Annotated in this window: 30 protein-coding genes; 15 read left to right on the forward strand and 15 right to left on the reverse strand. The window is 33.5% G+C overall.

All coding sequences use genetic code 11. The annotated features are described in order from the left end of the window. Nucleotides 1-168: 168 nt before the first annotated feature. The 5 genes from LS81_RS07945 to LS81_RS12055 all read right to left on the reverse strand — a co-directional run bounded on the left by LS81_RS07945 (nucleotide 169) and on the right by LS81_RS12055 (nucleotide 10,652). Nucleotides 169-1,848 carry an OmpP1/FadL family transporter gene (locus tag LS81_RS07945; protein ID WP_081955962.1) on the reverse strand — a complete coding sequence of 560 codons (1,680 nt, stop codon included), beginning with the start codon at nucleotides 1,846-1,848 and terminating at the stop codon, nucleotides 169-171. 902 nt (nucleotides 1,849-2,750) lie between these two features. Continuing rightward, complete coding sequence (locus LS81_RS07950) at nucleotides 2,751-4,025, reverse strand: hypothetical protein (RefSeq protein ID WP_034345829.1); 1,275 nt, start codon at nucleotides 4,023-4,025, stop codon at nucleotides 2,751-2,753. 625 nt (nucleotides 4,026-4,650) lie between these two features. After that, nucleotides 4,651-5,142 (reverse strand): 3-isopropylmalate dehydratase small subunit, encoded by a 492-nt coding sequence (gene leuD / locus LS81_RS07955; protein WP_034345825.1) that lies wholly within the window; start codon nucleotides 5,140-5,142, stop codon nucleotides 4,651-4,653. Nucleotides 5,143-6,154: 1,012 nt separating this feature from the next. Further along, nucleotides 6,155-7,255, reverse strand: coding sequence for a redox-regulated ATPase YchF (ychF, locus tag LS81_RS07960; RefSeq protein ID WP_034345822.1), 1,101 nt, complete (start codon nucleotides 7,253-7,255; stop codon nucleotides 6,155-6,157). A 274-nt stretch (nucleotides 7,256-7,529) separates the two neighbouring features. Next, on the reverse strand, nucleotides 7,530-10,652 hold the full coding sequence (locus LS81_RS12055; RefSeq protein ID WP_237022216.1) for a Kae1-like domain-containing protein: 3,123 nt from the start codon (nucleotides 10,650-10,652) through the stop codon (nucleotides 7,530-7,532). 193 nt (nucleotides 10,653-10,845) lie between these two features. Between LS81_RS12055 and LS81_RS07975 the strand changes: the two genes are divergently transcribed. Together LS81_RS07975 and hemA are read left to right on the forward strand one after the other, a co-directional pair. Further along, nucleotides 10,846-11,826 carry a polyprenyl synthetase family protein gene (locus tag LS81_RS07975; protein WP_034345819.1) on the forward strand — a complete coding sequence of 327 codons (981 nt, stop codon included), beginning with the start codon at nucleotides 10,846-10,848 and terminating at the stop codon, nucleotides 11,824-11,826. Nucleotides 11,827-11,839: 13 nt separating this feature from the next. Further along, nucleotides 11,840-13,201: a glutamyl-tRNA reductase gene (hemA, locus tag LS81_RS07980; protein WP_034345816.1), complete on the forward strand. Its 1,362-nt coding sequence runs from the start codon at nucleotides 11,840-11,842 to the stop codon at nucleotides 13,199-13,201. Between the two features lie 785 nt (nucleotides 13,202-13,986). Here hemA and LS81_RS07985 read toward each other — a convergent pair. From LS81_RS07985 to greA, 5 genes are all read right to left on the reverse strand, one after another. After that, nucleotides 13,987-14,208, reverse strand: coding sequence for a hypothetical protein (locus LS81_RS07985; protein ID WP_034345814.1), 222 nt, complete (start codon nucleotides 14,206-14,208; stop codon nucleotides 13,987-13,989). Between the two features lie 28 nt (nucleotides 14,209-14,236). Then, nucleotides 14,237-16,732, reverse strand: a complete 2,496-nt coding sequence (gene gyrA, locus LS81_RS07990; protein ID WP_034345811.1) for a DNA gyrase subunit A — start codon at nucleotides 16,730-16,732, stop codon at nucleotides 14,237-14,239. Between the two features lie 164 nt (nucleotides 16,733-16,896). After that, the gene (gene hslU, locus LS81_RS07995) at nucleotides 16,897-18,234 is read right to left on the reverse strand and encodes an HslU--HslV peptidase ATPase subunit (protein WP_034345808.1); all 1,338 of its coding nucleotides are present in this window, start codon (nucleotides 18,232-18,234) and stop codon (nucleotides 16,897-16,899) included. Next, nucleotides 18,231-18,779: an ATP-dependent protease subunit HslV gene (gene hslV / locus LS81_RS08000; RefSeq protein ID WP_034321720.1), complete on the reverse strand. Its 549-nt coding sequence runs from the start codon at nucleotides 18,777-18,779 to the stop codon at nucleotides 18,231-18,233. The genes hslU and hslV overlap by 4 nt, the downstream gene beginning before the upstream one ends. 381 nt (nucleotides 18,780-19,160) lie before the next feature. After that, the gene (gene greA / locus LS81_RS08005; protein WP_034345805.1) at nucleotides 19,161-19,649 is read right to left on the reverse strand and encodes a transcription elongation factor GreA; all 489 of its coding nucleotides are present in this window, start codon (nucleotides 19,647-19,649) and stop codon (nucleotides 19,161-19,163) included. 104 nt (nucleotides 19,650-19,753) lie between these two features. Between greA and LS81_RS08010 the strand changes: the two genes are divergently transcribed. Further along, the gene (locus LS81_RS08010) at nucleotides 19,754-20,476 is read left to right on the forward strand and encodes an alpha/beta fold hydrolase (protein WP_034345802.1); all 723 of its coding nucleotides are present in this window, start codon (nucleotides 19,754-19,756) and stop codon (nucleotides 20,474-20,476) included. Nucleotides 20,477-20,601: 125 nt separating this feature from the next. Here LS81_RS08010 and LS81_RS08015 read toward each other — a convergent pair whose 3' ends face one another. Together LS81_RS08015 and LS81_RS08020 are read right to left on the reverse strand one after the other, a co-directional pair. Continuing rightward, complete coding sequence (locus LS81_RS08015; protein WP_081955909.1) at nucleotides 20,602-22,392, reverse strand: alkaline phosphatase; 1,791 nt, start codon at nucleotides 22,390-22,392, stop codon at nucleotides 20,602-20,604. Nucleotides 22,393-22,488: 96 nt separating this feature from the next. Further along, nucleotides 22,489-23,379, reverse strand: a complete 891-nt coding sequence (locus tag LS81_RS08020; protein WP_034345800.1) for a hypothetical protein — start codon at nucleotides 23,377-23,379, stop codon at nucleotides 22,489-22,491. Nucleotides 23,380-23,674: 295 nt separating this feature from the next. On the opposite strand from LS81_RS08020, the gene hemW reads away from it, so the two are divergent. From hemW to LS81_RS08045, 5 genes are all read left to right on the forward strand, one after another. Then, nucleotides 23,675-24,715, forward strand: a complete 1,041-nt coding sequence (gene hemW / locus LS81_RS08025) for a radical SAM family heme chaperone HemW (protein WP_034345797.1) — start codon at nucleotides 23,675-23,677, stop codon at nucleotides 24,713-24,715. A gap of 137 nt (nucleotides 24,716-24,852) precedes the next feature. After that, nucleotides 24,853-25,431, forward strand: a complete 579-nt coding sequence (gene dcd / locus LS81_RS08030; RefSeq protein WP_034345794.1) for a dCTP deaminase — start codon at nucleotides 24,853-24,855, stop codon at nucleotides 25,429-25,431. 301 nt (nucleotides 25,432-25,732) lie between these two features. After that, the gene (locus LS81_RS08035) at nucleotides 25,733-26,902 is read left to right on the forward strand and encodes a NifS family cysteine desulfurase (RefSeq protein WP_034345791.1); all 1,170 of its coding nucleotides are present in this window, start codon (nucleotides 25,733-25,735) and stop codon (nucleotides 26,900-26,902) included. 105 nt (nucleotides 26,903-27,007) lie between these two features. After that, nucleotides 27,008-27,652, forward strand: coding sequence for a hypothetical protein (locus tag LS81_RS08040; RefSeq protein WP_138069891.1), 645 nt, complete (start codon nucleotides 27,008-27,010; stop codon nucleotides 27,650-27,652). Between the two features lie 116 nt (nucleotides 27,653-27,768). Then, complete coding sequence (locus LS81_RS08045; protein WP_034345786.1) at nucleotides 27,769-28,743, forward strand: iron-sulfur cluster assembly scaffold protein NifU; 975 nt, start codon at nucleotides 27,769-27,771, stop codon at nucleotides 28,741-28,743. 1,034 nt (nucleotides 28,744-29,777) lie between these two features. On the opposite strand, the gene LS81_RS08050 is transcribed toward LS81_RS08045, so the two are convergent. Then, complete coding sequence (locus tag LS81_RS08050; protein WP_034345783.1) at nucleotides 29,778-30,482, reverse strand: hypothetical protein; 705 nt, start codon at nucleotides 30,480-30,482, stop codon at nucleotides 29,778-29,780. A gap of 106 nt (nucleotides 30,483-30,588) precedes the next feature. On the opposite strand from LS81_RS08050, the gene LS81_RS08055 reads away from it, so the two are divergent. Both LS81_RS08055 and LS81_RS08060 read left to right on the forward strand, forming a co-directional pair. Beyond that, nucleotides 30,589-31,107 (forward strand): hypothetical protein, encoded by a 519-nt coding sequence (locus LS81_RS08055; RefSeq protein ID WP_034345781.1) that lies wholly within the window; start codon nucleotides 30,589-30,591, stop codon nucleotides 31,105-31,107. A gap of 16 nt (nucleotides 31,108-31,123) precedes the next feature. Next, a complete protein-coding gene (locus LS81_RS08060) occupies nucleotides 31,124-32,710 on the forward strand; it encodes a 4-hydroxythreonine-4-phosphate dehydrogenase PdxA (protein ID WP_052096513.1) in 1,587 nt (528 codons plus the stop codon). Nucleotides 32,711-32,901: 191 nt separating this feature from the next. On the opposite strand, the gene LS81_RS08065 is transcribed toward LS81_RS08060, so the two are convergent. Then, nucleotides 32,902-33,681, reverse strand: coding sequence for a glycosyltransferase (locus LS81_RS08065; RefSeq protein ID WP_267892478.1), 780 nt, complete (start codon nucleotides 33,679-33,681; stop codon nucleotides 32,902-32,904). 59 nt (nucleotides 33,682-33,740) lie between these two features. After that, a complete protein-coding gene (locus LS81_RS12370; RefSeq protein WP_138069892.1) occupies nucleotides 33,741-33,962 on the reverse strand; it encodes a glycosyltransferase in 222 nt (73 codons plus the stop codon). A gap of 684 nt (nucleotides 33,963-34,646) precedes the next feature. Here LS81_RS12370 and LS81_RS08075 point away from each other — a divergent pair. The 5 genes from LS81_RS08075 to LS81_RS08095 all read left to right on the forward strand — a co-directional run bounded on the left by LS81_RS08075 (nucleotide 34,647) and on the right by LS81_RS08095 (nucleotide 40,549). After that, nucleotides 34,647-35,165, forward strand: coding sequence for an NAD(P)H-dependent oxidoreductase (locus LS81_RS08075; RefSeq protein ID WP_034346689.1), 519 nt, complete (start codon nucleotides 34,647-34,649; stop codon nucleotides 35,163-35,165). Then, nucleotides 35,156-36,418 (forward strand): 3-isopropylmalate dehydratase large subunit, encoded by a 1,263-nt coding sequence (gene leuC, locus LS81_RS08080; RefSeq protein ID WP_034346688.1) that lies wholly within the window; start codon nucleotides 35,156-35,158, stop codon nucleotides 36,416-36,418. The genes LS81_RS08075 and leuC overlap by 10 nt, the downstream gene beginning before the upstream one ends. A gap of 342 nt (nucleotides 36,419-36,760) precedes the next feature. Next, the gene (locus LS81_RS08085; RefSeq protein ID WP_034321942.1) at nucleotides 36,761-37,051 is read left to right on the forward strand and encodes a DUF3240 family protein; all 291 of its coding nucleotides are present in this window, start codon (nucleotides 36,761-36,763) and stop codon (nucleotides 37,049-37,051) included. Nucleotides 37,052-37,141: 90 nt separating this feature from the next. Next, nucleotides 37,142-38,254, forward strand: a complete 1,113-nt coding sequence (gene gmd, locus LS81_RS08090; RefSeq protein WP_034346687.1) for a GDP-mannose 4,6-dehydratase — start codon at nucleotides 37,142-37,144, stop codon at nucleotides 38,252-38,254. A gap of 315 nt (nucleotides 38,255-38,569) precedes the next feature. Next, complete coding sequence (locus tag LS81_RS08095; RefSeq protein ID WP_052096612.1) at nucleotides 38,570-40,549, forward strand: motility associated factor glycosyltransferase family protein; 1,980 nt, start codon at nucleotides 38,570-38,572, stop codon at nucleotides 40,547-40,549. Nucleotides 40,550-40,751: the final 202 nt, after the last annotated feature.

A 40,751-nucleotide genomic window follows, 5' to 3' on the forward strand; every position in this document is an offset into this window, starting at 1 on the left:
CACCTGCTCAAAAAAAGCAAGTGCTTCTTCGTGCTTACCAATCATTTCATAAATATAACCTAAGCTTAATAACTTCCTGCTCATATTATCCCTTTATACTACTTTAGAAAAGCATAGAAGGTAATTATAGCTTATCTATCATATTTAACGTGTAAAGATCACTTGATATTACCATCTATATCCTAGTGAAAAAGTAGCTATTCTTAGTTGCCCTACTCCGCCACTTGCATATACACTGCTTGAGCTATTTTTAAATGTATTACTTAAAGATACACCCACATCAAAATCACGGAAGTTATATTTTGCACCAAGTCCCACCATATAACCATCGCTATCTGGAATACCTATGGCAGTTTGTGGTACAGGTGCTTTATCATATGCGGCTGATAACATAAGACGCAAGTGCTTTGTGATATAGGTGGCCCCAACCCTAAAGGTATTTGTATCTACCCAGCCATTTCCCATAGCTACCGCACTAAAGTCAGCTAAACCCACCATGCCTTTAAGTTGTTCTTGAGTAAAACTCTCAGGCACACTTCCAGGACTCGCAGTAAAAACTGCACTATCCCAACCAAATTCTGTATCAAACTTTCTACCTCTGCTCCAAAAAGTGCGTTCATATGTCGCCTCTAATCGTAGCTTATGTTTATTTTTTAACGTCCAGTCATGACTATATGCAATAGTTAAAATTTCAGGCATAGTTATATAAAGATACAAAGGTGCATCCATTCTTACACTGCCTACTGGACCACCAATAACAGTATCTGCACTTACTTTGCCTTCAAACTTCATGGGAACGGCACTATTATACACAACAGAAAACATACCTCCTTCTCCCACTCTAGCTGATACACTTGCACGATAACCAAAGCCTATATCACTACCATCACTTTTTTGCACTACTTGAGCTGTACCTACAAGGCAGGTTTGAATTTTGCCTACTAATGCTTTAATAGCATCAAGCTGACTTGAATTTGGCGGTAATCCTAGTATAGGATAAAGAATGGGGTTATCAATAATTGCATCAAACATGCCGGCCATATCAGGCGGGATAAGTCCATCAGGTAAAGATTCTAAAATACCAGGATCAAATGATGGAGTGCAATTCTGATTTGCTCCTGGATTTGTCGAGTTTTCTGGTAACGTGTCGTTAGATGGATTTTGATTTTGATCTTGTGCTGTGCCAAGTGGAACATAAACGATATTATTAAATTTTCCCATACCATAAAGAATGCGTGGCGCAAACCCTATGGAAATCCTATCTCTATAAGTGTAACTAATAGAGGGTGCAAACTCGATTAAAAATATAAATACATCTTGTAGAAATTCACCACCCAAACCATTCCATTTCATAGCCAAACCACTAGGAGCAATAAAACTTGCTCCAAAGGTAAAGCCATTATAGGTTTTTGATTTATAAAAAAACTTTGGAAGCATAAAATTTGTATCGCCAGTTGATCCATTTACCATAGCAGTATCGGGTTTTGTATGCTGTAACTCAACTCTTCCTGGAATTATGTCGCCTAGAACGGGCTTTATTTGTTCCACAATCCCTTTATATTCCATATAAGTAACTGAACTTAAACCTTGATTTGTGGTAGGCACTTGAAAATCAAAACCTGGGATATTGATGAGTGAAAACGCAAATTCAAACTCATGTTTATTCTCACCCCAATCGTTTTTGAAACCCATATTTGCTGGGTTATAATAGCTTGCATCTGCACCCCTCGCCCCTGCTACATATGCAGAGCTAAGTGCTGTGGCATTTAAACTTTGTTCTTGAATCTTAAAACCATTTGCCTGCATATTTGCATAAAACATACATGAAAACAAATAAAGCATTATCATAGGATTACTTTGCTTATTTGATAGCTTCTTGCTATATCGTCTCATTGCTATTTTACATTTTTTTATCATTGTCGCAAATGTATGCGTGTAATGATTAGACCATAGATCTATCTTTATAGGATTTCTTATCAATTGCGTGAATTTTAGCTGCGAAAAATTCTTAATACCTAGTTTTTTAGATATTATGTTGGGCTCAATAGGAAGGCAAGGCATTGTATTGGAATCTAAGCTAGATTCTAAATTATCATATGTTGCAATAACCTTGTTTTGTGTACAATAATAGAGCACAGAACCTAGAGACATATTCGCACACCACATCCTATATTCACCCAAGTTATGGTTAGAATATTGAGTTTGCTCTGCATCTCTTATTCCTGCACCCATCACAACAGACCTAAATTCTCCAGTCTGTTCTCTCGATGTTATAGTTTTGTCTTTCTTATTGTAATGTATAAAATACATTCTTACTCCAAATCCCTACACCAAAAAAATATTGCTAAATAAATATTAGCATAATATTGTGTCGTATTATAAACGACTTTTACCCCAAAAAAGTTTTACTCCAAAGCTTTTAGCATATATATTTAAACATATACTAAATGAAAATGATTATTATCACCCCTATTTACTTTATGAAACATACCGCAATGAGAACTTGCAAATATGTTTCATATATCGACATTATACATTAAAATTTCAATTTTTCTACAAATATTTGTATATGCAACTATTAAAATATGCTTACATACTTCTCATATTTCTACTTATGTTGTATGTTGTTAATACGTAGATGTGTGGGTTTAATTGATAGTAGGCTTACTTTGCCCTTTAGATAAGCAAAATAGGTGCAAAGTGAAGCTAAAAAATTATTAATGTTATAAAAGTTAATTTATGTTAAATCTTTAGTATGAAAGCTTAGCAAATGCCATAAGACCATGATTAGCAGCACCAACACCTTGTGCAAACACATAACCAGCACCAATATCAAATCCTAAGAATGAACCCTCATCGCTGTTCCTATTTTGTCTGTATACCTTCCACATACCAACCGCACTAATTTCTGTATATGTTCCTCCACCAGCTAGAACATGTACTTCAAAAAGTCTGTGATTCATCTTACCAAACAGATATGCGGTCCAAGTGCCACCCAAACCTATACTAGCACCATTGAGAAATCTACCATAAAATCTTGTCCTATCGTTAAGTGAAAATACCCTACCGCTTTGATTTGCTAAAACTGCCCTAACGCCACCACCAAAACTAATCGAATAAATTTCATACTGCTTGCCTGCTTTGTTTGTACCATAACGGACATATTTTACCTCTTCGTCTGCGTATACATAGCCTAAAAAGTTATCCGCTGCGATGTTGTTGTTCGCCATATCACCATATTGAAACATTACATTTGCACTTGTAATAGATTGCCAATTTTTGTTAAACTTGTGTGTATATCTTGCAGACATACCAACTTGAGCAACAGGATTGAAACCTATTCTTGTTGAGCCATCTGGTGCCTTTGTATTTACCAATAAATAGGGTGATAAAAAGATTCCTTTTTTATTATAATCTGCACCAAACAGAAACACTTCGCCACCAATCTTTACTTTACCGCTACTAAAATATGGATTAAGCATGGCAAGATCAGATCCTATCCTTCCAGGTAAATATCCATTGTCAAGAAATGAGTTAATATAATGTGCCCATATTTTATATGCTGAAGTGTTTCCACTAGGATTCCATTGCACACTCACACCTTGCAAAGGTCCATTCACAAACGAACTACTACGCACAATTGTTGAGCCCATATCAATGTTATACCTACCTGCTACAACCTTTAAACCATTGCGTTTATGTACCATATAAAGATCTGCAACATCACCATTTGAAGTATATGGCAAAAGATTGCTACCTGCAGGGAAAATGCTTAACACATTCCAAATACCAGCAGCACCCATACCCACATGCCAATTTTCACTCAAGCCAAAGTCTGCTTTAACATAAGCATTCAAACCAAGATTATTAAAGCTACTTGAGCCATTCTGCGGTGTACTATTGCCAAAAAAGCCAGCACTCAATCGACCATGAGTAGTTAAATCAATATTTTTTGCTATTAGCCCTTGTGCTGCACAAAATGATATTGCACACGTAAATAGCCCTCTTTTTATCATACCATTCATACCTTGCTCCTTATTCTTAAATATTAATTATTGCGCTTTAAGCGGTAGATGTAACGCATAATATTTAAAATTATGCAGTGTGTGATTTTACACTATTTTTTGTGATTTGCGTAGAATTTTACATTTTAAGATATAGTGAGAGGTTTTGCATGTATTCTAAGTTATTTTGCTGCATCAGATATACTGATACAAGTTATTAAGACTGCATACTAAATATAAAATATATTACATATAACATAAGTTTTTAATTTTATAAGTGGTTTGTTTTACCTATCTTTAATAATGCCCTAAGAAACGTTCATATTGTATTGATTGGGTTATAAATATTGCTATTTTATGCAAGATAAGTAGATTTAGATTCTAAATGATTGCACCCTCAATTTCATATATCCATCAAAACTAAAATAAAATCTAAATCCTAGCCGCTAATAAGTAGATGTAGTTTAGAGATATTTTCTAGACAAATATTTTTGCTTGTAAAAAATATTGTTACAAGTATCTAAGAATTATGAAATTTTTCATTTAGAAGTATCCCTGATATCTATAACAGGGAAGTAAAGAAAATAATAAGCAATAGATTGCAAATAAAAAGTCATATAAGACTATTAAAGATGTAGCAGCTATCTTATTTCTTGTTTTTTGCAATCCAGTTTAGATATCCATTTGCATTAATAATCTCTTGAATAAAGGGTGGAAAAGGCATTGTATTAAAGCTCTTTTTACTTTTAGATTCCACAATCTCTCCCTTATCAAAGTCGATACTTATCTCATCTCCATCTTGCAAAAAATCTGCTATCTCTTCAGATTCAATAATTGCAAGACCAATATTGATGGCATTGCGATAAAAGATTCGAGCAAAGCTTTTAGCAATAATGCAACTTATTCCGCTTGCTTTGATAGCAATAGGTGCATGTTCTCGACTACTTCCACAACCAAAATTCCATCCACCTACCATAATATCGCCATTCTTGACCTTCTTTACAAAATCCTTATCAATATCTTCCATGCAATGACTAGCAAGTTCTCTATGATCTGAGGTGTTTAAATACCTAGCAGGAATGATGACATCCGTATCTACATTATCACCATACTTATGAATAAATCCTTGTGCTTTCATTTCGTTCCTTTATATACTTTATATGTATTATATAGTTTTTTGTAACTTATACTTTCGTATTCTACCTTAATTTTTTAAAAAAAGATACAAGATGTATAACACAAAATCACAATATTGCTATGCGTTAATAACTTTTAATAATATCTTGCTATTACATACCACAAAATAAAACAAAGCAAACTGAAACTTAAATGGAAGCATTTTGCAAAAAATTACAATTTATGCAGTTAAGCACCCACTTAATAGATATACCCAAGGCTTCTTTTATTGTTACCTAACCACATAATTATTACAGCATTTAGAGTGAAAGATTAAATTTTCTTGAGCAATGCTATTATAGTATTTTAAAAATTAGCCTACTTTTTGTGCAATTTTAGAGTTATATCATATTGTAGCCACAATATATTTTGATAGATTCTGCATTGCAATCAATTATCTTATATTGAAATAGATAATGCCTATACACTAAATCTGATGTTGGGCGTATCGCATTTTCAGCAGTTCATATCACATAGATTAAACTCGGAATATTCAAAAAATTATGAGATTTACATTTCTTTAAGTTGTAGCTAAGTTATGGTTATTATGATGTAAAGCATGTAAAAGCAAAATGAATTTTTTAATGGATACTACAAGTATGCAAGATAAGATAATGCTTATAAGAATACTTTTAAAAGAGGCTAAATATTATTTCAAATTGAATGAGAATGCACAATTGATATTTTGAGTTATTTGATTTAATGCAAACGCGGATACTAAAGGAATATCAAAGTTAGCAAAACAAATTAAATGAATACATCACGAAATTCGCTATAAAATGAAAATTGCAAATTCTAACCCCACTCCCCTATCAGGACACTAGGAGACATAGTATTGCAAAATGTTATTATACAGCTAAAAATTTAAAGTTTGAAATCCTAAATATCAAACTCATAAAAACATAGCACTGCAAAAAGGTTACTATAAAAAGAAATTTCACTTTAGAGGCAAGTCTATAAGGATAAAATCAAACTCACACGTTAAATCTAAAATGCATCACATCGCCATCTTGCACGATATATTCTTTCCCTTCAATCCGCATAGCTCCAGCCTCTTTTGCTTTTGCCTCACCACCATATTTAATAAAATCATCATAGCTTATACATTCTGCACGGATAAAACCTTTTTCAAAATCCTTATGTATCACACTGGCTGCTTTTGGAGCAGAATCTCCTCTTCTTATCGTCCAAGCACGCACTTCTTTGACCCCAGCGGTAAAATAGCTTATAAGTCCAAGTCGAGAAAAACCTTCCCGAATAATCTGTTCCAATCCACTCTCATTTGCGCCAAGACTTGCTAGGAATTCTGCTCTTTCCTCATCATCCATACCCACCATTTCTTCTTCAATCTTCGCACAAAGCTTGATAGCAATACCCCCATTTTTCTCGGCATATTCACGCACTTTTTTGACATATTCATTATCAGATTCTAGCTCATCTTCACTCACATTTGCTCCATACATCACTTCCTTATTTGTGAGAAATCGCAGCTCACGATTAAGCGTTATAAACTCTTCACTCTCTTTTTTAGCAAAGGTTTTGACCGGCTTATTAGATTCTAAATGGGCTAAAAGCTCTTGTGCGATGGAGAGTTGTGCGTTTGCACCCTTTTGTGCCTTGCTCTCTTTTTGTAGCTTTTCAATGCGTTTGTTAAGACTTGCCATATCGGCAAAAAGCAGCTCTAGCTCAATAATCTCAATATCATCAATAGGATCAATCCGCCCTTCCACGTGCGTAATATTAGAATCTTCAAAGCATCGCACAATATGCAAAATCATATCCGCTTCTTTAATGTTTGCTAAAAACTGATTGCCTAGCCCCTCGCCCTTACTTGCTCCCTTAACAAGCCCAGCAATATCCACAAACTCCACGACTGAATGCTGAATCTTTTGGGGATTTACTATTTTTGCAAGCTCATTTAGCCTAGAATCTGGCACAGGCACAATTGCCTTATTTGGCTCAATTGTGCAAAATGGATAATTAGCTGCCTCTGCATTCTGTGCCTTTGTGAGTGCATTAAAAGTCGTTGATTTTCCAACATTTGGAAGTCCAACAATACCTATTGATAATCCCATATTTTTATACCTTTGTAGTTTTTTGCTAAAAATAAAAGTTTAGATTCTACCATAAAACGCACATTTTATACTTTTTGGAATATAAAATCCCATCATTTTAAGCATAGACATATACAAACAAGGCTTAATCCAGAATATGCAATCTCAATTTATAGGAATTCTTATCTAGCTAGACAAGTCTTAAAAGTCTACATAATCTCTTTAACTCTCCTTCACTATGCTAGTATAATAAATTGATTTTGATATTTGGAATCTGCTTGTATTGCATATGATGTTACAACAAATGCTGCAAATACATAAGTTGTCCCACACTAATACTATAATCACTACATGGAAATTTTGGGAAAAATGTATGTATGTTGTGTGCTTGTAAAAGTGTTTTTACCCTCATGCAAAGTGCATAATTTGCAAATACACCACCACCAAAAAAAGCATAATCTGTATCAATATGACGTAAAGATTCTAAGATGCAATACGCAAGTGTATCAATAAATCTAAGAGCAATTACATTGCTATCTTTACCTGCTTGTTTGTCTCTAAACATCAACTCTATACATTCACTTATATCAAGCATATTTTGCGTAATATGAAATGGATAAGGGTTATAGGGTATATAAACAAGAGTTTGCATTAAGGTATTGTGGTCTATTTTCTGTTTTGTAGATGACAATAGACTATAGGCGTAATTTAGTGTATTTGAAGCTATTAGCTCTCCGCTTTGTGCCTCATAAGATAGTTGTTCTAATCCTAGAATAAATCCAGCTATATCAAATAATCGTCCAACAGAGCTACACAGAGGGCTATTAAAATTCATATTATGTAATGCTTGCAATGCTTTGCATTCATTTTCATCATAACTAGATTCTATAAAAGACTTAAGTGCGACTATATCGTTGCAAAGAGCATAACTATATGCAAGCCTTTTACAATCTTTAATATGCTTTTCACCACCAAGTATTTTAAAGGGTTTAAAATGTAAGATTCTAGCTACTCCTTTAGAATCTCCACATAGAAATTCACCACCCCAAAGTGTGCCATCATCGCCCAAACCGCTTCCATCAAAGATAACACCAACACCTTCTTTCATATTAGATTCAAACAAAAGAGCATTAAAATGTGCATGATGGTGTGCAACTTGAAACAAAGGGATGTTAGAGGCACTTGCGACTTCCTTTGCTATTTGTGTGCTTATATACTGGTTATGCCTATCAGCGATTAAAGCCTGTGGTGTCCCATAAAGTGCACTAAAATAATCAAATGTTTTTCTAAAATTTGCTATATTATAAGGAGTAAACAAGTCTCCCATATAAGGACTAACAACCACATGATTATGAAGCCCAAAGGCAATTGAGCTCTTTTGCATTGCCCCAAATGCAGCACCAAGTATTTTTAAATCACATGTGTTGCTTGTGATATGTAATGGTGCAAATCCACGAGATATACGTATAGCCCTAGCATTTAATGAATGTGCTATGTAGTCTAGATTCTGCATAGATTCTTGTGTGTTTTGTTCTCTTAGGTCTTGCACTCCTCTATGTGCAAGCTCGCTATTTTGTGTCTTTGCTCCCATCTCTAAGTATTTAGAATCAGTATTAAGTAGCTTTTTATCTTGATTAGCACAAAATTTCTTTTGGAAATGGTGAGTAGTAGTTCCTTTATGTTCTATATTAGATTCTAAATCTTGTTTTTCAAACTCTGCATTCAATTGGGCAATATGAGATTCTAGTGTCTCATTATTTTTGTGAGTATAGTCATATGATGGAGTTACAAGTCTAGACTTACAACAATCTATATCTGTTACATTAGCTTTTAAAATAGATGGGAACACTCTCTTAGAATCTAAGTTTAATATCTTGTGTTGTTTCGTATAGCAATTATTAGAATCTACTTCCTTATTTTGTATATTAAGGGGAGTAGCCTGTTTAAAAAGATTGGTTTTTGTGTCTTCTAGTGCATTGATACCAAGCAAAATACTATCATCAACGCAATTTAGAATCTCACGATCATAATCAAGTATATAAAATGATTGTGCAACCTCCATGATTCTATCAAGAGCTAGATTGTGCAATGTTGTAGCAATCATTTCTCCCTTGTTATTTGCTGAAGTATAAATAAGAGCAAAATCAGATGGAAGATAAGAAAATAATAATGTAAGCATGGCAGTATATGGAATCATAATACCAATAGTCTGCAAACTGCTTACCTCATCACTAAGATTATATTGTGGATGCTTTGGAGTAATAACTATTGGCGCTTCCTTTGCTGTGAGCAAAGATTCAAGCTGTGGAGTAAGTAGTGAGATTGTGCGTAAAGTGGGTATGGTCGCCATCACTACAAATGGCTTATGCTTTCTATTTTTGATTTGCCTTATCTTTTGTAGTGCATCATTGCTTCTTGCATTGGCAATATAAGCAAAACCACCAAGCCCCTTAAATAATATAATCTCATCATTTATTAGTGCATGAGCAAGGGCTTTTAATGCATCTATATCATAGTATTTTTCATGCTGTCCATAACGATAAAATTCTACTTTAATAGCACACTGACTGCAACTTATTGGCTCTGTGTGAAAACGCCTGTTTGCTAGATTTGCATAATCTTTTTTGCAATCAATACAAAGCTCCATATCACGCATACTTGTATTTCTTCTATCATAAGGTAAATTATGTAAAATGCTATATCTTGCTCCACAATTTACACATGCAACAAATGGATAATTATAAAATCTTGAATCTTTATCTTGCATATCTTTTAGACAAGATTCACATATCTTTGTATCAAGAGGAATATAAGCCTGTATTGCATGATGTGTTGTTATTTTTGATTCTAAGATATGGAAGCCTTGTGCATATGCTATATCAGTGCGTATTGCAATGCCTAATGAGGTGATAAGAGCTTGTTTTGGTATATGCAACTGCGTTAAAATATCACTAGCTTTTTTTATTAAAGAAAGACTTGATGGGGCATAATCTATAGTATATTGACAAGCTAATAGTAGTGCAGTATAAAATAGTAATATAGATTCTGTGCATTCTTTTTGCCTAGAAATATGCAGTATTATAGCTACACTACTACTTTGATTATATATAGAACCATGTAGGTGCAAAGTCTGTGCTAGTGTTGCAACAAATGGGCGAAACCCAACACCTTGTATCATGCCAAAAACTTCTGTATAAAGAGCATATTGTTTCATATCCACTTTTTGCATGTAGCTTTGTAGGTTGTGCAAAAGCGTTGCAATAGAATCTTGATTATTTGTTATATGTATCGTATAGATATCTTGCTGCATATTTCCTTCTATGTTATGTAATGGGTAATATGAGATAGGGCAAAAGAGTTCTGTGTTGCTAAATAGTGTTATATCCAAAATTGCATCAACATTAACACTAAAAATCAAATATTTCTACTCTTTTAGTAGTGCAATGCAACAAAACCCACATTGCTAACTCAATAAAACTAAAATAATAGACAAAAAAAGAAAATCCAATGCTTTCAGAATCTAAAATTATCAAAAATAGCCTTTTTCATGATAAAATAGTGGTTTGCATTGAAACTAAGTCTTCTAAAAGATAGCATAACAAAGGAATACAATGAGGCTTGATAGGATTGTGGAGCTTGCCACAGAGATGATAGCTGATATTAATAGCAGCGATGCACTCACTTTATATAAATATTTAGAAAGTGGTAAAATGCTTCGCTCTAAACTTGTGTTAAGCATTGTTGATACAAGTGAGGCTTATAGACTTTGTGCAATCATTGAACTTATACAAAGTGCATCATTGCTGCATGATGATGTAATTGATTCTAGCGATTTAAGACGAGGAAAACCTAGCCTTAATGCACAATTTGGCAATAAAAATGCAATTATGCTGGGGGATATACTCTATTCCCGTGCATTTTTTGAGCTCTCTCATTTTCCAAAAGACATCGCACAATCACTATCAAAGAGCGTTATGGAGTTAAGTGTTGGCGAGTTAGAGGATGTCAACTTAGAAAAAGACTTTAATACAAATGAAAAAAGATATCTTGACATGATAGGGCATAAAAGTGCTAGCCTCATTGCTGCAAGTGCAGAATGTGCATCATTATTGAAAAATGAGTTCAATAAGCAGAGCTCTCATGATTTAGATTCAATTGAATTTGATGGACAAATAAGAGAGAATCTAGATTCTATAAACAAGAAAGATATACATAAGCTATATTATGATTATGGTTTTAATTTAGGTATGGCATTTCAAATAATCGATGATATTTTAGATATTACCCAAGATAGTGCAAAGCTTGGTAAGCCTGCTCTAAGCGATTTTAAATCAGGCAAGACAACACTGCCCTATATTTATCTATATCACACGTTACCAAAAGAAAAACAAGCATGGCTACAATCACTCTTTAAAAAGGACTTAGATACAAAAGAATTACAAGAGTTAAAAGCCTTGCTACTAGATTCCCCACTGCAGCAGGCACGAGAGAAAGCACTAGAGTATGGTAATAAGGCATTAGCCATTGCTTCCTCACTTAATAATCAAAAACTCTATTCCATTATACAAACTATGATTGAACGAGATTTTTAATGAAAGGGATATAATGTATGCGGTTATAAGCTTTTCGCATAAGAATGTAGGTGTAGCTCTAAGGGAGAAGCTACACTTTAATGATACTGATAGTATTGCATTACTTAAACAACTTAATAATATTGATAATGTTTTAGAATCCATGCTACTTGCAACTTGCAATAGATGTGAAATCTATGCGTATCTGCAAGATAGTGATGTATCAAAAGATTTAGATTCTAATAGTCTCAATCATTACGCTTTAGCAATCTGTGCTGAGATGATTACAAAACTTGCAAATTTTAAAGGTATTGATAAGGAAATTTTACAAAATAATGCACACATAGCGTTACAAAGCCACGCAGTGCATCACGTATTTTCTGTGGCAAGTTCGCTTATGTCAGTAGTCATTGGTGAAACGCAAATTAGTGGGCAAATGAAAGCTGCGTATAAGCTAAGCTATGACAATAACCTGTGTGCTAAGGCATTAACACGATTATTGCATTTTGCTTTTCGATGTGCTGCTCAAGTGCGAACACTCACAGATATCTCTAAAAATCCTGTGTCTGTTGCCTCTATCGCTGTGAATCTTGGGCTTGAATATCTAGAAAAAAATCTTCAAAAAGCCAATATTCTAGTTGTAGGTGTAGGTGAAATGGGACTTTTATGCCTCAAGAATTTAGTCAAACATGATGTGAATTTGACACTATGTAATCGCACCAAATCAAATGCTCAAGAGCTATTAAAAACACACAATTTAGAAAACCTTGTCTCTATACTTGACTTTACTTTATTGCAAACCCATATAAATGAGTATGATATTGTCTTTTTTGCTGTGGCAGGTGGTATCATCCTCACACACGAAATGTTGCAAAAATTAGAGAAAAAACGCATATTTTTTGATTTATCAATACCTAGGAATCTTGCATTTGATACTACACAATTACGAACTCTAGGTCATCATAATATTGAAGTTATAGATGTTGATGATTTGAAAAGCAAGGCAGCCACACACATTAATGCAAGAAAAGAAAGTGCGCAAATAGCTATGGGTATCGTTGGGCAATTTGTGCTTGATTTTGAGCATTGGCTATCTGGGCTTGGTGTAAATCCCGTGATTAAGGCAATGCGAGAGCAAGCAAAACTTGCAAGCTACAAAGAGATTAATCGTGCGATTAAAAAAGGATATATACCTGAAGCTTTGAGAAATAATATCGAGAAGCTGCTACATAGTGCATTTAATGAGTTTTTACATGCTCCAACTATGAAAATCAAAGCAATGGCAGATGATGAAAGATCAGATTCTATGCTAGAAGCGATAGCAAACGTATTTGGTGCACAAGACAAAATCTTGCTAAACCGCTATAAATGTGAATACGATACAACAAAACAATAAAAACTTTTTATATTGACACGTATATAGAAACTCTTAGATAAATTACTGATTCGCCATGTATGCCTAAATAATGATTGCATAACTTCATAAAATGTAATAAGAAAATTTTAGAAGTTACAAAGCTATTCTATACCATACATCCACACTCTCATGTCTTTTTCATACTCTATATATTTATGTATGTATTACCTTGCGCTATACCCGCTAGGGTTAACTTGCAGGTGTGCTTTAAGATTCTTTGATATTTAAAAAACCACATACAAAACCATTTAATAAAACATGTCTTAAAAATATTTATTTTTAAATGATTTTTTAAAATGTCGTTATGTAAGGATTGTATGCGATGTCATCGTATTAAAACTTCTATGTGATAAAGAAATAAATACAGCATCTCAAGCAAACTATAGTTATTTGATAATCAAAATCATCTATACTCAATAAGACATATTGTGAGCCATAAAAAGTCTATTTGATTAAACACTTCAGATTTTTAATACCACTATTAATGCCTTTTTATAAAGTATAACATCAAAAGTTAGTTAAAAACATCATGTTAATGCTAGAAGAAAATTATGAAGTGTGCATTTCATTCATATGTATTACACTACATCTAAAATATAGCTCCTAAAACTTACCTACAAAACTTAAATATGAAAGTTAATCAAAAAACCTTCTTTATAATTCCTTGCAATATATGCAAGAAACTAGTCAATATGGCATACTGAAAAACCTAATATTTAAATATAAAATTGTTGCCTAGTATAAAAGTAAATAATACTATAGGCTTAATTAAAATCAAAAGCTCCTTCCTCACCTTTACTCATACTCTCATATGTGGCACTCACATATTGTTCTCGTATAGTGCAGTCAAAAAGCATATTGCATGAAAAGCAAGATGACAACCCTTTGCTATTTTGGCATTGTGTCAATGCTGTAAGTGCGTTATTATAATTTTCTAAAAATATATCTTCATCGATTGTTTTTTGCGTTTCACTGAAAAAATCCATTCTCAAACCCTATATAGAGAATCTCAAACTACTGCGGAAAATTCAGCGTTGCTTCGCCACTAGATTCCACATTGTCTTCACCTTCTTCTTTATTGCATATACTTGCAAATGCCACCTTATCTTTACTTCCAAGGCTAACAATCTTCACACCGCTCGTATTACGTCCAGCCTCTCTTATAGAATCAAGAGGCACACGTATCATCTTGCCTGAAGTTGTTAGAACCATTAAATCCATATTAGAATCATTTACACTTAACACACTCACAAGCTTACCTGTTTTATTCGTAAGTTTCATGGCAATAACACCCTTTCCACCACGATTAATAGTGCTATAACTTCCTGCAAGTGTTTGTTTGCCAATACCAAGCTCACTAATGCTCAATAATTTGTCTTCATCACCTTTAATTGTTGTCGCAGCTATGACGCTGTCATTTTCCACCTTAAATTTAATACCAATAACGCCACGAGCAACCCTACCAATATCACGGATAGAATCCGCAGCAAAGCGGATACATTGCCCTTCTCTTGTAGCAATAAAAAGTTCTTTAACACTAGAATCTATAATACTTGCGCCAATGAGTTCATCATTATCATCAAGATTTATTGCTTTCACACCATTATTGCGAATATTTTTATATTCACTTAAATTTGTACGTTTGACAATACCATTTTTTGTGAAAAATACAAGCGATTTATCTTCATTAAAATCACTTGTTGTAATTGTCGTCATAATCTTTTCACCATCTTGCAAACCTATAAGATTCACAACTGCCTTGCCTATTGCTGTTCTACCTGCTTCTGGGATTCTATATACTTTTAACCAATATAGCTGCCCACGATTTGTAATAAACATAATCGTATCATGTGTATTTGCTACAAAGAAAGATTGTATAAAGTCATCATCATGTGTATTACCACTGATCTTACCTTTACCGCCTCGATGCTGTTTTTCATAGGTTTTAAGCAATACTCTCTTCACATAACCTCTATGACTCATGGTTACCACTACAGCTTCATTTGGTATCAAATCTTCTATATCAATAGCATCATAGTTCTCTTCTATTAAGGTTCGTCTTGGACTTGAAAATTGCTTTTGTATTTCTAATAATTCATCTTTAATGACATTATTAATCTTTTCTTCACTTCTTAAAATGGATTCTAATTCTGCAATAAGTGCAACAAGCTCTTTATATTCATTCTCTATTTTATCCCGCTCTAATCCTGTCAAGCGTTGTAGTCGCATTTCTAAGATTGCTTTACTCTGAATCTCTGTGAGGTGAAATCTTGTCATAAGCTCATTTTGTGCTGATTCTGGATTATCACTGGCACGGATAAGAGCTACAATCTCATCAATATTTTCAAGTGCAATTCTATAGCCCTCTAAGATATGTACTCTCGATCTTGCCTTCTCAAGTTCAAATATAATGCGACGGATAACAATTGTTTTTCTATGAGAAATAAAAATATCAAGTAGTTCTAAGAGTGTAAATATTTTTGGCTCCCTACCCTCAATAGCAAGCAATATAATTCCAAAAGTAATTTCCATAGCACTAGATTTATAAAGATGGTTCAACACAATCTCACTCATTGCTTCTCGTTTTAATTCAATCACAAGTCTCATACCATCTTTATCTGACTCATCCCTTACTTCTGCGATACCCTCTACTACTTTGTCCTTTGCTAATGTATCAATCTGCTCAAAAAGCCTTGCTTTATTAACTTGATATGGGATCTCATCAACTACGACAATATCTTTTGTTTTTGTTTTCTCCACATGCACTTTTGCTCGAATCTTGATCCTACCGCGTCCTGTTTTATACGCCTCAACAATACCCTGCCTACCATGTATGATACCACCTGTTGGAAAATCTGGTCCCTCAATCAAAGGCAATATATCATCGATTTCACTTTGTGGATTATCGATCCTATAAACTAGAGCATCAATAACTTCATCAAGCCTATGTGGTGGGATAGAAGTAGCCATGCCGACTGCAATTCCATTAGAACCATTTACAAGTAAATTTGGAAATCGAGTAGGTAAAATAGCAGGTTCTTTTTCAGAGCCATCATAATTTGGGATAAAATCAACCGTATCTTTTTCTATATCAAGCAACATGCTTTCGCCAACTTTAGTCATCTTGGCCTCAGTATAACGCATAGCGGCAGCTTTATCGCCATCAATAGACCCAAAGTTCCCTTGTCCATCAACTAGCTCTAAACGCATAGAAAAATCTTGTGCCATTCTCACAAGTGCATCATAAATTGCAGTATCTCCATGCGGATGGTAGTTACCCATCACTTCCCCTACAATCTTAGCACACTTTTTATATTTTGCATTACTTGAAAGTCCTAAATTATGCTTCATCGCATAAAGTATACGTCTATGCACTGGCTTTAGCCCATCTCTTGCATTAGGTAATGCCCTGCCGACAATAACACTCATAGAGTAGTCAAGATAACTCTCTTTTATAGAATCATCAATACGAATGGGCTTAATGATTGTATTGTCCAATAAATTATCCATGTATTTACTCCTTAAAAAGTCATAATTGTAACAATTTCTTGCTTAATATCCTTTGAAATCGCACAAAATAACTTCCCTGTGGTGGTTTTTATAACCCCCCAAATCACTAAAAAGTGTAAAAATATGCACCAAGAAAAATATACATCTCTATAATCAGTTAGAATCTATAAAATATACCTTGCCAAATCCACATTTTCTACCAAGTCTTTTAATCTTTCTTCAACGAGAGTTTCTGTAATAACTACTTCTTGCCCTTTAAAATCCTCCGCACAAAAACTAATATCTTCTAGCACCCTCTCAATTGTTGTATGTAATCGTCTTGCCCCAATGTCTTCAGTTTTCTCATTCGCATGAAATGATAATCTACTCAAAGCACGTAATGCAGAATCTTCAAAACGCAATGTAATACCCTCAACTGACAATAGTGCTTCATATTGTCTTATAATAGAGTTTTTTGTCCGTGTTAAAATTTGATAAAGAGCCTCTTCATCAAGTGCTTGTAATTCTACACGCAAAGGAAATCTTCCTTGTAGTTCTGGGATAAGATCGCTTGGCTTACTGAAATGAAATGCTCCTGCAGCAATAAATAAAATGTGATCTGTTTTAATCTGACCATAGCGAGTTTGCACCACACTACCTTCTACAATCGGCAATAAATCTCTTTGCACACCCTCTTTGCTTGGATCTTGTTTGCTAGAATCTTTTGAAGCCACAGCAATCTTATCAATCTCATCAATAAAAATAATACCACTTTGTTCAGCAAGCTTTAATGCATCAGTCCTAATCATATCAGAATCTAAGATTGCATTCTGTGCTTCTGGGCGTAAAAGCTCTTTTGCTTCTTTAATTGTGATTTCTTTTTTAACTTTATCGCCTTTCATGTTTAAAGCCTTGATTAATGACTCCTGCACTTTTATGATCTCTGTTGGCAGGTTTTCATCCATTCTCTCTTCTTGCTTTGCGATTTCAATTACAATCTTTGTATCATCCATTACCCCACTTTTTACACGCTCTTTCATTTTTTCAAAACTTACATCATATTCTTGTTTTTTTTGCTCACTCACACCAGTAGGCAATGGTGGCAATAATTTTTGCGTAATTTTATTGAGGATATAATCATCTATTTTATCTGCTGACTCTTCTTTTTGTTTAGTTTGCAAAAGATTTATACTCGCATTCACCAAATCCCTTACCATAGATTCTACATCACGTCCGACAAAACCCACTTCAGTATATTTACTTGCCTCAACTTTTACAAATGGCAACCCCATAAGCTTTGCCATACGCCTTGCAATTTCTGTCTTACCAACACCTGTAGAACCAATCATAAGGATATTTTTTGGCGTTACTTCATCTTGCATATCTTTTGCCAACTGCAATCGTCTATATCTGTTTCTAAGTGCTATAGCAACCGCCTTTTTTGCATCCTTTTGTCCAATGATATAACCATCAAGATAAGACACAATCTCTCGTGGTGTTTGTGTTATAATGACCTCATTCATTCTGCAATCTCCAATAGTTTAATATTTGTGTTTGTATAAATACAAATCTCTCCAGCAATTCTTAATGATTCTAATACTAAATCTTTTGGTGCTAAATTACCAAATTTATCCAAAGCTCGAGCTGCACTTAAAGCATAGTTGCCACCACTACCAATGGCTGCTATTTTACCATCTTCTGGCTCTACAACATCGCCTGTACCGCTTAATACATAAATGTTTGTTGCATTTAAGACTATCATCATGGCCTCAAGTCTTCGTAGATATTTATCCTTACGCCACTCTTTACTAAACTCCATAACCGATTTTAATAAATCCCCCTTTTTACCTTCTAAAATACGCTCAAACATATCAAAAAGACTAAATGCATCAGCAGTACTACCAGCAAAACCACTTAAAATCTTACCACCATAAAGGGAGCGAATTTTTGTTGCATTGCCCTTCATTACGCAGTTACCAAAGCTCACTTGCCCATCTCCGCCAATCACACCATAGGGCTTACCATCTTTTTGTCCAACATACCCTAAAATCGTTGTAGCATGAAACATACTCTTCCTTTGTATTTATAAAAAATAAAAACGCAATCATATTATATTATGTTAAACTCTTAATTACTTTTATATCCATTACAAATGTTGGTTTATATAGAATCTTGCATATATTTTATTAAGGCATACTCTCATGTCCTCTTGCAAACCCTACAGAGATTACAAGTAAGATTCTTAATTTAATATATTTAAATCCTAATCATTAAACCTGCACTTCCTCAATCAAAGTATTATGGCACATCCCGCTTAAGATTGTGCCATAGGTTTTTTGGAGTTAGAAATAACCCACCATCACTACAAAAAGTTTGAATTATTATGTTTAGAATCTAAAATATTTTTATCTAAGTGTTATTGCAGCTTTTACATTCATAGAGTATTGCATTACTCATCAAAGTTTATAGGCTTGTATTCAATCTTTAAAATCTCAAATTCAGTTTCTCCAGCTGGCAAATTCACTATCACTTCATCACCTTCTTCTTTTCCTATAAGTCCTTTTGCAAGAGGGGAATTAAAAGATATAAGTCCTTTTGCAGGATTGCTTTCTGTTGTACCCACTATGGTATAAACAACCTCTTTTTCAGTATCAAGATTGAGGATAGTAATAGTGCTGCCAAAGCTTACTCTATCGTGCAAAAGCGTAGAGGGATCAATAACTTGTGCGTTTGATAGCATTTTACTTAATTCATTAATTTTAAATTCAATAAAGGCTTGTTTTTCCTTCGCAGCATGATATTCTGCATTTTCTTTCAAATCGCCATGAGAGCGTGCTATATCTATTTCTTGAGCTACCTTTGGTCTTTGCACCTCTTTTAGATCTTTTAGTTCTTGTGTTAGTTTATTAAATCCATATTTACTCATTGGCTCTGTCATTTTAATTACCTTGTTAATAAAATAAAAAGCACTATTATACAAAAAAATAGATAGAAAAAACGTTTTTGTATTAAAATTAGATTTTTGGAGTTAATGGAGCATTTATGGCAGCAAAAGAGATTCTATATCGTGACAATAAGTTTCACATCGCCTATCACATGATAGACAATAACACAGATCGTTATATTGTATTTTTACATGGTTGGGGGAGCAACAAAGAGCTTATGACCTTAGCCTTTGGTAAATATTTTTGCACATATAACCACATCTATATTGACTTACCTGGATTTGGTGGAAGCACAAATGAAACCTTCCTAACAACACAAGATTATGCAAATATTATTGATCTTTTTTTGCAAGCATGCAATATAGATAAACAAAATCGCATCATTGTTGGACACAGCTTTGGAGGTAAAATAGCATTATTACTTGATTCTGAAATCATACTATTAAGTAGTGCTGGAATCTTACTGCCAAAACCACTAAAAGTAAAAATGAAAATAGCAGCCGCAAAAGTGCTTAAAAAGTTACCTTTACAGATTAATGGACTAAGAGCTGATGATGCAAAGGACTTAAGCCCTATAATGTATGAAGTCTTTAAACAAGTTGTGCAAGAGGACTTTGCACCACACTACAAATCATTTAAGCATAAAACAACGATTTTTTGGGGTAAAGAAGACGATGCTACACCATTACATGCATTCAATATAATTTGCACACTCATGCCACATGCAAAAACACATGTTTTAGAGGGTGATCATTACTTTTTTTTAAAACAAGGTGAATTAGTTGATAAGCTTTATCATAATAAAATAATAGGTAAGTAAGTGAAATCAAACCTCAACTCCCTCATACATTTAAATACAGAATCTCTATAACCTTAATACACAAAATTCAAGGCAAACAACTCAATACAAACATAAGATCAAGCCAACTCCACTTAATATAAATACTATCGCCCATCAATTCCAAATGCTCTCATTATTGCAAAAAAAACTTCAGTATTATCCATAACACCTTTAAAATATTCGCTGCCCACACCCTCACTCATCAATACAACATCATCAGCGGCATGCACTTCTTGATCCTCTTCTGTTGGAATATTACCGCGATATTCTTCACCCTTCATATTTGGGTTTGCAATATTTTTTCCATGATGTTTAATGGTTGGTGACATCGGTTCTTGTTTAAAATGATAATCAGCTTTATAGTCTGGGTGATTTGCATACTGCACTGCGAGTGTAATATCTGGATTTGGATCATCTGGGAATCCATCATTATCATTATCTACAAAGGTAGGAAATACTGAATGTGCGTAAGTTCTCACTGCCTCACGACCACTTTTTCCATCAAGCTCATGATATGTCCCAGTAATACTTGCACCATGTGCGTGATCAGCCACAACAATGACAAGCGTATCGCCATGTTTTGTAGCAAAATCTCTTGCTATTTTGACAGCCCGATCAAACTCTATGGTATCATAGGTTGCTCTTTGCCAATCCATTTTATGCAGTTGTTTATCAATACTAGCACCCTCTATCATAAGAAAAAATCCACTTTTATTTTTGCTTAAAACTTCTAAAGCTGCATTTGTCATATCAAGTAGGCTGGGTTGATTTTGAAACTCACCTAAAACCTTTGGATTCTTTAAGACTGCTCTATCTAAATATACATTAAGGTTATCATTATGATATAAACCTAATAGCTTTTTAGCACTCTTTGCTTGTGTGAGTAGCTCTTGCTTTGTTTTAGAGATTTCATATCCTGCATCCCTATAAAATTTTATAAGTTCAAGAGAATCTTTACGTTTAGAACCCTTCGTCTCTTTTGGAATAAAATGTTGCAATCCTCCACCAAGTAACACATCAATATTCAAATCCAAATAACTCTGTGCTATCATATTTTGCTCACTCCGCCTTCTTGTATGTACCACAAAAGCAGCAGGAGTAGCATCTGTAATATTTGCTGTAGTTACAAGCCCTATACTTTTATCTGTCTTCCTTTTTAGTATTTCTGTTATATTTTCTATTTTTGGATCATCAAAAGGACTTATTGTGCTGTCTGCATAAACACCCATTGCATTCACTACGCTTTTATGTCCTGTGGCATATGCAGAGGCTGAATTTGCAGAATCTGTTGTCAAAGAATCATATCCTGAAGTCGTAATGAGTGCCATTCTATCAAGCTTTTCCATTTCTAATACATCATTATATTTACCCTCACTAATCCCTTTTGATAATATACGAGCCATTTGTTTTGCTTGCAAACTCATTCCATCGCCAATGAGTAAAATTACATTTTTAGCCTTTCTATTAGCCTTATTATCAACTACTTCATATGTTGCGATGCGAAGCGAATTAGGGGTTTTCACTTTAACTTTTATAAATCCTGTATCATTAAAAGATATAGAATCTATGCGATAAGATAGTATGTCGCCATCACGCCATATTTTTGGCTTTTTATTAAAATAACTTATAATATCCCTATCATTAATTGTTGCCTGTATTGTAGATCTTGCATTTGCTGGATTTAAAGTGGGATCCTTTATTTCAATAAGGAAGTCAAACCGCTGTCCAGCAAGAAATTTTGCATTATTAATGGGCAATATTGTAATATCTTTGTGTTGGGTTATATGGGTGGTTTGACTTGGGGTAGCATACACATATTTTATATGTGCAAATATTACTAAAATATACACTAGACAGATGTGTAGCATATTTGGTATTTTATAATAAAAACGCATGATGTATCCTTTGAGTAAAATAGTCTGTAAATGATTGCTTATTGGTTGTTATAGAAGCATTATTATCTATGTAACATGTTGTTCTAACAATCACAATTACTTTTGTAGTTCTTTGGCTATATCCATAACTTTTCCACTTGATAAATCGATGCGATAAATCTCACGCATAACATTACCTGCAATGCCAAGCTCAACGATAGATATTGTCTTAAATTCAGCCTTAATACCTTTATCCAAAATATTGTTAAACTCACTGGCTAATGCTAAAAGTTCATGTTCAAGTTTGATTGGAAGCTCTTGCATACTATAACTAAGGGTTACATGAGGACGATGCATTCTCTCTTCTTTACCATTTACAATTCGATTTAAACCACTAACGCCTAGTTCTCTAATTTGATCCTGTGCCTCTTTGCTAGAATCTGCATAAATAGGACCACTTACACGTGGTAGTGGCGAATTTCTCAAAGGTGTCAAAGCTTTGGTAGCCTGAAAATTATATTGCATAATGCTCTCAAGGGCAGAATCTTTTACTACATTAATATCAAACCACCATGGCATTTTGGCATTTTTGCTTGCTTTTATTAGGCTAAATCCTGAAAGAGTGAGTGTAAAAGGTTTTGGTGGTTTTGGCATGAATCTTAGCATTTTTTCAGGCAATGTTGTATCATTTGTGTGTAAATGCAAGACGGTTATATGAGGGATATTTTTCCTCAATAATGCATCAGTGATGCCATATGTAATCAGCTTCTCATTTAGCATACCTCCTATGATTGCATTTAGCTTTGCTATTGGAGAATCTGATGTTTCATGTGGGACAATAAAAACTAGTCCATATGTTTTATAATGTGTTCCTAATGTTTTTGAGTTTAAAGATGAATTATCAATTTCATTTGCAAAGATATTGCCTTTAAATAATATACACATTGCCAAACAGCATACAATAAGATTCTGAAATAATCTATGATTTATACATGTATTTTTCCGCATATAATATCCTTATAAAAATTTTGATTTTGTATTGTGAGGTATCAATGTAAGATTTATCTGCTTTATTTTGTTAAGAATCTGTAAAACTCAAATATTGTATATTACATGCTAATATTTCTAATTATTCAACATGCAAACATTAATTAAGAAAAATTCTAAAATTTATATAATCTTTTAGCTAAAAGATTATATAGAGTCTTATATTGTGCTCTTAAGTATGTTGCACATCTGATATTGTTAGGATTAGGGGCTGCAGCATGTCTTTAAAAAATACATTAACATAAAAGGATTTTTATTGCTTCTATATATACATATTCCATTTTGTGATTCTAAATGTGGGTATTGTGCTTTTTTCTCACAAGTGAATAAGGAAGACATGATTACGCCATACTTTCAAGCATTATTAAAAGATATAAAATACACTTTACAACATTTCAGTGTGAAACAAATTACAAGCATTTTTGTTGGAGGTGGCACACCAAATTTTGTAGATTCCAAGCATTATATAGAGATATTTCGTCATCTGCTCCCATTATGCACAAGCGATTGTGAGATTACTTTTGAGATGAATCCAAACCTACTTTCTCATACTTGGCTTGAGGAGATAAAAACTCTTGGTGCAAATCGATTAAGTATTGGAGTGCAAAGCTTCCATAATGATAAATTACAAATGCTTGAAAGAGTTCATACATATGATGATATTGCAAGGGCATTTGACATCGCTTATAATCATATTGATAATATAAGCCTTGATTTAATTTATGATTGCAAACTTGATACACAAGAGCGTATGCAGTATGAATTAGAATCTGCGTTGAAATTACCTATCAATCATCTTTCAGCATATAGTTTAAGTATAGATTCTCATTCTCGTTTTGGTGATAGACAAGACCATACATTGCAATCTAAAGAAAGCTTTGGTATATTTGTGCGTGATTTTCTACAAAATAATAACTTTAAACAATATGAAGTTTCAAACTTTGCACGTGTTAATAAATGCAAACACAATCTTGGCTATTGGCGTGGAGATATATATCTTGGCGTGGGGGCTAGTTCTGTTGGTAGGGTAGATTTAATACGTTACTTTGCACCAGCCAATTTAGAGCAATATATTGCCAATCCAACTCAAAGAAAGAAAGAATATTTAAGTCTAAATGATTTACATTTTGAATCTATTTTTATGGGCTTTCGAAGTGAAATAGGTGTAGAAAAAAAACTGCTTAATCAGACTAAATTGCAATATGTTATCGATGATAATTTATGCTATGAATATAATGATCGAGTTTATGCAAATGATTTTTTTCTTGCAGATTCTATTGCATTATATCTTGCTTAGTGTTATTTCTCAAAAATGATAAAAATCTATAAAAGTGTGCATCATATTAGGTTATAAGCATATATATCCTCATTTTATTTTTGCTATAATTCCTGCTATTTTTTTGTTTATTTTATAGAAATGTAAAGTGGGTGATTATGGGTTTAAAATCTGATTTATGGATTAAAGAGATGAGTAAAAAGGGTATGATTGAGCCATTTTGTGAAAAGCAAGTGGGGCAAAATATCGTAAGCTATGGGCTATCAAGCTATGGATATGACATTCGCGTGGGTAGTGAATTTATGATTTTTACAAATATCGGTGCGACTTTGGTTGATCCTAAAAGCTTTGATGAACGCAATGTCGTAGAAGTCGATGCGAGTGAAAAGGGCTACTGCCTTGTGCCGCCAAACTCTTTTGCCCTTGCACGCACGATAGAATACTTTAGAATGCCACGCAATGTGCTTGCTATCTGTCTTGGCAAAAGCACTTATGCAAGGTGTGGGATAATTGTAAATGTTACGCCTTTTGAGCCAGAGTTTGAGGGGCATATCACTATTGAGATTTCAAATACAACGCCACTTCCAGCAAAGATTTATGCAAATGAAGGCATAGCTCAAGTATTATTTTTAGAGGGCGATTCGCCTTGTGAGATAAGCTATAAAGATAAAAAAGGCAAATACCAAGGACAAATGGGTATTACATTGCCAAAGGTACTCCATAATAAAGATTCATAAAATAGATATTTTAAAATCTCATTCAATACAACTATTTAAAAATCTTATTATAGATTCTATGAGTTTTAGATCTCAATCGTTTAAAAGTAGCGTAATATTCCCTATAGAATCATTGACTATTTGTCGCTATTAAAATTATAATTATAGCCTATATGAAACCATGCTAACGTTGGTGCAATATTTAAATGTGTAAAATATTTACACATTTAAATATATTTCCTAAAAACTGCCAATTTTGCGAGATAAAATAACACACTTTTGCTATATTGCTGTAGGTGAAACTTTAAAGTAGGAGATAATAGTGAAGCAAAGAATTTATTTAGACAACAATGCTACAACAATGCTAGATCCTAGCATTAAAGCATTGATGGAGCCTTATTTTTGTGAAAAATTTGGAAATCCAAATAGTTTGCATAAATATGGTACAGAAACACATCCAGCAATCACTGAAGCAATAGAGAAACTCTATGCTGGTATAGATGCTGATGATAATGATGATATTATCATTACTTCTTGTGCAACAGAGTCAAATAACTGGGTGATCAAGGGTGTGTATTTTGATGAAATTGTAAAAAAAGGGAAGAAACATATTCTCACCACAGAGGTAGAACACCCTGCGGTTAGAGCGACTTGCGGCTTTTTAGAATCCCTTGGTGTGGAAGTTACTTATTTGCCTATCAATGCACAAGGTACAATCACTACAGAGCAAGTTCGTGAAGCCTTGCGTGATGATACTGCGCTTGTTAGCATAATGTGGGCGAATAACGAGACTGGACTGATTTTCCCTATAGAGGAAATTGGTGCATTATGCAAACAAAAAGGTGTGCTTTTCCACACTGATGCAGTGCAAGCTATTGGTAAAATCCCTATAAGTGTAAAAAAGGCAAATGTGGATTTTCTAAGCTTTTCGGCACACAAGTTCCATGGACCAAAGGGTGTTGGTGGATTATATATTAGAAAAGGTGTGGAGCTGACCCCACTTTTACATGGCGGAGAACATATGCGTGGCAGACGATCTGGCACACTTAATGTCCCATATATCATTGGTATGGGTGAGGCAATGAAGCTTGCCACAGATTACCTTGACTTTGAGCTTACGCAGGTACGAAAACTTAGAGATAGACTAGAAGATGCACTTTTAAGTATTCCTGATGTATTCGTCGTTGGTACAAGGGAAAATCGTGTCCCAAACACGACGCTTATTAGTGTGCGAGGAATTGAAGGTGAAGCAATGTTATGGGATTTAAATAAAGCTGGTATTGCTGCATCAACTGGTAGTGCATGTGCAAGTGAGGATCTAGAGGCAAACCCTGTAATGGTAGCTATTGGTGCAGATAAGGAACTGGCTCATACAGCAGTAAGAATCTCCTTGAGTAGATTTACTACAAGTGAAGAAATAGATTATACCATTGAGGTGTTTAAAAAAGCAGTAGCAAGGCTTAGAGCAATTTCTAGCAGCTATGAAAGCTAATCTTGTATTGCCCTTTGTGTTTTATGAGTTAAGCATTCATAAAAAACACGCAAAGCCATACCGTAACTGCTAGAATCCGTATTGACAAAAAAACAGGAAAGAATGATGCTTAGATTTTTTCTTACTTACCCATTAATATTATGTTTTAATATTCTTTTGATTGGTTGTAGTTCTACTGTTGTATATTATTCTGCGGATGCTGACCCACAAGTACCCTTTGATCCACAGGATACTTTAGGCGTATATTATGGAGATAATCCAACCATATCAGACAAAAAGTTTGCTCTTTTGTTGGGAGAAATTATGGCTGAAGAGGGATATAATGTCAGTGGATTCAATACAGATAAAAATCCTGTTTGTAGAATATTTTTTTCTCAAGATATCTCCTCTAGTTCATCTGTGAATAGCTATACCACAAACCATACGAGCTACAACAGAACATATATACCAGGAACATATAGTAGTAATGGTTACAACCCAGGTCGCACGATTACTACCACCACTACTACACCTATAACACACTACTACACAAAAGTATTGGTAACACAAAATGTAGGTGTTTCTGTTATGTGTAAAATTAAAGATGATAACAATTTTACACAATTATGGTTTGGTTATTTTAGTGCAGAACTTGATAATTACAAATCTTATCAAAAAGATATTATCAGATTCCTAGTAAGCTTACTGGGCAGGGAGCTTGAAGGGCAATATATCAATCTTTCAAATATAATTTCAGCAAGAAAGGAGTAAGACAATGAAGCTCAACTTTTACAGACATAAATCTAGTAATATTTAAAAACCCAACTAGTTAAATTTATGTATCCAGAATTTTAATTAACATAAAGAACAATATAAAGGAAAAGAAAATGGCAAAGAATGACTTAATCGGCGGTGCATTATGGGATGCATATTCAAAAAAAGTAAGTGAAAGAATGGATAACCCCACACATTTGGGTGTGCTTACACAAAAAGATGCTGATGAAAAAGGTGCAAAACTTATTGTTGCAGACTATGGTGCAGAATCTTGTGGCGATGCGGTAAGATTATATTGGCTCGTAGATTCTAATGATGTGATTATTGATGCAAAATTTAAGAGTTTTGGCTGTGGGACAGCAATCGCAAGTAGCGATATGATGGTGGAACTCTGTCTTGGTAAAAAAGTGCAAGATGCAGTAAAAATCACAAACCTTGATGTCGAGCATGCCTTGCGTGATGATCCTGAAACTCCTGCAGTACCTGGACAGAAAATGCACTGTTCAGTTATGGCGTATGATGTCATCAAAAAAGCAGCAGGAATATATCTTGGCAAAGACGCAGCAGACTTTGAAAGCGAGATTATTGTATGTGAATGTGCAAGGGTTAGCCTATCTACTATCAAAGAAGTAATAAGGCTTAATGATTTAAAAAGTGTAGAGGAAATCACTAATTATACAAAGGCAGGAGCATTTTGTAAAAGCTGCATTAAGCCTGGTGGACATGAAGCAAGAGAATATTATTTAGTGGACATACTTGCAGATGTGCGGGCTGAAATGGATAGAGAATCTGTGAAAAAAGTCGCTGATAAAGGTGGTGAAATTGCATTTGCTGAGATGACAATGGTGCAAAAAGTAAAGGCAATTGACAAAATAATTGATGTTAATATTCGCCCTATGCTTATGATGGATGGTGGTGATATGGAGATTTTAGATATTAAAGATACAAGTGATGGCTTTATCGATGTATACATTCGTTATCTTGGAGCATGTAGTGGTTGTGCAAGTGGTGCGACAGGCACACTCTATGCCATTGAATCTGTTTTACAAGAACAACTAGATTCTAGAATCCGCGTTTTACCAATATGATGAAATCAGAATCTCTTGGCAAGACAATTCTTGTTGGATTTTCACATACATTAACATGGGGATAAAAAGCCCTACATGAAATTCAAACTTATTGCATTACAGGGTATAAGAATCTTATGTATTCTTTAGCCTTGGGAAAGACGCATATTAAAATTATTCCTTGTTTTATCTAAGATCATAAGATAGACTGCGTTATTTTTTAGCGTTGTTGGATATTTGTATTTAGAATCTGTTTTAGTAAATGTTTAAATACTTTATCATTAATCTTAAAACCTAACTAGCCTTCCTTACATCATAAATATCTACACATTCTCTCCCATAAAACTATCATAAGAGCAATCCAATTAGAAATATTCTAAACATTCATCCAATTCACAGATAATATAAACAAAAAAGCCTTAAGATTATTTCACAAAACTTCATAGCTCCCATAACATTATTTTATGGAAGTAAAGAGATGAGATTAAACTCTGCAACTATATGAAGAATATATGCGAACTTAGATCTCCTATGCTACTTTACTCATTTTTGATGAGTTATCAAATCAACACATAATAAATCATTATAAATGATTTTAAAAATCTTTACTTTATAAGATATCTTATTTACATTTTTACATCAAAAAAAAATAACTAAAGCTTTAAAATTTTTATATATCAAAGAATGGGCTTGAATACAAAAGTTCATTACAAAAATTGCAAAACAACACTCCCTACACCCACGAGCAAAGCTGTAAAAGACATAATAAGATTTATATTTACGCCATCACGCTTCTTCTCCAAAACCTGCACACGATTGCGTAACTCATTGATTTTTGCTTCTTGGTTATCATCTATTTGCTACTAAAATACAAAATAAATTAAAGGTAAATAAAGAGGGTTTATGTATAAACTTATATTAAATAACTAATTGATTTAAGCTCTATTTTCCATGAAACATCTTGGCATATAGTTCATATTTACCAATATATCAAGGGTATAGAATTGTGTTTCAAAAATAAGTTATATATCTATCGCAACGCAATTTTCTTGTAATTATTCAAGATCTATGTATCTCACTTTATTTTTACGCAAATACAGCCATTCACCATTAGCAAATACACTTTCAATATGTGCATCTTCTTTTAACCCATACACTCTATTAATATTTACGTAACGATACAAGATTCCAATAGATATAAGATGAGCTTTGCCATGATCATCGATGTAGAAAAATTGTGGATAAACTACTTGTTGAAATTTCATATTTTTGGTAGTTAAGCCACCAATTTTCATACGTAAAGATTCTGGTATCTCTATTGCACCATCATAGCTATATGCACCATTATAATAGGTATTTCCATTGCTTAAAACTCTGTCCTTTTTTTCTTTGTTGTGGATTGTATCAAGCACAAATAATCTTTGTGCGTTTTTTTCATTATAATAGCCACTATGCTTATATGCGAGCTCTAAATAGTATTCTCGTTTTTGTAGCCACTCTTCATTTCTGCCATGCTTTATTTGTGAAAAAAGTTGTTCTTCTAATTTTAGATTCTCAGTTTTATTTGCCTTAGAATCTTTTTGTTTTTGCACAATCTCATCATATAGCTCTTTATTGAGCACATATGTACCACTATAATCTTTTGCATATTTTCTAGCCTTATAGTATTGTGGATCAAGCACATAAAAAGTGCAACCACAAAATACAATAACACTCATCACAAGGCAAAATTTAACACCATAAAAAAATAGAGTCCGCATAATATCCTCTCACAATGATATGAATATGGAATCATAGCAATAAATACTACAAAATGTTTTATTTTCGTTATAATGGAGGCCTTATTTTAAAAGTAATGGAGAGATTATGTCGTATTTTAAGAAAATTGTATGTGCTTTGGGTTTATGTTGTGGGACAATATTTCAATGCTTTGCAGAATCGAGTAATAATAATCTCATGCCACTTGAGGCAACACGCATAAAACTATTTGAGATTCTATATCCGCAACAATTAACAACATTGGAACAAAAAAAAGCTTTTGTAAAAAAATACTACAAGTCTAGCGAAGAACACGAAACTTTTATCTTTCCAAATCAAACACTAGAAAATGTATATAATGCATATGTAAGAGCATATCCAACAAACGCCTTTGGTGTTAGCATATTGCATAAAGAACTGCCGCGAACAAATAAAGCCTTTAGAGCAGATAGCAATGATGAGCGTATGGGATATGTACTAATGTATGTCTGGGATGGGGATAAAAAGCTAACTATTACAAACACAAGAATAGAGGATGATAATCTTTGTGGTAAAGAACTTTTAGAATTCGAAGAGCAAAAGGGGCAAACTATATTAAAATCAAACTTTGAGCAATATTGTTTTTAATCACTAAGGGCGAAATATGAAACATCAAAATCTAAACGCCTTATTACATACAGATAACATCAATACAGATGCAAGTAATACAGATTTAAATAATACACTGCAATCCTTAACAACTCTTGAGACTATAGAGTCCCTGCAACAAGCATACCATGAACATACAGGCACAAAAAGGCAAGATTCTATAAACAAGCTAGAATCTCATATGGCACAAAAAAATGTGATAAAAAACTCTATATTCAAAGATTATAGCAGAGATGTTACCATAACACGCACGCGAAAAACACTACATTCAATGGAAATAGAGGCGCGTATGCATAATGGAAAAAATCCCTATACAAATACTGCTAAAAGTTCAATACATGACTCTAAAGATTCACAAACAAGGCAAATTGGGACTATAAAACAAAAAAAGCTAGTATATGTTTCTGTTGGTGATATTAATGGGATTGGACTTGAGCTTATTCTACGCAATCATGCAGAAATTGCAACATATTGTAAGCCTATTTATTGTATAGATTTTGAGATATTAGAACATGCGGCAAACAAATTGAGCTTTCAGATTCCAAACGATATGTATATTCATCCATTAAATATGCAAGATATATTTGAAGGAGAAGCAACGATAAAGCCTGGACAAATATGTGCAAAAAGCGGACTGTATAGCTTTAAGTCATTTGAGATAGCATTAGAGCTAAGCATAGAGCATAATGCATGTCTTGTTACACTCCCCATTCATAAATATGCATGGCAATTAGCTGGTATACAATATGCTGGACATACACAATATTTACGACACAGATTCCAAAAAGAGGCTATTATGATGCTTGGTTGCAAGGAGATGTTTGTAGCACTCTATACCGATCATATTCCATTAAGCAAAGTTGCAAGTACTATACAAAAAGAGCGGCTTTTGCAGTTTTTTAAAGATTTTTATCATGCTTATAGTTTGCTTTTTATGCCCACACAAGAAGAACAAACATTAAAGAATAATACAAAACATGACTTATCATCTAAAAGCCCACATGAAATCCAACCAGAATCACTACAAAACTTATCATCAAACACATTAAAACAAGATTTAATTAATGCAAAGTTGGTAAAAAGGCTGCTCTATGATGAAAAAAATTCTATAGAGCAAAAAGAAAAACTACAAGATTCAATGCAACATAATCTTGTGTCACAAGACACAAGAGAACTAAAAATAGCGGTTTTAGGTCTTAATCCACATGCAGGTGATAATGGTGTATTGGGACATGAGGATAGGATTATTGATGAGTGTATAAAAATTATTAATGAAGAAATTGGAAGTGAAGTTTTTATCGGCACTATTGCACCAGATTCTGCATTTATCCCACATAATAGAAAACAATATAAAGTATTTCTTGCAATGTATCATGATAGCGGATTAGCCCCGCTTAAGGCACTCTATTTTGATAAAAGTATTAATGTGAGTTTAAATCTTCCAATATTACGCATAAGCCCAGATCATGGCACATGCTTTGATAAAGCATATAAAATGAGTAATGAAATAAGCATGGAAAGCTATCTTGAAAGTTTTAGATTTTTATATCAAGCCAATACACAATATTATCTTGAGGTGTAAAACAAGATGTAGCAACAAAATCAATCATCTTAATAATTACATTATGATTTGTGATATAGAGTGTCGCTAAGATATGATAGATTGAGCAATAATTTGTTTTGTATCAACATCATAAATATTAAGTCTTTAAATACATAAGATAGCCTGAATTGTAGAGTAGATTATAAAAAACAATGTATATAAGAATGAGATTAGATTATTTCTTCAATAAAATATCTTGGTCTCCGCTTAGATTCAGCATAGATTTTGCCAATATACTCTCCAATAATCCCTAAACTCAAAAGTTGAATCCCACTAAAAAAACACAGAGGAATAATCGTTGAAGCCCAGCCATACACCACACCATCAGTAAAAAGCTTCACAAAAAGTGCATAACAACCAAGTGCAATTGAAAGTATAAAAAATATAATACCTAACACACTCACAAGCCTTAAGGGCACAATGCTAAAACTTGTTACACCATTCCAAGCAAAAGACAGCATCTTGCCTAAAGGATACTTAGATTCACCTGCAAAACGCTCCAATCTATCATATTCTACCACCGCACTTTTAAAACCAAGTAAAGGCACAATACCACGTAGAAACAGATTTACTTCGCTAAAATTAAGTAAGGCTTGGATAGCCCTACTTGAAAGTAGTCGATAATCAGCATGATTATAGATAATTTTAACGCCCATAATCTCCATAAGCCTGTAAAACCCAAGTGCAGTATGCTTTTTGAAAAAGCTATCTTTTTGTCGCGATTTTCTCACACCATAAATAACTTCAGCACCTGCCCTAGCCTTTGCTACAAATTCATCAATTACACTAATATCATCTTGCAAATCACAATCTATACTAATAGCACAATCGCATTTATCTGCCACATATTCTAATCCTGCTAAAAGAGCATTTTGATGACCACAATTACGAGACAATTTTAAAGAGATAGTTTTAATGCAACTTTCTTTAGACTTTTTAATATCAAACACTAACTTACTATTTAATTCATTATTTGAAGAAGCAGTTGAAATATCTATAGCTGCTTGTTCTACATCTGGGGGGGGGGGGTAAATGCGGTATTTTGGCTACTTAAGTCCTTTAAAATTGCCCATGTATTATCTTTACTTCCATCATCTACAAATACACAAAAGCTTTCCTTGGAAATACTCTTAGATTCAATAAGCTGCTCTAACTTTCTAGATATGATTTTATGGGTTTCTTGTAATACCTCTTCTTCATTGTAACAAGGAATAACAACGGCTAATATCATATATCTAACTCCCTATCGCATCTATCTAGCATCTATCTAGTATCAATCTTAACATTATGCATTCACACATAATACAAACATAGAATCCAAACCTTAGAAACTAGACTAAAGATTACTAGATTCTATTCTATAAAAACTTAATACACAATATTATCCTAAACATGTAAATTTTAGCATTTGATACATAGCAGGATATATTTACATGTGTTTTCTCTTGTATACTTAAAATCTGTAAAAAGCTAGTCTCAAGCTATAAAAATGATTCTATTTGTAATACTTTCAGTAATTAAAAAATGCTGATATGACCTCTAGCATAATAAGTTTTGTAAATCTAAGGATTAAGAAAGTAGTGAGAATACAAAATGCGTGATATCGAATTATTATAAGGTGTATAGTTGGAATTTACGAATACTTCTATTATAAATATTGGATTGCAAGTGTATTTTATGCCTTACATAAGAAGTTACAATATTTACTATATTGTAATATTACTAATATATATTTTGTTATAATTATCAATAGGCTATATTGTAGGGTTTTTTATTCTTATATCTAGTAGAGTAGAATATGTGAAATGCTTTTCACATATTTACGTTGTTATCTTACTTAAAGTCTATCTTTTAGAAAAAACTAAAAAACAACATGTTATAATATAGCCCATGTCGCAATAAAAAAAGGAAATTTATGCAAACATTACTACTTTTTTCACATACATTTTGGGAAAACTCCAAAGTCAATAAAGCATTATTAGAATCTGCTAAAACGCTTTCAGATCTAAAGGTTCACAATCTTACTGAAACCTACAAAGATGGTGTAATTGATGTAGAATCTGAAATTAAACTTTTAAGAGATTCCCAAAAAATCATCTTTCAATTTCCACTCTTTTGGTATGGCACACCTTCACTCATGAAGGAGTGGCAAGACCAAGTTTTGACACATATTTTATATAGCAAAGATTCTCAAGTCTTACAAGGCAAAAAGTTTCAGATCGTCGTCACTATAGGTGGGGCAAAAGAGAGCTATGATGGGCATCATGGGTATGGTCTTGAGGCAATCTTATCACCACTTACAAATACGTTTAAATATTGTGGTTGCGATGTTTTAGAGTCTTTTGCAATCTTTAGTGCTAAAGTGGATACATTGCCTTTGCAAGAATATCTAACAGTATTACAAAGTGATAAAAAGGAGAAAATATGGGAATGACAATGAGTCAAAAGATTCTAGCTGATAGGGCAGGATTAGAATCGGTTAAAGCAAATGATTTAATTCGAGCAAAGCTTGATATGGTGCTTGGTAATGACATTACTACACCTGTGGCAATTAATGCTTTTAAAGAGGCAAAATTCACACAAGTTTTTGATAAAAATAAGATCTCGCTCGTAATGGATCACTTCGCACCAAATAAGGACATAAAAGCTGCTACACAAAGCCAACAATGTCGTTGCTTTGCAAATGATTTTGATATCAAACATTACTATGATGTAGGGAATATGGGGGTGGAGCATGCGTTGTTACCTGAACAAGGCATTGTAACCATTGGCGATCTAATCATTGGGGCAGATTCTCATACATGTACTTATGGGGCACTTGGAGCATTTAGCACAGGTGTAGGAAGCACAGATATGGCTGTTGGTATGGCAACTGGTGAGGCGTGGTTTAAAGTTCCAAAAGCAATGAGATTTAACCTTAGGGGTAAGTTACGCCCTTATGTAAGTGGTAAGGATGTGATTTTACATATTATTGGTAAAATTGGTGTTGATGGGGCATTATACAAGAGTATGGAATTTGGTGGAGAGGGACTTAAAAATCTTACCATTGATGATAGGTTATGTATCGCAAATATGGCAATTGAAGCCGGAGCTAAAAATGGTATTTTTGAAGTTGATGATATCACTATTGAATATGCTAAAGCACGCACAAGCAAAGAGTTTAGAATTTATAAAGCAGATGATGATGCAGAATATGAAGAGTTTTTTGACATTGATTTAGATTCCATAGATCATACTGTAGCATTTCCGCATTTACCTGAAAACACAAAAGAAAAGGATGAGTGGGGTGAGATAAAGATTGATCAAGTTGTGATTGGCTCTTGTACAAATGGCAGGTTAAGTGATATGCAAGTGACAGCTGAGATTTTAAAAGATAAAACAATTGCAAAAAATACGCGTTGTATTATTATTCCTGCGACACAGAATATATATTTAGAGTGTATTAATCGTGGGTATTTAGAGACGTTTATTAAAGCTGGTGCAGTAGTTTCTACACCTACTTGTGGTCCTTGTCTTGGCGGACACATGGGAATCTTAGCTGCAAATGAAAAATGTGTATCGACTACAAATCGAAACTTTGTAGGTCGTATGGGACATGTAACAAGTGAAGTGTATCTTGCATCGCCAGAAGTTGCAGCTGCTAGTGCAGTGAGGGGGATTCTAAGCTCTCCACAAGATGTTATTTGATCATGAAACATGATTGATTTGGATTGATGAATTTTAGAATCTTTTTTGCACTTAGTTGGCTATATAAATTTAAGAAAGTTAATAAAGAATCTTGAATTTTCATCTTGGTTAAGATAGATATAGATAAATGTAGTGAAACCTAGTTTGTTTGTATCTTGAGTTTCTTTGTTTCCTCTAGAGAATGCAACCTAGATTCTATGATATATATACTGATACACGTATCATAAAAGTCTTCATCTATAATGTAAAATAGGGAATATTGATTTTGTAAAATCTTGTTTTTATCTAAGATAAGATTCTAAAAAGATGAAAGCTTATGAGATTTATAATAAGGGGTATAAAATGATAATGCTTGATGTTTATATGCGTTTTGAAATAAAAGATAATGTTATTGATTTGTTGCTTGCAAATGGTTATGATGATTTCTTTTTTATCGAAGCAAAGAAATATGCAGCAAAAAATATGCTTTTAAGTGATGAAGAGCAAGTAAGTGGACGACAAAATTATGCTATTATTAAGCTTTACTTAAATGATACTGCAGCAAGTATGCTTGCAAGTCTTATTAAAGAAGAGTTTAAGGATGTACGTGTGTTTGCGGTAGAATGCCAACCACTTGCATTTTTTGACATGTAATATTTTATTATCTTCATCGCCCCCACCCCCGTATTGAAACACAAACATTTTACGATATAATCAAATTTACTCAAAGTTTAAAGGAATTATATGGCTAAAGTAGCATTAATTACGGGTATAACTGGGCAAGATGGCGCATATTTAGCAGAATTTTTATTAAATAAAGGCTATGAGGTACATGGCATAAAACGTAGAAGTTCGCTTTTTAATACTGACAGGATTGATCATATATACCAGGATATTCATGCAGATGATGTTCGCTTTCATTTGCATTATGGAGATTTAACAGATTCCACAAATCTTATACGTATTATGCAGGTTGTAAAACCAGATGAGGTTTATAACCTTGCTGCAATGAGTCATGTAGCCGTAAGTTTTGAGACACCAGAATATACTGCAAATGCTGATGGTATAGGCACACTTAGACTTTTAGAAGCAATTAGAATACTAGGCATGGAGCATCAAACAAAAATTTATCAAGCTTCTACGAGTGAGCTATATGGTTTGGTTCAAGCAGTCCCACAAAATGAAAACACACCATTTTATCCACGATCACCCTATGCGTGTGCGAAACTTTATGCATATTGGATTACGATTAACTACAGAGAGGCATATAATATGTTTGCAAGTAATGGTATCTTGTTTAATCATGAAAGTCCTATTCGTGGTGAAACTTTTGTAACTCGGAAAATCACTCGAGGTGTGAGTAAAATTGCACTTGGTTTGCAAGATAAACTCTATTTAGGGAATCTTTCTGCAAAAAGAGATTGGGGACATGCAAAAGACTATGTAGAAGCGATGTATCTTATTTTGCAACAAGATAAGGCACAAGACTTTGTCATTGCAACAGGCATTACAACAGAGGTAAGAGACTTTGTAAAACTAAGCTTTAAAGAAGTTGGTATAGATATTGAGTTTAAGGGGAGTGGTGTAAATGAAGTGGGTGTTGTAGCAAAATGTTATGGGGATTATAAACTACCTATTGGCAAGGAAGTTGTTGCAGTTGATTCTCGTTATTTTCGACCTACAGAAGTAGATTTATTGCTTGGAGATCCAAGTAAGGCACAAAAGATTTTAGGATGGAAGCCAAAATACAATCTTTCTATGCTTGTTGCTGATATGATGCAAAGTGATTTAAAACTTATGCAAAAAGACAAATACTTAAAAGATGGTGGTTATACAATTATGCGTTATTTCGAGTAAAATAAAGTGTAATGAAGATTGCAAGTTACTGCGTTTGTGATTTAAGGGTTTATGATAGATTTGCAGCGATGGAAGATGATGACAGCTTTACAAATAAGATAATAAGTCATAATTCATACCAACATAAATACAGCTAAAAGGTCTATATTTTATAATCTACAAAAATATATTATAATAGCATTTACTATTATCACAAATTCATGCAATGAGGAAGAAATGGCAAAGCAAGGGAAAATAAAAAAGTCACAAGATGGACATAAAGATATAGATAAAGAAGAATTGCAAGAAACAGCATGTAAGCCACTTGGCATGGTTATGCAAGATCTAGATTCACAAAAAACCCAAACACAGATCAATGAAAACTCTATTTATGAACGAAACCTACATGCTTTAAGCGTTAGGGATCCACTCCTTTTTTATAATCTTTTAGAAATAAAAACAAATACGCAATATGAAGTCTTTATGGGAAATGACAGTGCAAACTTTAATATCATTGAACTACAGAGCAACACTCCACTTTATAAAGGCGATCCTTTACAAGAAAATCTAGAAATATTGAAGAATTATGAAATATATCGTTATTATCCATATTTATATGCCTATGGTTTAGGCAATGGAATCTTATATCGCATGATGCTTGGTAGCGAGATTTTAAAACGCATTGTAGTAATTGAGCCAGAGCTAGAGATCATTTATATTGTGCTTAACCTCATTGATTTTAGTGAAGAGATTTTAAGCAATCGACTTATTTTGTTACATTCCCCACAATGCAACTTTAATATGATTAATTCCTTATTTGACATGGACAAATTCTCTAAAGTGTATTCTAAAGTTTATGATTTGCTTTTGCCAAATAATTATTATGAAAAATATAGCGATGAGATTCTAAAAATTAACAAAGACTTTGTAGCTGCCATTGAACATGGCGTGATTAGTGTTGGTAATGATACAAAAGATGCTATCGTTGGAATAAAGCAACATATTGAAAACATGAAATATTCACTCTATGCTCCAAGCCTCATGGAAATCCATAGCAAACTTAAAGGTAGGGATACAGCAATTATTATTTCCACAGGACCAAGTCTTTATAAGCAACTTGATACACTTAAAGAAATTGCTCCCTATGCGACACTCTTTTGTATCGATGCGAGTTTTCCAGTGCTTACGAAGCATGGTATAAAGCCAGATATTGTGTTTTCTTTAGAAAGGGTAAAAGAAAGTGCAAAATTCTACACAGATACGCCTGTGGAGGCACAAGAAGGTGTAATCTTCTCTCTCACTTCAATTGTGCATGAGGATACTATACGTGCGATACAAAAAGGTGTAAAGCAATTTAGCTTCCGTCCGTTTGGATATACAACACTTTTTAACTTTTATGAGTATGGCTATCTTGGTATTGGTATGAGTGCGGCAAATATGGCGTATGAGCTAGTTGTGCATTCGCAGTTTAAACGCTGTATTATTATAGGACAAGATTTAGCCTTTGGAGAAGATGGTTCAAGCCATTCTAAAGGTGCAGTCTATGGTGAAAATGAGATTAAACCTAAAAAAGACAAGATTTATGTAGAAAAATATGGTGGTGGTGGTGTAGTAGAGACCACAGAAGTATGGAAACTTTTTTTAAATTTTTATGAAAAAGACATAGCAAATACGCCTTATAAAATAGAAGTGATTAATGCTACTGAGGGCGGAGCAAGGATACGTGGAACTATCGAGATGCCCTTCAAAGAGGCTTGTGCTCTCATCCCAAAAGTAAAGAAAAAACCAATCAAACTTAAAGCCCCAAGCCCTGCACATGCAAAAAAGAATATGGAAAAAGCGATTGAAATTTGTCAAAACTGGATTGATTATGGTGAGTTACAACAAGAAAAAGTTGAAAGTGTCTTTTTGGAATTGGTAGAGTTTTTGCAGGAAATAGAAGAACTTAATCGTAAAAATCAACTAGAAAAATTTAATTATGAGACAATGGATAAATTAATAGATTCTATTGATGAAATTAAGGATATTTTTAATTCAAGAGTTTTTCACGATTACTTCACAGACGCTTTACAATCTTATATCTTTCATCAAGAGCTAGACATAGCTCAACTTTTGGTACGACCAATCAATAATGAAGATGATAAAAGAGGAAAAGAGTTAGAATGGCTATATCATCATAGATATTGGTTGTTTAGTCTTGCAGGTGGTATTGACACCGTGGTGACAGTCGTGCGTAAAGCTTTAGAATATCTTAGTGGCGAAAAGTATGAAAGTTTAAAGGACAAAGAAAAGAAAACAAAAGAAGAAGCAAAGTGATTATAAACTTTTACGTATCTTGACCAAATTAAATGAAATAAATTAGATTTTATATCTTTATAAGCAGACATAAAAGCACAAAAGGTTTTCTAAGATAAATTCCCAAATTTATAAAGATGCACTAGAAAGCTTTATCAAACATATGCCAGATTATGCCTTTACAGATGATCAAAAAGCTTTAGCATACAGCGATTTTATGGCT

It is taken from the genome of Helicobacter trogontum, from assembly GCF_000765905.2.
GTDB classification, from domain to species: Bacteria; Campylobacterota; Campylobacteria; order Campylobacterales; family Helicobacteraceae; genus Helicobacter_A; species Helicobacter_A trogontum.

Coding starts and splice junctions, on each gene's coding strand:
- LS81_RS07945 (WP_081955962.1), bottom strand. CDS start 1,848: ATGATAATGCTTTATTTGTTTTCATGTATGTTTTATGCAAATATGCAG.
- LS81_RS07950 (WP_034345829.1), bottom strand. CDS start 4,025: ATGAATGGTATGATAAAAAGAGGGCTATTTACGTGTGCAATATCATTT.
- leuD (WP_034345825.1), bottom strand. CDS start 5,142: ATGAAAGCACAAGGATTTATTCATAAGTATGGTGATAATGTAGATACG.
- ychF (WP_034345822.1), bottom strand. CDS start 7,255: ATGGGATTATCAATAGGTATTGTTGGACTTCCAAATGTTGGAAAATCA.
- LS81_RS07975 (WP_034345819.1), top strand. CDS start 10,846: ATGAGGCTTGATAGGATTGTGGAGCTTGCCACAGAGATGATAGCTGAT.
- hemA (WP_034345816.1), top strand. CDS start 11,840: ATGTATGCGGTTATAAGCTTTTCGCATAAGAATGTAGGTGTAGCTCTA.
- LS81_RS07985 (WP_034345814.1), bottom strand. CDS start 14,208: ATGGATTTTTTCAGTGAAACGCAAAAAACAATCGATGAAGATATATTT.
- gyrA (WP_034345811.1), bottom strand. CDS start 16,732: ATGGATAATTTATTGGACAATACAATCATTAAGCCCATTCGTATTGAT.
- hslU (WP_034345808.1), bottom strand. CDS start 18,234: ATGAATGAGGTCATTATAACACAAACACCACGAGAGATTGTGTCTTAT.
- hslV (WP_034321720.1), bottom strand. CDS start 18,779: ATGTTTCATGCTACAACGATTTTAGGGTATGTTGGACAAAAAGATGGT.
- greA (WP_034345805.1), bottom strand. CDS start 19,649: ATGACAGAGCCAATGAGTAAATATGGATTTAATAAACTAACACAAGAA.
- LS81_RS08010 (WP_034345802.1), top strand. CDS start 19,754: ATGGCAGCAAAAGAGATTCTATATCGTGACAATAAGTTTCACATCGCC.
- LS81_RS08015 (WP_081955909.1), bottom strand. CDS start 22,392: ATGCGTTTTTATTATAAAATACCAAATATGCTACACATCTGTCTAGTG.
- LS81_RS08020 (WP_034345800.1), bottom strand. CDS start 23,379: ATGCGGAAAAATACATGTATAAATCATAGATTATTTCAGAATCTTATT.
- dcd (WP_034345794.1), top strand. CDS start 24,853: ATGGGTTTAAAATCTGATTTATGGATTAAAGAGATGAGTAAAAAGGGT.
- LS81_RS08040 (WP_138069891.1), top strand. CDS start 27,008: ATGCTTAGATTTTTTCTTACTTACCCATTAATATTATGTTTTAATATT.
- LS81_RS08045 (WP_034345786.1), top strand. CDS start 27,769: ATGGCAAAGAATGACTTAATCGGCGGTGCATTATGGGATGCATATTCA.
- LS81_RS08050 (WP_034345783.1), bottom strand. CDS start 30,482: ATGCGGACTCTATTTTTTTATGGTGTTAAATTTTGCCTTGTGATGAGT.
- LS81_RS08055 (WP_034345781.1), top strand. CDS start 30,589: ATGTCGTATTTTAAGAAAATTGTATGTGCTTTGGGTTTATGTTGTGGG.
- LS81_RS08060 (WP_052096513.1), top strand. CDS start 31,124: ATGAAACATCAAAATCTAAACGCCTTATTACATACAGATAACATCAAT.
- LS81_RS12370 (WP_138069892.1), bottom strand. CDS start 33,962: ATGATATTAGCCGTTGTTATTCCTTGTTACAATGAAGAAGAGGTATTA.
- LS81_RS08075 (WP_034346689.1), top strand. CDS start 34,647: ATGCAAACATTACTACTTTTTTCACATACATTTTGGGAAAACTCCAAA.
- leuC (WP_034346688.1), top strand. CDS start 35,156: ATGGGAATGACAATGAGTCAAAAGATTCTAGCTGATAGGGCAGGATTA.
- LS81_RS08085 (WP_034321942.1), top strand. CDS start 36,761: ATGATAATGCTTGATGTTTATATGCGTTTTGAAATAAAAGATAATGTT.
- gmd (WP_034346687.1), top strand. CDS start 37,142: ATGGCTAAAGTAGCATTAATTACGGGTATAACTGGGCAAGATGGCGCA.
- LS81_RS08095 (WP_052096612.1), top strand. CDS start 38,570: ATGCAAGATCTAGATTCACAAAAAACCCAAACACAGATCAATGAAAAC.